Raw genomic sequence first — 57,671 nt, 5'->3', positions numbered from 1 at the left:
ACCCGAAGGTTCACGCTACTAAGGGGGATACGGAGCTTCGTCTTGTCACCTTGGTCTTTAAGGGTTGGAAGCTTGCTGTTTGCGAGATGGACTTGGCTTGATTTTGTTTTTATGCTATTTTTGATGGTAGATAATAATACGTTTAATCATCAAAAAAGGAGATATGAGCAAGAGAAAGAATAACCGCTTGGGCAAGGCGGGCATCACATTTTATACCTATGCCACCGAACGCATCCGGGAGAAACGTTTAGCGGGGAAACATAACACTGCCGATTTATATAGGACGACCCGTAATTGGATCTGCGCCTTTCTGGGTAGGAGAAACCTTCTTTTCCCGGAGATAACCCCGGGCTTAATAAGCCGTTTTGTCGCTTATCTGCAATCCGCCGGCTTGCGAGTGAATACCGTGAATACATACCTCAGCAACTTTCGCTCGATTTATAACCAAGCTTGTCGGGATGGTCTGTTGCCGGCTTGCGTCGTATCGCCTTTCGCGTACTTGAACTTGAAGCGGGAAAGAGCCGGATCTAGGGCGTTGGGAAACGAGTCGCTCCGGGAGATCGTGACCTTGAAGTCTGAGGAGCCGGATTTGGCGTGCGTGATCGACTATTGTACGTTCGCCTATTTATCTTGCGGCATGCCTTTCGCGGATATGGCTCGCTTGACTACGGCGAACCTGTATGGCGAGGAGATCGTATATCGGCGTAAGAAGACGGGGACCTTAATCCGTGTCGGGATAACAGCGGGGATGCGGCGGTTGATTAATAAGTATGCGGACGCTTCTTCCCCGTACCTTTTCCCTATTTTATCTCCGGGTAGAGAGGTAGGGCATGAGGAATACAAGGCGATACTGCGTTCGTATAATAACTCGTTGAAGAAGATCGGTCGTGCGCTATCTCGTCCCATTCATCTGACCTCGTATGTTTTCCGCCATACATGGGCAACGAACGCCTTGCGGAAACAAGTCCCTTTATCGATCATTAGCCAAGCGTTGGGGCATACCTCGGAAAAAACAACACGTTTTTATCTGGCCTCTTTGGAACAGTCAGAATTGAATCGTGCGAACGCTAGGGTGACGGAAGAGGTGGATTTGCTTTTGGCGGCTGGATGATACCCTTATTCGCGAAATAAGGGGAATAGCCTATTCAGCATAAAAATTACCTATAATAGGCTATTTTCAACGGAAGGCTTGGCAAATGTAAAAAATATTATTGATAAACAATCACTTTTATCTATTTATTAAGAAATAGGAATTGAAGGGGATACAGATATCGTATCCTCTAATTAATCCAAATTTATGCTTATTGCGCATATATCGTGGATATGCGGTTAAAAATAGTGGTTATACGTGTTTTTTTTAGTTTATGTTGGACGTGCGATATCTCCTCCCCTTATTTCGCGAATAAGGGTGATAAACATTATTAAAAGGTAACGCCTCACTACCACGGGGCATTAAAGACAAAAAACATCATGGCAGAAGAAAAGACCATCTTGACCGTAGATCTGTACGACAACGTGTTAACCGAGAAAGCCGGTGATTACACCGGAAAGATCCGCATCACCGGAACCACGCGGACCTCAGACATCTCGAACCGCATCGTGAAGAAACGTACCGAGTATCGTCCGGAGACGATCACCAACATCCTCGACCTCTCCTACGACGAGATGATCGAGGCCCTCGCCCAAGGCCGTTGCGTGGTGAACAAGTTCGGGCAATGGCTGCTCACTATCAACGGCTCGTTCGACGGAAAGAAATCAGACTTCCGCTCTACGGAGAATAAGATCACCGTAATGTTCACCCCCAGCGCCACCCTCCTGAAGGCGCTAGAAAACATCTACGTGAACGCCGACGTAGCCACTGTGGGCCCGATGATCGAGAGCCTCACGGATTCTACCACGAAGGAGAAGAACCTCCATATCACTCCGAACGCCCCGGCCATCATCTTCGGCAGCACGCTGCTTATCAAGGGGGATGATCCATCTGTAGGCGTCTACTTCACCAAGGACGAGGAGGGCGCCACGCCCGTGAAGGTCTCCCTTATCGTACGTAACACCAAGAGCGAGATCATCATCCAGATCCCTCCACTCGCCGAGGGGCAGTACTGGCTGAGTGTCACTACGCAGGCAGGTGCGGGCTATTCTCTCGTAAAAGACCCACGCACCTACAAATTTCCCATACTCCTGACCGTTGGCGTAGGAGGAGGAGGCGACAGTGAAAGCCCGGACGAGATCTAGGCGCATAGCGGGATGGGAGAGCCTCTATACCTAGGGTAGGGAACACTGTTGCTCCCAGCCATGGGAACCGAGGCTTTCCCATGCCTATCAACCGGGGCTTTCCCACCCATGGGAACACCGTTGTTCCCATCCCCCTTACTAACGAATGTTAAATCATTTATTCATTATAAATTTATAATTCATGAGAAAACAACTTTTACTAATGCTGATCCTTTGCCTGTCGGCCACGATGGTCTGGGCGGAAAGGATAGATGTGTCCACGGCCCGCAAGGTGGCGGAGAACGTGGCTAATGCGGGTTCGGGCTTGCGCTCGGCTGGAGACTTATCGTTGGTTTATGCGGCGGCACCGGGAAAATCAAGTTCTGCGTTACGAAGCGGGACGGTTGATGGTGCTGTGGACTATTTCGTGTTTAATGTACCGGGAAACAAGGGATTCGTGATCGTCTCCGGTGATGATCGTGCTTATCCGGTTCTGGGACAATCGGACGAGGGTAATTTTGATCCGAATAATTTGCCGGACAACTTGCGTGCGATGTTAGCTTTCTATCAAAGCCAGATCACTTATGCCGAACGTAAAGACTTGGAAGCCTCGGTGAATATCCAATCCGAGTGGGGGCGATACCTAGCTGGTAATTTGAGGGCGGCTTCTACCGAGGTACTGCTTACGACCGCAAGGTGGGATCAAGGAGATCCGTACAATCGGCAGACACCCATCATTGATGGATACCATGCTGTAACCGGATGTGTAGCTACGGCACTTGCCATTGTCATGAGATATCATGAGTATCCGGTAGAGACTGTTACTAGCAGTAATAGAGTAAATGAATATTGGAGTGGACTTCCTGTTTCCTACGGGCCGTATGAGTGGGACAAGATGCCTCTTATTTATAAAGATGGAGAATTTACGGAGGAAGAGGCAAATACTGTAGCGTCCTTGATGTGGCAGATTGGGGCCAATGTTGATATGGGGTATTCTGTTGATGTAAGTGGAGCTAATACAAAGAATGCGATAGAGAGGCTTAACTCTGTATACGGTTATAGTGATGGCTTGCGATACGTTAATAAATCGGATTATCGTTGGACAGAATGGAAAAAGTTGGTAAGAGATGAATTGGAAAGTAATCGACCTGTTATTTACAGTGGGAATAATAGCGAAGGTGGCCATGCTTTCATTTGTGATGGCTATAAGGAAGATGAGGCTTTTCATATTAACTGGGGGTGGGGAGGTATCAGCAATGGATATTTTTTACTTTCCGCATTGGATTCCGACGGCGGGGATGATCCTTACGTTTTATATGGGATGGGAATAGGTATACGTCCTCCAAAGGCTGGTGATACGAAAATATATATGTTGAAGTATTTGTCTCTTGAACTATCAGGTCAACTAGCGGTAAATACAGATTTTACGATTAACGTAGGTGCGAAAAATATAGGGAATGCAGAGTTCTACGGTTCAGTGGATATGGCCGTGATCGGAGCGGATGGAAAAATCAAGAAGCGTATCAGTACGCCATCACCAGAGGTTTCAATTTGGATGCAAAAGTCTACATATTGGGATTTCAAATGCCAGCTGACCGAGGCTCTAGCAGAGGGAGAGAAAATTCTTCCGGTTTATTCAAGGGATGGAGAGAATTGGGTAGTCATGACAGGTACGGCTGAGGCTCCTTTATATATTGATATGAATGGAGTGCGAAATTCAAATGATGATCCGGACGATCCGAATGTAAGACCTATAAATGTGAGCATTCGTTGGAATGGTTTTGATGACAAGTATTTGGCAATAACGGGTTTGGATAACTCTGAATATAACGATTACAATACAGATAGGATTTCTTACGGTCTCGCCAATGTGGCGGAAAATGTCATTTTGCGTTATACCTTGAAAGATTATGCCGCATGGAAAGGACAATTGAATGTTTATTATGGTGATCGCGATATTTATAAAGCAAATCAAGGGACAAAGGCCGAGATCGGTACAGATGGCTCTTTCGACGTGCCGGTGAGCCTGGAGCAAATCACTAATGGGTCATATATAAATTATCTCAAGGTGCTGTCTGCCAAGGCTGGCGAGTTGGTTTACGATATTCAAATATATATCGAATCCGATATGGTTAATTCTAAGGGTGGGGTAAAAGATAAATCGATGGTATTTTTGAATCGCATCGAAGGAAAGATTACTCCAGACCCTGTCATTGGAACCGTGAATACGGAAATACCTTTCACTTATACTTTTGATAAGGCAGATCCTTGTCTTGTGGGAAAAGAGGTTAAACTATCTACATCTTTAGTTGCAGAGTCAATAGACCAAATTAAGTTATATTATGTAGATGGCGAACAGAAGACAGAACTTAAACTAGAGACGATTGATAAGAATTATCATTATACAAAAGAGCCATTAGCTGTCGGTAATCTTGCGGAGGGGGCTAGTTATCGGTTCTTGCTAAGTTCGGGGCGGCCAATTACAGAAGATGAATACGCAAATGTGTCTGTTTCTGTTGGGACTGTGGGAGGAAAGAGTGTTCCCACCGATAATAAGAACGCAAGTCTTATCATATCGGAAACTCCGATAACAACCCATAAGGTCCAAGTGAATTTGCAAGATTTGACTGTCCAAGACGAGGTGACAACTGTCATAGACCAGAAGTCCTTGGTGCTTGTATTACTTCCGAGTATGGGATATCAACTTCCATCTTCAGTTACGATTACGATGGACGGGAATACCCTAGATCCGGAAATCTATAGTTATAATCCAGCGAATGGATATGTATATATCAATAGCGTGACCGGCGATATCGTCATCACTGCTAAAGCCGATCCGATCCAAGCCGCCACATATCCCGTTAAGGCTAATTTGTCGAATCTGTCTTCTTCCCCTGCCATCGTAGACGCTACGACCGTGAAAGAAGGAGAGGCATTCTCTTTTACCTTATCAGCGAATAGCGGTTACATGCTTCCGTCAACGATTACGATAAAGATGTCCGGTTCCACTTTAGAGGCAGGAAAGGGATATACCTACGATGCCAAGACAGGCAAAGTAGAGATATTGAATGTGAGAGGTGAGGTAGCCATTACCGCTGAAGGAGTGTCTGAACCATCCGTTTATAAGATAACGGCAGAATTGAAGAACCTAACCTCCACGCCGGCCATTACCTCGGCTACGACCGTGAAGGAAGGCGAATCGTTCACTTTCACCTTGAAAGCCGCTACGAACTACAAGCTTCCGGATGCGATCAGTATCTTGAAGGGCAATGACGCATTGACAGCGGAAGAGTTCACCTACGACGCTAAAACGGGTAAAGTCGTGATCAAGGCAGTTTCCGGTGACTTGACCGTGAAAGCTTCCGGTATTGATGATCGCCATTATGAGGTGATACTCAATTTGGCTGGAGTTACTTCCGAACCTGCTTCTTTTGATCCGGTATTAGTTAATGGCAAAGTTGAATTGACCTTGAAGGCGGCTGAAGGTCATATACTTCCAACCACGATCACGGTGAAGATGGGTGATAAGACCTTGGTTGCCGGTACGGATTATACCTATAACACTTCCACAGGAGCTTTCTCTTTGGCGAAGATTACAGGGAAGCTCTCCATTACCGCACAAGGTGTGAAAAAGAGCTATTCAGTTACCGCTACATTGGCAAATATAACTTCCGATATCAAGTCGGACACTAAAGTTCAATTTGGTGAAGCCTTCGCTTGTGTACTTTCCGCAAATGAGGGTTATACACTTCCAACTGAGATCACGGTAACGATGGGTGGTAAAACATTGGTAGACGTAACTGATTATACCTATGATGCCGCTACGGGAAAAATCTCTTTGAAGAAAGTAACCGGTGAGTTAGCGATCACGGCGCAAGGCGTACAGAAGAGCTATGCGGTAGCCCTTACGTTAAAAGACTTGACTTCTGATATCTCGCAAGGCAAGAAGATTAAACATGGTGAGACCCTGACCGGTAAGTTGTCTGTAGTGACCCCACAGTACGGGCTTCCTTCCACGATCGAGGTGATGATGGGTGGTAAAGTGCTGGCTGCTGGTTCCGGTTATTCCTATGATCCGAAGACCGGGGAGATAGAAATAAAGAACGTAACCGCTGAGGTTTCCATTAAAGCTTCTGGTGCGGAGATCTTCCAAGTGAAAGAACAGACCGAGAACATAGAGATTAAGACTTCCGGAGAGACTGTGAAAGAAGGAGAGCCATTCAAATGTGAATTAGCACCAGCTACGGGATACAAATTCCCTTATGTCATAAAGGTGATGATGAATGGTCGTTTGTTGAAGCAAAAGAATTTGCTTAGGGCAGCAGGTTCTGAGTACTATACGTATGACAATACGACGGGAATAATCGAGATTGAGAATGTGGATGGCGAGATCGTTATTGAGGCGAAAGGTGTACAAGAGGGCTTCTTTGAGGTAATCCCGAATCTTGTTAACCTCACTTCCGATCCGGCTTCTTTCGAGCCTTTGGCTAAGGATTCCAAAGTGGAACTTACGCTGAAAGCAGCCTCCGGCTATACGCTCCCGACATCCATTACTGTGAAGATGGGAGAGAATACGCTAGCGTCTACGGATTATACATACAATTCTGGCACGGGTGCTTTCGCATTGGAGAAGATCACGGCTACCTTGGTGATTACGGCGGCAGGTAATAGGATTCCGGATCCGGAACCAGAACCGGAGCCAACCCCGACCACCTACATGGTGACATTGCCGGTTGTAGAGGGCGCTACCTTGATTGCGGAGTCTTCCACGAATGTAGAATCCGGCAAGAGTTTTGCGTTCACGCTGACTTTGAAGGACGGCTACAGTGCGCCTCAACTGACAGTGAAAGCGAATGGCTCAGTACTTGGTCCGGTATCAAGCGGCCGTTATGTGATTGAGAAAGTAACGAGTAATATCGTTGTTACCGTAACAGGCATCGTGAAAGATAATCCTACTGATAACGCAGAGGTAGATCCCAATGGCTTGCGAGTATGGGGAGAGAATGGGCGATTGCATATCCAGACTCCTGTTATGGACACAGCTTGTATCGTTACATTCGAAGGGCGTTTGTATAGGAACTTATCTTTGCCTGTAGGCGAGACTATCACGAGTATTCCACAAGGGTCTTATATAATTTATATTGGCAACCAATCCTACAAGATCCGCTTCTAGCCATTCTTGAGGAATCATAGGAAGGCGAGTCATTTGCGAGTGGCTCGCCTTTCTTGTTTAATAAATCTTAATATTTACCGGGGATATAAGTATCGTAAGCCATTAGAAAGTATATTCATGCGTAATCTCAATTTATTTATCATGAAATGTATATCTATCTACTTTGTGACCCTATTGTTACTGATGTCGGGCTGTGAATCCGGACGGAGGATCCTCTTAAAAGATCTTCGTTGTGAGAACTTGGAGAATCCGGTCGCGATCGACAATACCCATCCCCATTTTAGCTGGAAAATCGAGACAGACGGGCAAACTATGCGGCAAGCGTATTTTGAGATACAAGTAGCCACGGATAGTTCCTTGCTGGCTCAAGGCAAAGCCGATCTATGGAATTCAGGTAAGGTGGAATCGTCCGCTTCCGTGATGGTCCCTTATCGAGGAAAAGAGTTGCGATCTAGTGTGCTGGCCTATTGGAAAGTCCGGGTATGGGGCGATAAGGGGGAATCCTCGGATTGGAGTCCAATCAATCGCTTTGGGATCGGGCTTTTGGATAAAGCGGAATGGCAAGGGAAATATATAGGGATGCCGGATGAGAGGAACCCGATGTTAAGGAAAAAGTTCGAGCTTCAAGATAGTGATGCCACATTACTCCTTCATGTAAACTCCTTAGGGTATCATGAGATCTATTTAAATGGGAGGAAGGTATCAGAAGATGTTCTCTCGCCTGCGGTATCTCAATTAAACAAAAGATCATTATCGGTGACGTACGATCTTACGCCGTACGCAAAGCAGGGAATAAACGACTTATGGGTCTGGTTGGGCCGTGGTTGGTACAGAAAAGCTACTTTTAATGCCGTTCATGATGGGCCGTTGGTTAAACTGCAATTGGACGAGATTCAAAGAAATGGCACTACAAGTACGTTACTTGTTACAGATAGCTCTTGGGAAGGCCGGGGAAGTATGTATGGTGAGACTGGTACCGGTACTTGGTATCCCCATCAATTCGGGGGTGAATGTGTGGATGGGCGGAAGGCGTTGCCGGATTTGACAACGGCTACGCTTGACAAACTGGATTGGACGCCGGTATTGGAGGTGGAGGTACCCGGGATAGAGGTAAGTCCCCAGATGTGTGAACCTAATCGAATACAAGAGATCATCCGTCCCAAGGAAATCAAGCAGATAGGGGACAGTATTTGGCTCGTAAATATGGGAAAGGCGTTAAATGGTTGGGTTGAGCTGAGTTTCCCAAAATTACCGGAAGGTCACCGGGTCCGTATGGAATATACGGATTGGTTAAATGAAAACGAAGATTTCAAGCCACAAGAGGAGAACGGACAGTATGAGGATTGGTATATCGGTTCCGGACAAGGCAAAGAGGTATTCCGGAATAAATTTAACCATCATGCGTTTCAATATATAAGGATATCCGGTTTGGCGAAAGCCCCCGAGGAGGTGACCGGCTATCTGATTCATACGGATTATAAGGATGCCTCGTCCTTCGAGTGCTCGGATCCGGACTTGAATGCTATCTACGCGATGATCAAATATACTTTCAAGAACCTAGCTTTCAGTGGTTATATCGTAGACTGCCCGCATTATGAGCGTATGGGATACGGTGGGGATGGAAATGCCTCTTGTAAGAGTTTCCAGACATTGTATGAGGGCTCTTCCGTGTATATGAACTGGATGCAGATGTGGCAGGATTGCATCCGTGAGGATGGGGGTATGCCGCATTGCGTACCGAATCCATACCCGGCGGGAGGTGGTCCGTATTGGTGTGGCTTTATTATCACGGGATCGTGGCAGACTTATTTGAATTATGGGGATAGCCGTCTGATCGAGCGATATTATCCGGTTATGCGACATTGGTTGCGTTATGTGGATGCGTATACGGTCGATGGGTTGCTGAAACGTTGGCCAGATACGGATTATCGGGCATGGTATTTAGGGGATTGGTTGGCTCCGGCGGGTGTCGATTATACGGCGCAGTCATCGGTAGATCTGGTTAGCAACTGCTTTATAAGCGATTGCCTCACTACGATGGAGAAGATCGCGAAGGTATTGGGGAAAGTGGAGGATGCCGCTAAGTATAAAGAGCGTTGCCAACGATTGAACGAGCTTATCCAGAAGACTTTCTATGATCCGGAGAAGAAACAGTACGCTACAGGCTCCCAGATCGATCGGATTTATCCGATGTTGGTCGGCGTGACAGATGAACAGCATATGCCCGAGGTAAAGGAAGGTTTATATCGAGAGACTTTGGAGAATTGTAAGGGCCATATCGGTTCCGGTTTGGTGGGTGTTACGATCTTGACCGATTGGGCGATAAAGAACGGAGAGGCTGATTTTCTCTATTCCATGCTGAAAAAGAGAGAGCAACCGGGATATCTATATATGATCGATCAAGGGGCTTCTACGACTTGGGAATACTGGTCGGGAGAACGTAGTAAGGTTCATAATTGTTTCAATGGCATTGGCGCTTGGTTCTGTCAGGCGATCGGAGGGATCTTGCCGGATGAGGATAGGCCGGGCTATAAACATTTCTTTATCAAACCGCAAGTGCCGGATGGCGTGACGTGGGCGAGGGTGGCGAGAGAGACCCCTTACGGTACGGCATGTGTGTCTTGGACAATGGAGAACCGATCGCTTTCCCTTGATCTGGAGATACCAGCGAATAGTACGGCGACCTTTATCGCTCCATTTAACGTATCGAATTGTGTGTTAGATGGGAATAATGTAGAAATATCGGCGGGTTCGATCTTGTTGGAAAGTGGAAAACACACCCTATCGCTGTTTGCGGAATAGGAATCATATGATTCCCTTTTTGTTGACTTATGTTAATAGCTGTTTTTTAATTATTACGCCGTAAGTGTTTTATTCTATTGAAGGGTATATAGTATAAAAGGCTAAATAATAAAAAGGATCTATTACCATGTTTAAATGTAAACAGCTTTTAAGGCGAATATGTGTGGTTAGCTATGTTTTCTTGTTGTGTGGAGGTTTGGTAAATGCGTCAAATCTCGTTTCTAAGACCAATACCCTGATAGGGACTCAAGGTAATGGGTGGGCTTCCGGATATTTGTATCCGGGGGCTACCTATCCCTTCGGTATGGTACAGTTTACCCCGACTTATTTCACGAAACAACTAGGCTTTGTTATCAATCAATTGAGTGGTGCGGGATGCGATCATATGGGAAATTTCCCTACGCTTCCGGTTGCCGGAGCTTTACGGGTTTCTCCGGATAGTATCTTGAATATGCAGACTCCGGTCGGCAAGGAGATCGGAACGGCCGGTTATTACGCAGCGACCGTAGATCATTCTATACGTGCGGAATTAACCGTTACGGAACGTACGGGTATGGCTCGTTATACGTTTTCTTCCAAGGAAAAGCAGGGTACCGTGATTATCGGAGGAGGAGTAGCCGCTACCCCTATCCAAGTAGCCGCTATTAAGATTACGGGTCCTCATAGTTGCGAGGGATATGCGGAGGGTGGTGCTTTCTGTGGAATCCCAACTCCCTATAAGGTTTACTTTGTGGCTGAGTTCGATGCGGACGCGGAGAGTTTTGGTACATGGAAGGAGGAGCGACTACATGCGAATCATACGTTTGCGGAAGGCAGTCACTCGGGGGTGTATTTTACTTTTCCGTTGAAAGAGGGGAATCAGGCGGTGCAGTATAAGATCGGTGTTTCTTATGTCTCGGTGGAGAATGCCCGTGAGAATTTGAGGGTTGAGAATCCCGCTTGGGACTTCTCTGCGGTCCGTCAGGCGACGCAGGATAAATGGAATGAATACCTCGGGAAGATAGAGGTAGAGGGAGATAACGAGGATCGCCAGATACAATTCTATACGCATCTATATCGTTCATTAATCCATCCGAATGTTTGTAGCGACGTGAATGGGGAATATATGGGGGCGGATAGCCAAGTGCATAAGACAGCCCGAAAATTCTATACCTCTTTCAGTAATTGGGATACGTATCGTACGCAGACTGCTTTGATCGCTATGCTAGCTCCCGAGGAGACCTCGGATATCGTTATGTCTCATTACTTATTTGCCGAGCAATCCGGTGGTGGCTTCCCTCGTTGGGTACTGGCGAATATAGAGACAGGTGTTATGCAGGGGGACCCGACTCCGATTCTTGTAGCCAATGCGTATGCGTTTGGAGCTCGCAACTATGATCCTCGAACTTTACTGCGGACTATGCGTTATGGAGCAGAAGTGCCGGGGGCTAATTCCCAAGGTGTTTTGACTCGACCGGGCTTGGAACAGTATTTGGAGAAAGGGTATTACGACGCTTCGATCTTACTGGAATATACATCTTCTGATTTTGCGATTGGCCGTTTCGCCTTGCAAGCCTGCAATGATGAGCCGGTTTGTAATTGGTATACGCAACGGGCGATGAACTGGAAGAATCTTTTTAATAAGGAGACCGGTTGGTTGCAGTCCCGAAACGAGGATGGCTCGTGGAAACGTTATGACGCGGATTGGCGGGAATCGACATATAAGAATTATTTCTGGATGGTACCTTATGATTTGCAAGGGTTGATCGATAGTATAGGAGGAAAGGAAGCGGCGGAGAAGCGTTTGGATGAGATGTTCCGACGTTTGGACGCTAGTTATGGAGATGAATGGTTCGCCTCCGGTAACGAGCCTAGTTTCCAAATCCCTTGGATTTATAATTGGGCGGGGGCTCCTTATAAGGCGCAACAAGTGATCCGGCGTATACTGAACGAACAATATAGTAGCCGTGTGAACGGTTTGCCGGGCAACGACGATTTAGGATCGATGGGAGCATGGTATGTCTTTGCCAGTATCGGTTTGTTTCCAGAGATTCCCGGAGTGGGAGGTTTCTCTGTGAATAGTCCGGTATTCCGTAAGATTGTTTTACATTTGCCCGAGGGAGACGTGATTATCAAAGGGGGTGATGAGAAAAAAGAGTATATCCATTCCTTAAGTCTTGATGGAAAGAAGATGGAAGGCACTTGGATTGATTGGTCGGATTTATATCGGGGGGCGACCTTGGAATATAAATTATCCGGGAAGCCGGATAAGACGTGGGGAACTCGGATAGCTCCCCCTTCATATGGAAAATAAATATAACTTAATACTACGAATAACATGATTAAAGAAACATTATTAGTCTCTACTTTCGGCTTATTGGGATTGGTTACCGTAGCTTGCGGCTCTCAAAAGAAAGACCAGACGGCGGAAGCTGTATCGGAAACTATATCGGAAACAGCTTGGTGCTTGGACGGGTTTGAGCGTCCGACAGGAGTGAATCCGGTAATTAAGCCGTTACCAACTAAGTTTTATTGCCCGATGCGGGAAGATTCTGTAGCATGGGAGGAGAGTGACACATTTAATCCGGCGGCTACGATTTATGATGGGAAGATCGTGGTGATGTACCGTGCGGAAGATAACTCCGCTCAGGGAATCGGTTCCCGGACTTCCCGTTTGGGATATGCGACCTCTACTGACGGTATCCATTTCGAGAGGGATACGAAGCCTGCTTTTTATCCGGCTAAAGATAATCAAGCGGAGAACGAATGTCCCGGAGGTACGGAAGATCCTCGTATCGCTATGACCGAGGATGGTACGTATGTCTTGCTATATACGCAATGGAACCGCAAGGTGCCTCGTCTGGCGGTGGCGACCTCAAAGGATTTGAAACACTGGACGAAGTTCGGTCCGGCTTTTGAGAAAGCCTATAATGGCAAATTCAAGGATGAGGCGACTAAATCCGCATCGCTAGTCACGACTTTAAAGGGAGATAAGCAGGTCATTGCGAAAGTGAATGGCAAGTATTTCATGTACTGGGGGGAGAAGAATGTATATGCGGCTACCTCCGATAATTTAACAGATTGGGACCCACTGTTGGACGAGAATGGTGAGTTGCTTAAATTGTTCTCTCCCCGTTCCGGCTATTTCGATAGTCAGTTGACCGAATGTGGACCTCCCGCTATCTTGACAAAGGATGGCATCGTTCTGTTGTATAATGGTAAAAACGAACCGGGAGAAAAAGGGGATACCGCTTATCCTGCGAACTCTTATTGTGCCGGACAAGCATTGTTCGATGTAAATAACCCGACAAAATTGATCGGTCGTTTGGATAAGCCTTTCTTGCAACCGACGGATGATTTTGAAAAAAGCGGTCAATACCCTGCGGGTACCGTATTCGTGGAAGGTCTGGTCTATTACCGGAATAAATGGTATCTGTATTATGGCTGTGCTGATTCATTCGTGGCTGTGGCCGTATCGGATAAACAATTGAACTTCTAAGTGTCCAAAAGTAAATAAGATGAGAACTAATCGATGGCTTTTTAGTTTGGCGTGTATGCTTTCTGTGTTTGTGTGTGGCAATGCGCAGAAAACTCCTTCCCCTTTTCAAAGGGGTGACCGGGTTGTTTTTTTAGGCAATAGCATAACAGAGGGCGGACATTATCATTCTTATATATGGTTGTACTATATCACTCATTTCCCGGATATGCGGATGCGGATGTATAGCGCCGGTACCGGTGGTGACAGTTCTTGGGATATGTTGGAACGGATCGAGGAGGATGTATATGGTAAAAATCCGACGGTGGTTACGGCTACTTTCGGTATGAACGATAGTGGTTATTTCGAATATAACGACGATAATCCTACGGCTTTCGTGGAGCGGCAAATGTATCGGGTAGATACGACCTTTCAGGCGATGCAGAAGATCATGAAATCTCACAAAGATACAAGGGTGATCATGATCGCTGGCACGCCGTACGACGAGACTTGGCAAAATGAGAAAAATAAGCCTTTTCTTGGAAAGAACGCTACGATCCAGAAAATCATCCGTCTGCAAAGAGAGGCGGCCGTGAAGAATGACTGGGCGTTCGTGGATTTCCACAACCCGGTATTGGAGGTGAACAGGGTACAACAAGCGAAAGATCCGCGGTTTACCTTAATGCAAGGAGATCGGATTCATCCGGATAACCACGGTAATATGTTGATGGCCTATTTCTTCTTGAAGTCTCAGGGATTGGCGGGTAAACCGGTCGCCAAAGTTGATATCGATGCTTCCCGACGTATGGTGTTGGCGAACGAGAATTGTTTCGTGAATGAATTGAAAGTATCAGACAAGGGTACGATCTCTTTTACCTATTTAGCGAAGTCTTTACCTTATCCGATGGATACGATCTCTCGGGGTTGGGAGAAGAAGCATACGCAATATGAGGCGACCTTGTACGCTCCGATTATGGAGGATCTTAATCAAGAGGTATTGCGGGTGGATGGATTGAAAGGTTCGTATAGGTTGGAGATAGACGGGGATTCAATTTCTACGTTTTCGGCCGAGGATTTGGCAAAAGGTATTAACTTAGCGGCGTTAACGAACACACCGCAATATCAGCAGGCCGTTCGGGTCATGCATTTGAATGAGGAACGTTGGAATATCGAGAAACGTTTCCGGGAATATGCGTGGACGGAATTTTATATCTTGAAGCGGAAGGGCATGTTATTTCAGGATAATATCGCCGCTATGGATACGTTAAGGGCGAACCTTCATACGAATATCTTCTTAGCCGGCCATCTGGATAACTACTCCAAGATGATGTATCCGGAGATCCGGGAGGCTTGGAGCCAACAAATCGATATGTTGGTGGATCGTATGTATCAGATCGCCCAACCGAAGGTACGTAGAATAGAACTTATAAAAAATGATACGACTAGTAAGAAATTTAAGATGGATAACGACCACGGCGTTATCGCTTGCGTTGGTGGGAACTGCCTGTTCCGGTCCGACCCGGACTATCGAGGAGGTTCATTTCTCTGATTATGTAAATCCCTTTATCGGGGCGAGTACGAATACGGAGGCGGCCGGTGCTTACCATGGCTTGGGGAAGACCTTCCCCGGTGCGACTACCCCTTTCGGTATGGTACAGGTAAGTCCGAATACGATTACGGGGGGCGACAATGGTTCCGGATATAGCTACGAGCATGAGACGATCGAGGGATTCGCCTTTACGCAGATGAGTGGTATCGGCTGGTATGGTGATCTGGGTAATTTATTGGTAATGCCTACCGTGGGCGATCTGCGCACGAACTCAGGAAAAGAGGGGGGCGTAACCGGGTATCGTTCCCGGTATGATAAATCTTCCGAGGAGGCCAAGGCTGGATATTATAAGGTATTGCTAAGCGATTACCAGATACAAGCGGAGGCGACAGCGGCTCCTCATAGCGGTATGCTGAGATTCGTTTTCCCCGAGAATAAGCAGTCCCGCATCCAGTTGGACTTAGCCCGTCGTGTAGGAGGTACTTCTACGTATCAGGCGGTTCAAGTGATAGATGACCATACGATCGCCGGACGAATGGAATGTACGCCGGAAGGCGGAGGCTGGGGGAATGGTGAGGGTTCTTCCCGGTATACCGTGTATTTTTATGCGCAGTTCTCCAAACCGTTGAAAGATTATGGTGTATGGAGCGTGGATATCCCGGCAGGGCAGGATCGGCATCGGGAATTCGTGGAGAGCCCGGCTTTCCAGACATTGACAGCGAACGCGAAGATTTCGGAGAGACCAAAGGCATATGAGGGTGAGCACCTCGGGTTCTTTACGGAGTTTGAGACCGAGGCGAATGAGGAGGTTCTTTTCAAGGCTGGTATTTCCTTTGTAAGCTTGGAGGGTGCGGAAAAGAACTTGAAAGCGGAGATCAAGGATTGGGATTTTGATGCGGTACGTTCTCGTGCCCGTTCGTTATGGGATACGGCTTTGGCTAAGATGGATGTCAGCGGTGGGACGGATGAGCAGAAGGTGATCTTCTATACCTCCTTGTATCATACAATGATCGATCCGAGGATTTACACGGATGTGGATGGCCAATATATGGGTGCGGATGGAAAAGCGCATAGGTCTGATACGTTTACGAAACGTACGATCTTTAGCGGTTGGGACGTGTTCCGTAGTCAGATGCCTTTGCAAACGATTATTAATCCGGTATTGGTCAGCGATTTGTTGAAGTCATTGACAACGATGGCGGAGGAGAGTGGTCGTGAGTACTATGAGCGCTGGGAGTTGTTGAACGCCTATAGCGGTTGTATGTTAGGAAATCCGGCTATATCGGTCTTGGCGGATGCCTATGCGAAAGGTATTTGTAGCTTGGATATGGAAAAGGCTTATCGGTATGCGGATAAAACTTCGAGAATGTTCGGGAATGCGGAGTTGGGCTATACCCCGAATCCGCAGAGTATCTCCAAAACCTTGGAGTATGCGTATACGGAATGGTGTATGTCTCAGTTGGCGAAATCATTAGGAAAACAGGAGGATGCGGTTTATTATGCGAAGTTGGCTCAGTCTTACCGGAATTTATATGATGCGGAGAAACATAGCTTCCGCCCGAGAGAAGCGAATGGCCGGTTTGAGGCTTGGCCGGAAGAGGGTAAGCTGAAGGAATGGTACGGCTGTATGGAATGCAATGAGTTGCAACAGGGCTGGTTCGTGCCTCACGATATTCCGGGTATGGTGGAACTGATGGGAGGAACGGAACGGGTGATTGCCGATCTGGATACGATGTTCGACAAGACACCTACGGATTTCCTGTGGAACGCTTATTACAATCATGCGAACGAGCCGGTTCATCATGTGCCTTTCTTGTACAATCATTTGGGACAGCCGTGGAAAACCCAGAAATGGTCTCGTTTCATTTGCGATAAGGCGTATAAGAATAAGGTAGAAGGCTTGGTTGGAAACGAGGATGTCGGTCAGATGTCCGCTTGGTATGTATTGGCGGCATGTGGTTTGTATCCGGTTTGTCCGGGAGATACTCGCTATGAGATATCCAGCCCGGTTTTTGAGAAGACCGAGATTCAGGTTGGCGAAGGGAATACATTTATCATACGAGCCAACCGAAATACCCCGGAAAACACCTATATCCAATCCGCTAAATTAAACGGGACGGATTATACGAGATGCTATCTTGATTATAGGGATATCATGAAAGGTGGCGTACTAGAATTGGAGATGGGCCCCGAGCCGAATACAAATTGGGGCGTGAATAATTAATCAGTAAATAAAATAACATGAAACTCAATACTTTTTATAAACAGGGGGCGGCTTTAGCCCTCTGTTTAACCCTCTCTTTCCCTGTTTTTGCGGAGAAAGACTTGGTACAATACGTAAATACTTTGCAAGGAACAAACTCGACTTACGAATTGAGTTGGGGAAATACCTACCCGACTACGGCGGTTCCCTATCCCATGAATAGCTGGTCTCCACAGACCGGGAAGAATGGTGATGGTTGGAAATACCAATACTCGGCCACTACGATCCGGGGTTTCCAACCGACGCATCAATGTAGCCCTTGGGTGGGAGATTACGGGGTATTTTCTTTGATGCCTGTATCGGAATTGGTTGTTGATGAGTCCAAACGGGCGACTCCGTTCTCTCATGATAAAGAAATTGCCAAGCCTCATTATTATAAGGTTACGTTGGAGAATGGTATTACCACGGAGTTCTCGCCAACTACCCGTTCCGCTCATTTCCGTTTTTCCTTTCCCGCGAAGGGAGACGCTTTTCTCGTACTGGATGGCTATACGAAAACCAGTCAGGTACAAATCGATGTAGCGAACCACCGGATCACCGGCTATGTACACAATGGGGCTTTCTCTCCGAAGACACATAAGAATTATTTTATCATTCAATTTGATAAACCTTTCGTTAGCTATGGTACATGGGAGAATCGTAAGAATACGATCCAGAAGAATAATTTGAGCCGGGAAGGGGAAGGTATCGGTGCCTATGTACAATTTGCGAAAGGCTCTAAGGTACAGGCCAAGGTCTCTACCTCTTATATCAGTCCGGAGCAAGCGGAGGTTACGATGACTCGTGAGCTAGGTAAGCACTCATCGGTAGAAGTGACGAAGCAAGCGGCTGCTGATGTATGGAACCAGCTATTGAATCGTGTGTTGGTGGAAGGTGGAACCGAGGAGGATATGAAAACCTTCTACTCCTGCATGTTCCGTGCCAATTTGTTTTCCCATAAGTTTTATGAGGAGAAAGAGGATGGTTCTCCTTACTACTATAGTCCGTACGATGAGAAGATTCATGATGGATATATGTTTACCGATAATGGTTTTTGGGACACTTTCCGTTCCCAGTTCCCGCTGACCAATATCTTGCACCCTACGATGCAGGGGCAATATATGCAAGCCTTGCTAGACGCTCAGGAGCAATGTGGATGGTTACCTTCTTGGTCGTTCCCGAGTGAGACCGGCGGGATGGTAGGGAATCACTCGATCTCTTTATTGACGGATGCTTGGGTGAAGGGTATCCGCACTTTCGATCCGGAGAAAGCCTTGAAAGCGTATGCGCATGAGGCGATGAATAAGGGACCTTGGGGCGGTGCCAACGGACGGGTTCGTTGGAAGGATTATTATCAGTTGGGATATATACCTTATCCGGAATCCATGGGATCTACGGCACAGACGTTGGAATATTGCTATGATGACTTTTGTGCGTATCAGTTGGCGAAAATGACTGGGAATAAGTTTTATGAGGAGGTCTTTGCCCGCCAGATTTATAATTACAAGAATGTGTACGATCCATCTGTCGGTTTTATGAGAGGTCGTAAATTGGATGGTAGTTGGGCGGATTTCGATGCTTTCGAATGGGGCGGTCCTTATTGCGAGGGGAATGCTTGGCATTACAATTGGTCGGTTTTCCATGATGTCCAAGGGTTGATCGATTTGACAGGAGGTGATGAGCGTTTCGTGGCGAAGATCGACTCTGTTTTCGCTTTACCCGGTATCGTGAAATATGGAACATACGGAACGAAAATTCATGAGATGCTGGAGATGGAATTGGCGAAGATGGGACAGTACGCCCAAGGTAATCAACCGATCCAGCATATGATTTACTTGTATAGTTACGCAGGCCAGCCTTGGAAGACGCAATATTGGATTCGTCAGGTGATGGATCGGTTATATAATAGCTCGGAAAATGGTTATCCGGGTGATGAGGATCAAGGCGGTATGTCTTCTTGGTACGTATTGAGCGCGTTGGGAATCTACAGTGTTTGCCCGGGGACGGATGAGTATGTATTGGGTAGCCCGAAATTCCGGAAAGCTACGATTACGATGGAGGATGGCAAGAAGTTCGTGATCGAGGCGAAAGGGAATAGTAAGGATAACGTATATATCCAAAACGCTACCTTGAACGGGAAGAGACATACACGTAATTATATCCATTACAGCGATATCGTGAATGGGGGCGTGCTGGAGCTTCAAATGGGCAATCAACCGGAGAAGACGAGAGGAACCGCGAAAGAGGATCGTCCTTTCTCGTTAAGTAAATAAGTTTTTGGCTGTAAAATCTGTATATTTGTCCCCGTAGTTCCTTGAAAACAAGGCTACGGGGAATTAATCATTAATGTTCACTGATATGAATTGGATGAAAAAGGTAGCGGTAGCGTTGGTTTGTTTGCTTCCGCTCGGTTTACAGGCGGCGAAGGTAGATACTTTGCTAGTGAAAAGTCCTTCGATGAATAAAAGTATAGAGGTAGTCGTGGTAAGTCCGGATGTGGCTGCGACGAAAGCGTGTCCGGTGATTTATTTGTTACATGGCTATGGCGGTAACGCTCGTACATGGGTCGGTATCAAGCCGGATCTATCTAAGATCGCTGATGAGAAGGGTATCTTTTTCGTATGCCCGGATGGTAAGAATACGTGGTATTGGGATAGCCCTTTGAACGCTGATGTACGGTATGAGACTTTCATCTCGGATGAGTTGGTGAAATACGTGGATTCCCATTATAAGACAGTGGCCGATCGTAAGGGACGTGCTATTACCGGCTTGAGCATGGGTGGACATGGCGCTATGTGGAATGGCCTTCGTCATAGCGATGTTTTCTCCGCTGCGGGAAGTACTAGCGGTGGCGTGGATATCCGCCCTTTCCCGAAAAACTGGGAGATGAGCGTACAAATAGGTGAGAAGGCAAAATATCCGGAAAACTGGGAGAAGTACACGGTTATCAATTTGGTTCCAACCTTGAGGAAAGACCAGATCGCTTTGATCTTCGATTGCGGTGACAGCGATTTCTTTTTGGAGGTGAATAAGAACTACCACGAGGCGTTATTAAAACAAGGCATCGACCACGACTTTATCACTCGCCCGGGTAATCATGATTCACAATACTGGAATAATTCTATTGATTACCAGATCCTCTTTTTCTGGAAGCATTTCTTGAAGATGAAGGCCTTGTGATAAGACCGTTTGGCGATTTGACATTCTGACATTTTGTAAACTGAAGTCCCGGAGAACCGATTTTTCCGGGACTATGTACGACTCGTTGCCAAATACGCAAGAAAAAAACAATAATTCGTTCATTGATAATACAATACCGAAAAACCGCCTTTCATTCTAGCGAAAATAATTCATCTTAATTCATATCCATTGACTTCTTCGGGCTATCCGATAGGGTTACGACTGGGTTCTAACCGGGTTACGATGCCTATTCACGACTACTGACAACCCTATTCGTGACTGTTTATAATGCCTAACGGCAGTATTGGCGTCGCCCAACGCGACTATACGTGTAGGCTTTTGTCGCCTTTCGTGCTTAAAAACGGGAATACTCTCACTTAAAAGGGCGTTTTATAGCCCCTCACGTCTACTGGTTGGGGCGATTCAAACGAATGCCTTGTCACGATTCGCATTCGAAAAGAAGCATAAAGAAAGTTTCCCGCTGTTATACTCCATATGTACGCTAATTTTCGTACTTTTGCTTCTTGAATCTTGAATATACGAAAGCGATGAATTATCAGATAGATGCTCCGGGTTCCGCTATCCGGACTACCGTAAAGCTTCCCGCTTCTAAAAGTATCAGTAACAGGGCATTGATCTTGAATGCGCTAAGTTATAGCGCATACGATGTGGAGAACTTATCCGATTGCGATGATACAAATTTGATGGTAAAGGCATTAAACTCGAACGATCGGGATTTTAATGTGGGTGCGGCGGGTACGACGATGCGTTTCCTTACTGCTTTCCTCTCGAAGGTGGTGGGCGAATGGACGATTACGGGAACCGAACGCATGAAGAACCGTCCGATCAAGGTGTTGGTGGATGCGCTGAACGCTTTAGGCGCCCGGATCGAGTACATGGAGAAGGAGGGTTATCCCCCTTTGCGTATTTTCGGAAGCGCCTTGCAAGGCGGAGAGATCTCGCTACCGGGAAATGTTAGCTCTCAATATATATCCGCTATCTTGATGATCGCCCCGTTAACAGAAAATGGGGTTACGTTGCATTTGGAGGGCGCTATTATCTCTAGGCCCTATATCCATATCACCTTGCAATTGATGGAGCAATATGGAGTGAGAGCCTCTTGGACGGAGAATACGATCAAAGTACTTCCCCAAGAGTATAAGCCGATTCGTTTTACGGTGGAATCCGATTGGAGTGCCGCTTCTTATTGGTATGAGATCATGGCGTTATCGAAAAATGCTGAGATCGAATTGTTAGGTTTATTCAAGAATAGCTTGCAGGGAGATGCCGCCGGAGCGAAGTTGTTCGCTCAATTGGGAGTGGGCACTACTTATACGAAACGTGGAGTAGTGTTAAAGCATACTGGAAATATCTGTGAGAAGTTGGTTTATAACTTCGTGAATGAACCGGATTTGGCTCAAACCTTTGTGGTGACTTGCGTGTTATTAAATATCCCTTTCCGCTTTACGGGACTTCAATCATTGAAGATCAAGGAGACGGATCGGATCGAGGCATTGAAGACAGAGCTTCGTAAATTAGGTTATGTGTTGACGGATCGCAATGATAGCATCTTGGAGTGGAACGGTGAACGCAGGGAACCGGAGTCGCATCCGGTAATCGCCACTTACGAGGATCATCGGATGGCTTTGTCATTCGCTCCCGCCGCTTTGGTACGTCCCGAGGGGATAGAGATCGCCCACCCGCAAGTGGTCAGCAAGAGTTATCCCCATTATTGGGAAGATCTTAAGGCCGCTGGTTTCTCTATTAGGGAATCAGCCCTTTAATTTTCAGTTTTCAATTCTCAACTTTCAATTGAATTATGTGGTACATTGTCATAAGTCTTATAGGTCTGGGTGTCGTAGCCGCTATCGCCGGGTATTTCCGGAATAAGAAACTTCAGAAGATGCTGGAACGGGGGGAGATCTCGGAGATCCCCGAGGCACAGGAGATTCCGGAGGTTTGCTGCGGACAACATGAGACTTGCGAGCGGGATAGTTTATTAGCCGCCGTCAGCAAGAAAATCGAATATTATAACGATGAGGAACTGGATCGGTTCCAAGGAGTGGAAGCGGACGCTTACGATGAGGAAGCCGTTGAGGAGTTTAGTGAAGTGCTTTATACCCTCCGGGAAGTGGAGGTGGCCGGTTGGCTCCGTAGCCTGCAATTGCGGGGGATCAATTTGCCGGATGCCTTGAAGGATGAGGCATTCTTGATCATTGGCGAACGCCGTACTCATTAATTTAGGAAACGAATCATATGGATTTATTGCAATATGCCTTTTTTCAGAATGCCTTGATCGGGAGCTTGCTAACCGCTATCGCTTGTGGGATTGTCGGGACTTACATCGTATCCCGCCGGTTGGTATTTATCAGCGGAGGGATCACGCATGCTTCGTTCGGTGGTTTGGGCTTGGGTTTTTATCTGGGAACAAATCCGATCTTGATGGCGATGCTGTTCTCCATCCTCTCCGCTTTTGGCGTGGAGTGGGCGAGCAAGACGCAAAACGTAAGGGAGGATTCCGCTATAGCGGGCGTATGGTCGCTGGGTATGGCTTTGGGAGTGATCTTCATCTTTCTTACCCCGGGGTACGCCCCGAATCTATCCGCTTATTTATTTGGTAATATATTAACGATCTCTACGGCCGATATCTTATGGATTTTAGGGTTGGTGGTATTGTTGATACTCATATTCTCCCTTTTCCTCCGTGAGATTGTTTACGTGGCGTTCGATCGTGACTTCGCTGTCACGCAAGGCCTGCCGGTAAAATGGATCGAGTATACGATGATGTGCTTTATCGCCATGACAATTGTTCTTTCGATCCGGTTGGTAGGGATTATGCTATTGATGAGTTTGCTGACCTTGCCTCAAATAACGGTGAACTTGTTTACTTCCGACTTCAAGAAGATCATATGGGGAAGTATCGCGATCGGCTTTCTGGGTTGCGTGTCCGGACTGGTTCTTTCTTATTTCCTGAACGTGCCTTCTGGTGCGTTTATCATCTTGTTTTTGGTGGTCCTCTTTTTGGCCTTGAAAGCAATAAAACCGTTGTTACGGCGTTAATTAAAGAATGAAAAAAGGGTTTTATTACATAGTGGCGTTATTAACGGTACTCTTGCTTTGGTCGTGCAGCACGAAGAAGAACACGAAAGCGAGCCGTTTTTATCATGCCTTTACGACCCGTTATAATATTTATTTCAATGGAAAACAAGCGTTTGACGAGGCACTGAAAAGCCAACAGGACGGATATAAAGAGAACTATTCCGACAGGATCTATATGTATCCGATTAGCGCCCAGCCTAAAGACAAAGCCGAGCCCGGCGGCCCTTTCGACCGGACGATCGAGAAAAGTAATAAAGCTATTAAACTACACTCCATAAAAGCGAAACCGGCCAAGAAACCGGGCTGGCGGAATAATCCCAAACTACGTGCTATCCAAGAACAAGAGGAATATAACCCTTTCTTAAAGAATAGTTGGCTGATCATGGGACAGGCGCAATTCTACAATGCCGATTTCCTGCAAGCCTCCGCTACCTTTTCCTATATAGCCCGTCATTACGCGAAGGACGAGGAGGTCGTGGCCGAGGCCCGTTTGTGGCAAGCCCGTTGTTATTCCGAGATGGGTTGGTTCTATGAATCCGAGGATATCTTGGATAAGATGAACAAGAACGGTATTCCTGCTTCCGCTTTGAAGCAATATGCGGCGGTGTATGCCGATTATTTGATCAAGAACGGGCAGTTCGAGGATGCCATCCCTTATCTGAAGACCGCTATCAAGGCGGAGAAAAACCGGAAGCAACGTACCCGGATGAAGTATCTTTTGGGACAAATCTATGCGGATCAAGAATTAGATGGCTTGGCTTATAAGACCTTTGGTGAGGTAGCCCGTTCGAATCCTCCGTATGAGTTGGAATTTGCCTCACGTATCCGTCAGACAGAAGTATTCTCGGGTACGAATTACTTGAAAGTGGTGAAGATGCTCGAGAAAATGGCGAAAAGCCAAAAGAATAAGGATTATCTGGATCAAGTATACTATGCTTTAGGAAATGTATACCTCAGCCGGGAAGATACGGTGAATGCCATAAAGAACTATCAACTCGGTATCGATAAGAGTACATTGAATGGAATGGATAAGGCGATCTGCCAGATAAAGCTGGGAGATATCTATTTTACGATGCGGGATTACGTGAAAGCGCAACCTTGCTTTAGCGGAGCCTTAGCCGGAATTCAAAAGGAATACAGGGATTATGAACGGGTTTCTAAATTGTCGGCGATTCTGGATGAATTGGTTGTGCATGTAGAAGCGGTCCATCTTCAAGACAGTTTGCAAGCCTTGGCTAAATTACCGGAAGCGGAGCGGTTAGCGATTATCGATAAGAAGATTGAGGAGGTAAAGAAAGAGGAGGAAGAGGCGAAAGCCTTGGCTGAGAAGGAGGCTTATCTGGCCGAGCAGGAAGCGAAAGGCACCGGAATCGACCGTCCCGGTACGGAAACCAACGCTGTTGTCTTGCCGAATGCGTCCGGTGGAGCGTCTTTCTATTTCTATAATCCTCAGACTGTAGCGCAAGGAAAGACACAGTTCCAGCGTAAATGGGGACGTCGTCCGTTGGAAGATCACTGGCGCCGCCGTAAGAAGGAACTCTCTACCTTTAATGAGAATCTGGATGAGGAGATGCTGGCCGAGGGAGATTCCACCCAAATGGTAGGGCCGGACGGTGAGCCGTTGCCGACCGATTCGATAGGCGGTGATCTGCCGGCTGTTGCCGCCGATGATCCGCATACCCGTGAGTATTACCTACAGCAGCTACCTTTCACGCAAGAGGATATAGATGCTTCTAACATTATTATTATAGACGGTCTTTACAATATGGCGATGATCTATAAGGATAAGTTGGAGGATATCCCCTTATCTGTCGAGGCGTTCGAGAATTTGGAACGCCGTTTCCCGGATAATGAGCACCGTTTGGAGAGCTATTATCAAGTATATTTGATGGCCCTGAAAACCGGAAATACAGCGTTGGCTACCGAGTATAAGAATAAACTAATGAACGCCTTCCCGGAAAGCGATTATGCGGTAGCTGTGGCTGATCCGAATTACGAGTATAATATCCGCATGATGGATGTGGTACAAGACTCGATCTATCAAGCTACTTACGACCGCTATCTGGAAAGCGATACAGCGTATGTACGTAAGAGTTTCCGGTACGTAAGCGAGAAATATCCATTGGCTACATTGATGCCTAAATTCATGTTCTTGGATGCGTTATCCTATGTGCAGGCCGGGGATGCGGAAGGGTTTAAGAATGCCTTGAAAGCACTGGTCGAGAAGTATCCGAATGCGGATGTCACGGAACTGGCCGGGGAGATGTTGAAAGGTGTTCTTCGGGGACGTGCCTTGGTGCAGGGCGGAGTGAAAGGTATGAGTTGGAACCTACGATTCGGTTTGGGCGAGGATGGTATGCTATCTGCCGAGGATTCGGCTCGTGTATTTAATCCGGAACGGAATACGCCTTATCAGATGCTTTTGGTATATCCTACGGGTAGCGTAGATCAGAATCAGTTGCTATTCGCCGTCGCCGCTTATAACTTCGCGAACTTCATGGTGAAAGAGTTTGATTTGGCTTTGGAGCAGGCCGGCCCGATCAGTATGCTGGCGATTAAAGGATTTATTAGTTTTGACGAGATTATCCAATATTATAAGATGATATACGGTAAGGATGGCTATGCTACGGCCTTGAATAAAGCGGTTGCCGTGTTACCGATCTCTGATGATAATTATGAGACCTTGATGCGTGGCAAGACCTTGGATGAATATATCACCTTCTTCGATGAGAGCTTCGGTGAGGAATTACCGGATTTGGCAGGTCGTTGGAAAGCCCGTATGGAAGCCGCTAAGGAGGAGGAGGCGACTGAAGATGAAATGATCACGGAGGAAGAAGCCGAAGTGCCGGAAGAGGCAGATGAATTGAAACTAGAAGTTGAACCGGAAAAACAACCTGTTACAGAGCCGGAGGAGGAACAACGGCCTGTTCAAGAACCTGTTCGACAGCCCGCTATACCAGTCGTCCCGGATACGATTGAGGTCCCTGCGTTTGACAAACCGGAAATCCAGCGTGTCGATACCCTTCGTAAGGATACGGTTCCTGTTGTTCAGCCGGCGGTTGAGGATCAAGGCATGACCTTGAAAGAAATCCAAGAGATCCGTAAACGGGAAGCTGCCGAAGAAGAAGCCCGCAAGGAAGAGGCTCGTAAGGCTTTTGAGGCCCAGCAAAAGGCGGATAAGGAATTACGTGAGCAGAAAGCGAAAGAACAGGAAGAACTTCTCAAGAAGCAAGCGGAGGAAGAACGTGCCCTGTTGAAAGCGAAGGCTGATCGAGAGAAACAGTTGGAAGCTGATCGCAAGGCCAAGCTGAAACAAGCGGAAGCCGACCGTAAGGCGAAACTGAAAGCTCGTGAGGACCTTCGTAAGGAAAAGGAACGTGCTTATAAGGAACGCCTGAAACAGAAGGAAAAAGAGCGTAAGGAGAAGGAGCGCTTATACAAGCAGAAATTGAAAGAGAAAGAAAAAGCCCGCAAGGAAGCCTTGCGGGAAAAGGAAAAGGCCGCCCGGGAAAAGGCCCGGAAGCGTTAATTGCATTAGATATTAATAGGTAAGAATTTCCAATCCTGTCTCTGTCATCAAGAAGGTATGTTCCCATTGGGCGGAGGGTAGTTCATCCTCGGTGATGACTGTCCAACCGTCTTCCTCGTCGATAAATACTTTCCAAGTACCCATGTTAATCATAGGCTCGATCGTAAAGACCATACCCGGAACTAAAAGCATCCCAGTTCCTTTCCGTCCGAAATGACAAACTTCCGGTTCCTCATGGAATTCCAGACCGACGCCATGTCCGCATAAATCCCGTACGACAGAGAATCCGTTTTTCTCCGCATGCTTTTGAATAGCGTTGCCTATATCACCGACGAATCCGAACGGCTTCGCCGCTTTTATACCGATCTCCAGACATTCCTTGGCGACCTGTACCAATTTCTGCTTTTCCGGAGATACGTTCCCGATCATGAACATGCGGGACGCATCCGAATAATAACCATCTAAAATCGTTGAGACATCCACATTAATAATGTCACCGTCTCTTAGGATCTCCTTCTCACTGGGAATACCGTGACAAACGACCTCGTTGATAGAGGTACATACACTTTTAGGGAACCCCTCATAGTTTAAGGGGGCTGGAATCGCTCCATGCCCTACCGTATAATCATACACCAATTTATCGATAACAGCTGTAGACATACCTTCTTTAATCTCCTTCTGGATTAAATCCAGCACCCCTGTATTGATCACGCTACTTCTGCGGATGCCCTCAATCTGCTCTGGAGTCTTGATAAGCTTGCGGGTGGGTACTAAATGTCCTTTATTTTGGATATATAGGATTTTCTTGTCTAATTCGGTGAGAGATTGCCCTTTGATAGGCTTCCAATTGTTTACTGTTCTACGTGACATATTAATTCGTTTTACTCAAAATGTAGTGTAAAGGTATGACTTTTTAAGATACCCTGTCCTGTAGATACTCTTTATTTATCCAAATAGCTCTTCTTGAAGATATCTATACAAAGAAGGAATAAGGATAATAACAACGGCCCGAAGATGATCCCCATAAATCCGAATAAGGACAACCCGATTACGACTCCGAAGACGGTGATTAACGGATGTATATCCGCCAACTTCTTTTGTAGGATAAAACGAATCAGATTATCGACGTTCGTAATGACAAGCAAGGCATAAATAGTCAATCCCAAGGCATGTACCCAATCTCCGTTTAAAGCCATATAAGCCGCCAACGGAACCCAGACCAATGCGGTCCCTACAATGGGAATGATCGTAGCGATACAAGTGAGAAACCCAAATAACAGCGGATCGGGAGTCTGAAAGATAAAGTAACCGATCACCGCTACGATACCTTGTATAACCGCCAAAAGAGGGATACCTATGGCGTTTGATTTTACGATCATATTGATCTCGTTGAGTACCTCATCCTTGTTTTGATCACTGAAGGGGAATAAGGTGTATAGATAGTTTTCCATTTTTCTTCCGCCTATCAGCATGAAGTACAGAATGAAAATCAAGACGACGACATTTACGGCGAAACTGCTTATGCTACCCACTAAAAACTGTCCGATTTGTGGGAGTATAGAGGCCGCTTTTAATAAGTTTCCTCTATCCAGTACATCAAACCCGGTCTTTTCCTGAACTAGATCCGCTATATGTTGGCCTGTATTTAGCAGTACAGTCGGGTCTAAATTAATATTTTGAGTTTTGTTGATTACCAACCAGATCGCCAATGTGATTGGGATTAAGAAACATAAGATTGTTTCCCCCAGTAACAGTAAAGCTGCAAAAGCCGGTCTCATATTTAGCTTTTCTGTCAGGTGGAACATCTGTCCACGCAGCAATATATAGATGGTGAATGCTCCAAGTATACCTCCAAGAAACGGGGTAATCTTAAAAAATAGAATTACCCCTAGTCCTAATATAATGGTGATCAATGAGTATCTCCAGTAATGTTCTTTTACGTTTTCCATATACATTCATGCCCTTATTTATCTAAAAACAAGATAGGAGAAGTCATTGTTTATTGGATTTCTTATTCTTTGGAGAGCCGTTTACCTTCGATGAAGGTCTCTTGAATCTCTATATCGTTGTTGAAAATGATGATATCGGCATCCTTTCCTTTCTCCAATGTTCCTTTACGGTCTAAAATACCCATTAGGCGGGCCGGACTTTCGGAAGCCATACGAACAGCGTCGTGCAATGGAATTTCCGCTTTCTCGACTAGGGTACGGATCAAACGGATTCCGGTAGCTATACTTCCTGCGATAGCTGAGCGATCGGCTAATTTACATACGCCTTCCTCAATAATTACCCGGGAGTCCGGAAAATGTTCCGTACCGTTATCGCAAGTGGCGGCGGCCATTGCGTCCGTGATTAAGGAGGTACGTTCTACCCCTTTGATTTGATATACCAACTTTAAGATTGCTGGTGGTACGTGGATACCATCGGCTACAACTTCAACGGTCATATCTTTCATGAGATAAATACCTTCTACCGTTCCTTCATGTTTATACTCACGGTCTTTATGGACGGAAGTCATGGCATTGTAGAAGTGGGTAGCATGGGTGAATCCGGCTTCGTATGCTTTTTTCACTTGGAGATAATCGGCTGTGGTGTGGGCTAGTGAAACCAACACACCATGAGCTGACGCATATTTACCGAATACCAAAGCCCCGTCAAGCTCGGGGGCGGCGCTCCAGCGTTTAATACATTGGGTACTGTTTAGTAATTCCTTATATTCTTGGGGATCGGGCGGGTAAATATAATTAGGGTCTTGTCCGCCTTTCATAGCCATATTCAAATAGTTGCCTTCGAGATGTAATCCCATGATACGGGCCCCCTGTTCCGGGTGGTTCATGATGTGCTCGCAGGTCTTGATCGCTTCCCGGAAGGTCTCGATAGGGGCCGCTGCCAATGTAGGATATAAAGCCGTTGTTCCCTGTAAAGCATGTGCTCTTGTGATCGCATAGAACGCTTTCGGGGTAGCTTCCGTGAAATCATGTCCGTTGCCGCCGTGTACATGCGTGTCGATACAGCCGGGAGCCACATAATATCCTTTTGCGTCGATGATCTCCGCATGAGGAATCTCCCGGTTTTGCCCGGTGATCTCCACTATTTTCCCATCCGAGATGATGATTTGCCCGTTTGGTAGGAGGCCCGAAGGAGTTAATACTTTTGCGTTTATGATTTTAAGAAATGCGCTTTCCATATATTTTGTTTTTAGTCTTTTGGAATCAGTAATAAGTTATCCTTATAGGACAACGGGGGATTATATTGGATTTCCCGGTTGCCCCTCGGGGTAGCGGATCGTAAGAGTGGTGACTGGCCGGTTATCTCGTAAATAGCTTGTCCTAATAAAGGATCCTTCAAATCTCCGAATTCAGCTAGATCACTCTTGAATTCATCAATAGCTATATCGGGATGAAATCCGTCTTCATAATCAGCTTCCCGATCCTTATTATAAATATGGAAAGTGACGGGAGAAAGTATCCAGCCATATTTTTTAGATTCATTGTAGATCGTCATACCGACGGTCTTGCCAAAAGTCTGCTTACCGATAACCCGAACGTCTAGATAAGATCGTAGCGAGTTAATGATAAGTTCGGAGGCAGAAGCCGTAGTTGAACCTGTCAAAACAAATAGCCGTTGTAGGTTTAAGTTTCCCGCCATGACCTCGGTCGTTTTGAGTAAAGGCAAGGTCTCATTTTTATTGGAGTTTTTATCGTTATACTCCATGATACATAAAGGTTCTCCTAAAACGTTTTCACGGACTAATAGCGAAGCCAGTAATTGGGCGCAATTGACAAGCCCACCCCCATTATAGCGTAAGTCAAGTACGAACTCATTGACGTTGCGGCTTTTGAATTTTTCGAAGAGTTGTTGCAAATAAAGATTATAACTAGTGTCGCTATAATCGTATTCATCCGGTCCGGAGGCGAAATGGTTGTACATCAAATAGCCGATTCGCTTATTGCCATATGTGTATACGGAATCTTTTAGGAATGGGGTGTCTTCTACCGTTCGGGATGCGTTCAAGGTAACTCTTCGGGTGGAGACGAATCCCTTGGTGTTTCCTATTTCTTTTCCTAGTTGGAGGGATACGCTGCCTCCGCTTCTCAATACATCATAGTCTTGGATAGAACCCAAGGAGCCGTTTACGCCAAGTATCCAGTCTCCCCGTTTCAATCCGGCTTCTTCGGCGGGTGAATCCTTTAATACATAAAGGACAATGGCTATTTTATAGGTACTGCCTCCGTCTTTAAGGTTGGAAGTCGCGAAATCGAATCCATATGAGTTGTTCGCGTCGTAAATGCTCTTTGTTACGGTCGCTTTCTCTAATTGGGAAAAGTAATGATGACCTTCAGGAAGATCTTTCCCGTCTTTATCGGATAACAGGCCCTTGAAGAAGGCCTCCGGATCAAGACTAAAGTCCAAGGAACTTTTATCCGGGAACTCGGAATACCAAAGATAATTCTCTCGCATCGTTTGCTCGATCCATTGATTCACTTCATTGTCGGTTGCCGGAATGTCAATATCATCTTTCTCGCAAGCGGAGAATGCTAAAAGGCCAAGGATAACGATCGTATAATATTTATAATTCATAGTGGATATATATTAAAAACAGCCCTTCTCTCAATAACGGAAAAGGGCTGTTGATATTGTTAAGGACAAATATACGCTATATTTTCTTCTCGATAACCGCTTGAACAACATTTAATACATAATCGCCCAGCTTTTCACTTTCACTAACCATGTCCATGTAATAAACGCCATCTTGATATTGGTACAGCTTATTGTTGATATCTTCGATATTCCGGCTCTTCAACTGGTTACGGTAGTTGTTGATCTCGTTCTCTATGTTATAAGAAGGATTGATATCATCATGCACGAGCTCCGGCTTATGCAGAATTACGTTCATGCGGCTTAACGCCCCGGATACCAATTCGAACATATGATCCAGATGCTTGTTTTGCTCCTCCGTGAATTCGGATTTGAACTCGTTTCTGCGTTTGATACTTCGGGCAAGGTTATTACAAGAATCCGCTATACTCTCGATTTCCGAGACGGCACGTAGCATGATACGGATTTCTTCCTTACTTTCAGAACTCAAACGGCCTTCCGATACTTCAGTCAAGTAATTCGCGATCTCGATCTCCATGCGGTCGCTGATATTCTCGTATTTCTCTACACGGCTATACGTCTTGAGGAAGGTCTCCTCATTCTTCTCGTAAAATAATTCTTTCACCATATTAAACATCCTAGCCGTACGCTCGGCGAATAATGAGATTTCTTTATGAGCTTGTAGGATGGAAAGCTCGGCGGTGGATAACATACCTCCCGTGATATAGCGAAGGCGGTATTCCTCGTCTTCCACCTTGGGCTTGATAAGCGTACATACGGTCTTTTCGATCAAGCTTACGAACCAGATCATAATGAAAGTATTACTGATATTGAATGCAGTGTGGAACGCTGCCAGTTTAAAGGATACCGCCACAGCCGGATCACTGACCTTCATTACATGGGTAACAAACCATGAGACGGCATTCGTGAAAGGGTAGAAGAGCACCAAAACCCACATGACACCGAAAACGTTGAAAACAAGGTGCGCTAACGCGGCTCGTCGTGCTTGTGTGTTTCCGGTTAATGCGGCTAAGTTGGCCGTAATCGTGGTTCCGATATTCTCGCCTAATACCAAAGCGACTCCCAAATGATAATCGATCCAGCCGTTGGCGCACATAATCAATGTAATAGCCATCGTGGCGGCGGAGGCTTGTACGATCATGGTTAAGATCGCTCCGATAAATAAGAACAAGATGATGGAGAAAAATCCCATATCCGTATAATTCTGCACGAAAGCCAGCATTTCCGGATTCGCTCCGAGGTCCGGGGCGTTTGCCTTTAAACTTTGAAGGCCCATGAACAGGAACGCGAAACCAAAAACAAATTCACCAATTGATTTACGAGAGCTTTTTCCTGAGAAGAAGAGTGGGAGAGCGAAAGCTAAAAGGGGAAGGGCGAATGCGGCGATATCGACCTTGAAACCGAGGGCGGAGATAAGCCATGCCGTTACCGTGGTTCCGATGTTGGCACCCATAATGACTCCGATGGATTGGGTCAATGTCAAGAGTCCGGCATTCACGAAACTCACGACCATAACCGTCGTAGCCGATGATGATTGGATAAGAGCCGTTATTAACACCCCGGTGAGCATACCGGTTACTCTGTTCGTGGTCATCGCGGTTAGTATTCGCCGTAAACTGTCACCCGCAAATTTTTGTAACCCTTCACTCATGATCTTCATTCCGTACAAGAACAGCGCCAAGGAGCCGATCAGCCGGAGAAAATCAAAAAAAGAATAGTCCATTTAAATTACGTTTAAGTGGATTGTATATCCGATTAATATTCCTAACTTTAGGGGGCGAATTTACAAATAATAACTGAGATAGTATGTCTGAGACAATAACAATTTACTGCAAAAATAATAATACCTACAAGGATGTACCCATTGGTTCTTCGTTGTTGGACATTTATACGGCGGTTGGCGCTCCGCTTCGGTACAGGCCGATGAACGCGCAAGTGAATAATAAGACGGAAAGCTTGAACTTCCGTTGCTGGCAACCGAAGGATATCGAATTTATCGACTATACTCAATTATCCGGATTGAGAACCTATGTCCGCTCGCTTTGCCATATATTTTCCAAGGCGGTGTATGATATTTGGCCGACGGCGACCTTAAATCTGGAACATCCGGTATCGAAAGGTTACTATTGCGTGATCCATAACGGCAAGAACATCGATCTGGAGACGATCGAGAAGATCAAGAAACGTATGTGGGAGTTGATTGACGCGGATCTTCCTTTCCTCCATAAGAGTGTCCGTACGGTGGATGCCGCCGTATTGTTCAGGGAGCGGGGTATGAATGATAAGGCTCGCTTAATAGAGACGGCGGGATTGCCTTATACCTCTTATTATGAGTTGGAAGGTTATATCAACTTCTTTTATGGCTGTTTAACCCCTTCGACCGGCTATATCCAATTGTTTGACTTGGAACCGTATATGGATGGCGTTTTGCTCCGTATCCCGAAGCAGACCGATCCGATGGAATTGCAGCCTGTCATCAAGCAGGATAAGATGTTCGAGGCTTATAAGGAACACCTTACATTGCAGCGGACTGTCGGCTTAGATAATGTGGGGGATTTGAATTTAGCGATAGAGAAAGGCCGCTCTCAGGATATAATCCTTGTCTCTGAGGCGATGCAGGAAAAACAGGTTGCCAAGATCGCCGAAAAGATCGCCGATGGATATAAAGAGGGCATCCGTATCGTCTTGATCTCCGGCCCTTCTTCTTCGGGAAAGACTACATTTTGCAAGCGTTTGCAAGTACAATTGACGACTAACCTGCTTCATCCGGTAGGAATTTCCTTGGATGATTATTTCTTGAATCGGGAAGATACACCGAAAGATGAGCATGGCGAGTATGATTTTGAATCTTTGTATGCGCTGGATTTACCTTATTTTAATAAGGATTTGAAGAAGTTGTTATCCGGGGAAGAGATCGAGCTGCCTAGTTTCAACTTTGAGTCTGGCCGAAGGATTTTCAAGGGAAAGAAGTTAAAACTTCGTGAGAACTCGATTTTGGTAATAGAAGGTATTCATGCTTTGAATCCGGAACTGACGGAGTTTATCGATGATAAATATAAATATCGGGTATATGTCTCGGTCTTGACCTCTATCTCTTTGGATAACCATAATTGGATACCGACGACGGATAATCGTCTGCTGCGCCGTATTATCCGGGATTATCGCTTTAGGGGATATTCGGCGGAAGATACGATCAACCGTTGGCCGAGCGTTCGCCGGGGTGAGGATAAATGGATCTTTCCGTATCAGGAGAATGCGGACGCTATGTTTAATAGCGCCATGTTGTATGAGTTGGCCGCTTTGCGGAAATATGCGGAACCGATCCTAGCGCAAGTACCCGAGAGCAATAAAGCGAATGCCGAGGCATATCGTTTGCTTCGTTTCCTTCGCTACTTTAATTATATCCCTACGGAAGAGTTGCCGGGAACTTCCTTGCTCCGTGAATTCTTGGGGGGAGGAAGCTTCAAGTACTAGGTAGAATCAGACTCTATAAAGCCTTTAAAAAAAGACGTACGTGTTTTTCCGAAAACATGTACGTCTTTTTTTGAAAACACGTACGTGTTTTTATGTTACCCCTTTTTGACAAAATGTTTCGGGGCCCGGATTTAAGCTGTTTGTTATTTGGAGGCCGGGCAATGATCCGTCGGGCAAAAGATCATGCACCTTGTTTAGAACTATTATAGTTTAATAGCTGTACTGTTAAAACTAAAAACTTATATTTGCATGTTGATAAATAAGAGGGCGGGTGATTGTCCTGCCCTTACAGTGCAATGATTTAGATTATGTTAAAGCAACAGTTACAACAAAAGTTACAGCAAAAGCTATCCCCTCAGCAGATACAGTTGATACGGCTTCTGGAGCTTCCCGCGATCGAGTTGGAAGAACGTGTGAAGCATGAGCTGGAAGATAACCCAGCCTTGGAGGAAGGAAAAGAGCCTGTTGATGATTTTGAACGAACTGAAAGCGAGGAGGGGGGAGAAGAGATCCCTTCTGTTGATACTGAGACCGACCTTTCTTTGGGAGATTATTTAACGGAAGACGATATACCTGATTATAAGCTACGGGAAATGACCGAGCGTGCGGAACGGAAAGAGGATGTCCCCTTCTCCGTAAGCCAATCCTTGAATGAGTTTCTGTTACAGCAGCTCGGGTTAAGGGATTTACCGGATAAGCAAATGAAAATAGCGGAGTATATCATTGGAAATATCGATGATGACGGTTATTTGCGCCGGGACCTTTCGGCGATAGCGGACGATTTGATCTTCCAAGCCGGACAAGAGGTAGATGAGAAGGAGATCGAGTCTATCTTGAATATCATCCAAGATTTTGAGCCTGCCGGGGTAGGTGCCCGTGACTTGAAAGAATGTCTGTTGATCCAGCTGGATAAGAAGGAGAATACTCCGGTTACAAATTTGGCGATTCGTGTTTTGACCGAATATTTCGAGGAGTTCACCCGCAAACATTACGATAAGATCTTACGAGGTCTCGATATCGATGAGGAAACGTTAAAGAAGGTCATTCACGAGATTACTATGTTAAATCCGAAACCCGGAAGTAGTTGGGGTGGTTCTATGGAAGTGGCGATGAGCCAGATCATCCCGGATTTCGTGGTGGAAGCGCATAATGGAGAGCTTATCTTGAGCATGAATAACCGGGGGGTACCGGATATGCGTATCAACCGGGAGTATGCCGAGATGTTTCAGGATTATACGGCGAATAAGGCGAACCAAACCGCTGAGAGGCGGGATGCCGTACAGTTCGTGAAACAAAAGTTGGATTCCGCCCAGTGGTTCATCGACGCTATCAAGCAACGTAATGAGACCTTGCAGCGTACCATGGAGGCGATTATCTATTTACAACGGGACTTTTTCCTGACAGGCGATGAGGCTACCCTCCATCCCATGATCTTGAAAGACGTAGCGGAGCGTGCGGGATATGATATCTCCACTATTTCCCGGGTAAGTAACAGTAAATATGTGCAAACGAATTTCGGTATTTATCCGTTGAAATACTTTTTCTCCGAGTCTATGCAGACCGATACCGGCGAGGAGATCTCGACCCGTGAGGTGAAAAAGATCATGAAAGAACATGTAGATGCCGAAGACAAACGAAAACCGTTGACCGATGAGGAGTTGGCTACGATCCTGAAAGAAAAAGGGTATGTCATCGCCCGGCGTACGGTAGCGAAATACAGGGAGCAACTGGGGATTCCGGTAGCTCGTCTGAGAAAAGAAATATAAAAGCGTATGAAACTATTCTCGAATATAATATCCTTCGTGTTCCATCCGTTGCTTATGGTGACCTATGGGATCGTGTTGGCGTTGATGTTTACATTTCTCGCCATTTACCCGTTACCTGTGAAGCTGCTGATTGCCGGAGGTACCTTTATTTCGACAGCGATAGTTCCCGGGCTTTTCATCTTCTTATTGGTGAAAAATGGCGCGGCCGGCGATATAGAGCTTTCCGACCGGAAGGAGCGGGTGGTTCCTTATCTGATTTTTATCACTTCCATCTTGGTATGTATCTTTTTCCTGTATAAGATGCTGATGCCGTTTTGGTTGTTAGCGATGCTGATCGGGGCTTGCGTAGCCTTGGTAATCGCCTTATGCATCAATTTTGCTTGGAAGATTAGCGCGCATGCCATTGGTATCGGCGGGTTACTGGGCGGTGTTATGGGAGTGGCGCGTATCCATATGATAAATCCCTACTGGGCTTTTATAGTCGTGTTGATCGTGGCTGGTTTATTAGGTACCTCGCGTATCTTTTTAAAAAGGCATACACCAATGCAGGTATATGCGGGGTTTTGTCTGGGATTTATATGTACCTTTGTAGCCTCATTAATGAGTTATATCTATTTATTCATCTAATAAAAACACTAAAATTATGAATTTTCCTGCAGATTTAAAGTACACAAAAGACCATGAGTGGATTCGTGTAGAAGGTGACGTAGCTTATGTTGGTATTACTGATTACGCTCAAGGCGAGCTAGGTGAGATCGTTTATGTAGACATTACGACAGAGGGGGAGACCGTCGCTCAAGAAGAGGTGTTCGGTACGATTGAAGCTGTTAAGACTGTTTCCGATCTTTTCATGCCGGTTAGCGGAGAGGTTTTGGAAGTAAACGCTGAATTGGAAGACGCTCCTGAATTGGTTAATGAAGACGCTTATGGTAAAGGTTGGTTAATCAAGATTTCTCTTACGGACGCTTCTGAGTTGGAGGAACTATTATCCGCTGAAGACTATCAAAAATTAATCGCTAAATAAGAATGACACCTGTTGTAAGTATTATCATGGGTAGTACCTCGGATCTACCCGTTATGGAGAAGGCGGCTAAGTTCTTGGATGAGATGGAGATCCCGTTCGAGATGCATGCTCTATCCGCACACCGTACTCCCGCTGAGGTGGAGGCTTTCGCCAAAGGAGCTAAAGGACGTGGAATCAAGGTTATCATCGCCGCTGCCGGAATGGCCGCTCATCTTTGCGGTGTGATCGCTTCCATGACGACGGTTCCCGTGATCGGCGTGCCTATTAACTCTACGCTGGACGGTATGGATGCCTTGTTGGCTATCGTACAGATGCCTCCGGGAATCCCTGTGGCTACTGTCGGCATCAATGGCGCTTTGAACGCTGGTATCCTTGCGGTGCAGATGCTTGCCGTCGGCGACGAGCAACTTCAGGAGAAGCTATCCGCTTATAAGGAGGATTTGAAGAAGAAAATCGTGAAGGCTAACGAGGAGTTGGCTAAGGTTTCTTTTAAATACAAAACTAATTAATTGAAAGTTGAAAGTTGAGAATTGAAAATTAAGGAGAAAGTCTCTCTTTAGGTTTTCAGTTCTCAACACTCATTCTCAATTTTCAATTCTCAATTTTCAATTAACAATGGCTTACTTTAATTACAACCGCCGTAAATCATCCGTTGCCCAAATCGGTGACACACCCATGGGAGGTGAGAATCCTATCCGTATTCAATCCATGGCTAATGTATCAACGATGGATACGGAGGCGGCGGTAGCTCAAGCGATCCGTATGATCGAGGCGGGAGCTGAGTATGTGCGTTTTACGGCACAGGGGGAACGGGAAGCCCGAAACTTGGGCGAGATTCGTAAACAATTGAATGAACAAGGGTATACGACTCCTTTGGTCGCTGATATCCATTTTAATCCTAGAGCGGCTGATGCCGCCGCCGGTGAGGTGGAAAAGGTACGTATCAATCCGGGAAACTATGTAGATAAGGTAAAGACATTCAGCCATCTTGAATATACGGATGAGGAATATGCCGCCGAGATCGAGAAGATCCGTGAGCGGTTCGTCCCTTTCTTGAATATTTGTAAGGCACATGGCACCGCTATTCGTATCGGTGTGAATCATGGCTCGCTCTCCGATCGTATCATGAGCCGTTATGGTGATACGCCCGAGGGGATGGTAGCGAGTTGTATGGAGTTTCTTCGCATTTGCCGGGAGGAGAATTTCCCGGATGTGGTTATTTCGATTAAGGCTTCCAATACCGTTGTCATGGTAAGGACCGTGCGGTTGTTGGTTCGTACGATGGAGGCCGAGAATATGCATTACCCCTTGCACCTTGGGGTAACGGAGGCGGGTGACGGTGAGGACGGGCGTATCAAGAGCGCTGTCGGAATCGGTACGCTTCTATGTGACGGTATCGGTGATACGATCCGGGTTTCCTTGAGTGAGGACCCCGAGGCGGAAATGCCGGTAGCGCGTAAATTGGTGGATTATATTAGGGAACGGGAAAATCATCGTCCTATCGAGGCTTCGATGGCTCCCGGTTTCGATACGGTGGCGACATGCCGTCGTATAAGCCGTGTGGTGGAGGGTATCGGAGGTACTTTCCCGCCAGTCGTGATCTCCGATCGTAGTAACGGGGATTTTGAGTTTGATCATTTGTCCTTGCCGGACTATATATATATAGGAAAGGAAGATCCGGATAATTTGCCGGATAATTTCCGTTTATTGGTAGACGCTCATTTTTGGAAAGAGCGTCCGAATGCTTTTCCTTGCTTCATCGCCTCGGAAGCGGAGGAGTTAAAGGATTACGATTGTCCGCTTAAGTTTATCCGTCTGACGTATATGGATCTTACGGATCGTATGTTGGAGATATTGAAAGCGGATAAGACCGTGGTGGTTTTATTAAGTACACATCATCGGAATGGGGTTGGCTCGCAACGTGCGGCTATGCATAAATTGCTGATGGCGGGTTGTGACGTGCCGGTTGTCTTGCATCGTGATTTCCGGGAGACGGATGTGGAGTTGTTGCAACTGAAATCCGCCGCCGATTTCGGTACGCTTTTGCTGGATGGTTTTGGGGATGGCTTGATGCTGCACAATGAGGGATGCGAGGCGGTTGTCTCGGATCGCTGTATGTTCGGGATCTTGCAGGCTACAAGAACCCGTATCAGTAAGACGGAATATATCTCTTGTCCGAGTTGCGGACGTACCTTGTACGACCTGCAAACAACGATCGCCCGTATCAAGGAGGCTACTTCCCATTTAAAAGGCTTGAAGATCGGTATCATGGGCTGTATCGTAAACGGCCCCGGCGAGATGGCCGATGCCGACTATGGTTATGTGGGTGCCGGACGTGGACAAATCAGCCTGTATAAAGGTAAGGAATGTGTCCTCAAGAATATCCCCGAGGAAGACGCTGTAGAACGTTTAGTTCAGTTAATAAAAGAGAACGGGGATTGGGTTAATTAGTTAATTCATTACCTTTGTGGAGATCAAGGATTAGAACCTATTAAGAAGTATGACAGTAAATGAATTGAAATATGTATATATAGAGGAAACCATGAGTGCCTTAGGTAATGAGGAGCTTATGGAAGCGATTCTTGATGCTGTAAGAAAAGTAAAAGTAAAGTTTCAAGAAAGACAAGAGGTTTCTGATAGTTTGTTTGGAGATGTACCGGCATTACCTCATTCGATCGCTCAATTGAAAGAAAGTCTAGGGAGGGCTGAAGAGGATCGTGTCGCTGGACGTTTTACCCCGAGCGAGAAAGTCTTTCAAGAGCTAAGAAATGAATATCCGTTCTTATGCAAGTAGTTTGGCTTGATGAGGCTAAGGTGTTGTTTAAGGAAGCGATATCGTTTGGTTTTCTTGCTTTTGGGGAAAAGGCCGTGATTCGTTTTGTGGACGAAGTGCAGAGAACAAATGAGCGGCTGTCTGTTTTCCCTCGTTTAGGTAAGATTGAACCTGCTTTGAGAGGGCTTGAACGAGAGTATCGCAGTTTGGTTGTTCATAAGAATTATAAGGTTATTTATTATATAGATGATGATATGGTCTTTATCGCTTCGTTTTGGAGCACTCGGTGTAATCCGAATAGTCTCCGTTCGGGAATAAAGAAAATAAGATAATATATGAAAGTAAGAATTATCAATAAATCGCATCACCCGCTGCCGGGTTATGCGACTCCTTTATCTGCCGGGATGGATATCCGGGCGAATTTGTCGGAATCGGTTGTGTTGAAACCGTTGGAACGTAAATTAATCCCGACCGGACTTTATATCTCGCTGCCGGAAGGCTATGAGGCCCAGATGCGTCCTCGTAGCGGGCTGGCTTTAAAGCATGGGATAACCCTGCTGAATACGCCGGGTACGATCGATGCCGATTATCGGGGGGAGATCGGTATCATTCTCGTGAATCTATCTTCCGAGCCTTTTACGGTGAATGATGGTGAGCGTATCTGCCAAATGGTTATAGCCGCTCATAGCCATGTGGATTGGGAACTCGTGGAGACGTTGGATGATACGGAGCGGGGAGCCGGGGGATTCGGTCATACCGGAAAAGAATAAGAATAATAAGGTTAACAAGAATAATAGGATGTTTAAGCAACTGATATATCTCATCTCTTTCCTCTCGTTGGTCGCTGTGCTCCCGGCTGGTGCTACAGAAACGGAGAAGGATCAACGTAAATTCGATTACTTCTTTTATGAGGGCTTGAACTTGAAGAACGCCGGGAAATTTGACGCCGCTTATGATGCCTTCAACCATTGCTTGGCGATTGACTCGACGGCGGCTCCGGTCTTGTATGAGCTTTCTTCTTTTTATGTACAGTTGAACCGTCCGGAGAAAGCGGTCGAGATGTTGAAAAGAGCCGTAGCCAACAGCAAGGATAATTTCACGTATAAAATGGCATTGGCGTCTATCACCCGGAATCTGGGTATGTATGGCGAAGCCGCCGAGGAGTACGAGGAACTGGTTCGTGATTATCCGGAGAAGGAGGAGCTGAATTATTATCTGGCCGATGCCTTGACGCAAGCCGGCGAGATCGGGAAGGCGATCGAGGCTTATGACGCATTGGAGTCGGTTATGGGTATGAACGAGGCGATCTCCATGCAGAAATACAAACTGTACGTCCAGTTGGAGAAACCGGAAGAGGCTTTCAAGGAGATCGAGAAGCTAGCGGCTAAATATCCTATGGAGGCCCGTTACCAGATCGTATTGGGCGATCTTCATTTGGAAAACGGGGAGATGGACAAGGCTTTGGCTTGCTATCAAAAAGCGAATGAGATTGATCCGACTGACCCTTATTATATCGTCTCTATGGCCAATTACTACGAGGCGAAAGGGGATAAGGAGGCCGCCGAGCAACAAATCCGTAGCGCTTTGGTAAACGAGAAGCTGGACGTGGAGACGAAAGTGAACATCCTTTCCCGGTATATCTTGAAACTGCAACAAACGAAGCAGGGAACCGAGAACGCAAACCATTTATTCCAAACTCTTTTGGAGCAACATCCGGAGGATATTGACTTAAAGCTGATGTATGGCGGTCTCTTGATGGCCCAAGGAAAGACAGAGGAGGCGAAATTCCAGTTCCAGTTGGTAACCGAGATGGAACCGAGTAACGCCGGGGCTTGGCAGCAATTGCTGAATTTGGCTTTGAAAGGGGAGGATATCCCGGAGGTCATCCGTATCTGTACGGCTTGTATGGAGCTTTTCCCCGAGTCGCCGGAATATTACTTCTATCTGGGTATCGCTTACTACCAACAACAGAAATATCAAGAAGCCTTGAATACCTATTATGCGGGCTTGAATATCATCCCGAAGGAGAACCTGCCGCTGAAATCTGATTTCTACGGCCAGATCGGTGATATTTATTACCAGATGGGGCAATTGGATCAAGCGTATAAAGCGTACGATGAGGCATTGAAGTACAATGACAAGAACGTGGTCGTACTGAACAACTACAGTTACTTCCTTTCCTTGGAGAAGAAAGACTTGAAGAAGGCGGAGCGTATGAGCGCCCAATGTATCAAGCTGGAACCGGACAACGCCACGTATCTGGATACCTACGCTTGGATCTTCTTCGTACAAGGAAACTATACCTTGGCGAAAATCTATATCGAGAGCGCTTTGGAGAAAGATAAGACAAAGAGCGCCGAACTCGTGGATCATTATGGGGACATCCTTTTCATGAACGGTGATAAGGAAAAAGCGGTGGAGCAATGGAAAAAGGCGAAAGAGATGGGGAAGGATTCCGAGATCTTGAACCGTAAGATCGCCGAGCAACAATATATAGAAGACGAGAACGCGAAATGAAAAGAGACTATTTCTTGACCTTCCTGTTATGTGGAGGTCTTTTACTTTCGATGTTGACAGGCTGTAAATCGTCCAAGAAAGTCGGGACGGTGGAATCCGCTAGCGTGAAGGCTCATAATGAGTTCTTCCAGTCGGTGGAGGATCAATCCTTCCAGTTCCGTACCTTGACGGCCCGGCTGAACGTGGATCTGGATATCCCCGGTAAGCAAATGAGTTCTCGGGTGGATATGAAGATGGTCAAGGATAGCGCTTTCCAGCTGTCGGTACAGCCATTTCTCGGGATCGAGATCTTCCGTATCGAGTTGAGCCGGGATACGATCAAAGTGGTAGACCGCATGAATAAACGCTATATGATCGAGAATTATTCCAATTTGCAAGGACAGACTCCGATCGAGTTCAACTTCTATAATTTGCAGGCTCTTTTCACGAATCATCTGTTTATCCCGGGGGAGCAAGGCGTTTCCCGTAAGCATTATAATCGGTTTAAGCTGAATCAAGAAGGTCCGGTCGCCGAGATCAAGACGAAGGATGCCATGGGGTTATTCTATACCTTTAAGGCGGACGGCGAGGAGAAACTTCTCTCTACCTATGTAGCGGATCCTTCCGATCGTTATGCCTTGCAATGGCTGTACGAGGATTTTCGCTTGGTGGATCGGCAGCCGTTCCCGATGTTGATGGATGTGCAGGTGTTGAAGAACGGGAATCCCGAGGGTGGGGTGAAGATCCATTACTCCCGTATCCAACTGGACGAGCCGCTCAAGTTGGATTTCTCGGTTCCTTCTAAATATAAGCGTATTACCTTTGCGCAAGTATTGAAAACGATTACGAATCTGAATCAATAATCTATCATGAGGTACGTCTGGATCGTTCTATTGGCATTGTCTTTATCTACCGTGGTTTACGGTCAGAAATCCGCCGCTGTCCGTCAGTTGGAGCAGCAGCGCAAGGAGGCGTTGGCCGATATCGAGGAGACGAATAAATTATTACAAGAGACGGCCCAGACTGCTAAAACTTCCCTGAACCGTTTGAATCTACTTTCCAAACAAATTCTTTCGCGTAAGAAAGTCATCAGTTTATTGAATCAAGAGCTGGATGAGATCGAGAAAGATATCTTGAATATCCAAGGCCAGTTGCGCACCTTAAAACGGGAACTGGGCGATAAGCAGACGAATTACGGTAAATCGATGCGAGGGCTTTATAAACGCCATAGCTCGCAAGATAAATTGTTGTTTATCCTATCCGCCGAGAGTTTCTCTCAATCCATGCGGCGTATGCGGTATTTGCGGGAATATGCGGATTGGCAGAAGCGGCAAGCGAATGACATCGTTGAAAAGCAGGCCGAGATCAGCCGCAAGCAAGCTGAGATGGAGAAGACCCGTGCCGAGAAGCGTGTTCTTTTAGGAACTCGTCAAGAAGAGAGTAAGAAGCTAGAAAGTGAGGAAGCTTCTCAGAAAGAGGAAGTCCAGCTATTGAATAAGAGACAAAAGGATTTGAAGGCGGATCTCCAAAAGAAGCGTCGTCAAGCCGAGGCTTTAAACCGACAGATAGAGAAGCAGATCGCCGAGGAGATCGCCCGTGCCGAGGCCGAGGCGAAAGCCGCCCGTGAACGTGCGGAACGTGAGCGTCGTGCCCGTGAACAAGCTGCCGCTAAGGGTAAACCCGTACCGGAGAGTAAAAACGAGCCGATCCGTGAGGAACGTGTGGCAGATACGAAAGGGGGCTATGCGATGACAAAGGCGGAGAAGCAATTGTCCGATAACTTCGCCAATAACCGGGGACGTTTGCCGTATCCGGTGGCCGGAAGACATACGATCGTCTCTACATTCGGCGAGCAACAGCATCAGGAGTTGAAATATGTTCGTACCAGTAATAGTGGTATCGATATCCAGACCTCACCCGGGGCGGATGCCCGTGCGGTATTCAATGGGGAGGTGACGCGTGTGTTCGTGGTGCCGGGGTATAATAATTCCGTAATCGTTCGTCATGGTAACTACTTGACGGTTTATAGCAATTTGAGTCAGGTATATGTAAAAGCGGGCGACCGGGTCTCTACCCGTCAAGCGATCGGAAGGATCTATTCGGATCCGGAGGACGGTAATTCCACGATCCTTCATTTCCAATTGTGGAAGGAAAAGACGAAGCTGAATCCGCAGCCTTGGTTGGAATAAAAGCGGTTGTGATATGTTAAAACTATGATGGGCATTATAAGGCTGTTACGATGCCTGTTGTAAAGATGCTAGAATGCCCATTGTAACAACCTTATAATGCCTATTGTAATTTTCTCGTTTAACGCTCGTTCAATACGTTGTATAACCCATTCAGGTCATCGGCACCTACCAAGTCTACGCCTTCTTTGATGAAGAAGCGTTTGAACTGCTCGGTATCCGGGGCGCCCCACCAACGGAATAGTTTTCCCTCATCGTGGACTTTCCGGATGATCTCACGCATCTTCTGTAGTTGGTCGGCGGGCATCTCGCCTTCACCTTTCCAAGTGAAGAAATCGGAGTAATTATCGCTTATGACCGGAGCGAGGGAAGCAGGGATGCCCTGTCCCAGATCCTTTATTTGTCCGTCGAGGAAGGTGAAGCGGCTGTTCTCTTTCGGCAGGCTGTTCTTCGGACGGTCACCGGAAAGGAAGAAGAGGACGGCACCTTCTTTATATTCGCCGTTATCGACGGAACAGAAATATTCCTTGTAAGGCTCCATCTGTTTCTTTAATAGCTTGTACATCTCTTCGCCTTGTGCCTTGCAATCCACCATCAGGTAGAAAGGACGATCGCTATCGGGATAGACCTTACCTCCATTCGCTTGTATGCGGGCCACGAGCGGCTTGAGGTATAGGTTCTCGAAGGTAATGGCCGGATTGGGTTCCGGGCGGTCATGGGAAACGTATAGCTCGTCATCGATCAGCCACAGATCGGCCTCCACGCAGTTGAAGCGGAAGGACAAGGCGTCCAGCAGAGGTCTCTCCCGCCAGTAATCATTGTGCGAGAAGGCGTTGTAATGAATTGCGGAGGAGGCTTTCTGAATCGTCTGCTCCGTGGTTGTCTCCGCCACTTGAACTGTGTCCGATCCCTTCGGGGAGGAGCAAGCCGTACAGAGGGCGAGGGAGGTGATAAATAAGGATAGAATCTGTTTCATATACTAATTGTTTTTTGAGTCTAGTTGTAGAGACGGGGCACGCCCCGTCTCTACAACTGGATGTTTGATGGATTTGCTGTCTTATACGGTTCGCGTGCCGGGTTTTACGTTAGCCGTCTTCTGTTTGTCGCCCCAAAGGACGGTTAGTTCCAAGGGGACGTCGCTGGTAATTTCTACCTGCGGCTCTTGGGTAGCGGAAGAACGGGCCTTGACTTTGATCGCTACCAGACCGTCGAGGCCGAAAGGATAACGGTCGATACCATAAGCCTCCGTCAAGTTCACGTCTACGGTCAATTTCTTCTCGTACACATTGGAGCGGATGCCGAAGATTTGCTCGATCAAGCCGGAGATCGGTGCCAGTCCGCCCCAGCCCACGAAATTCGGGCGAGCCATGAAGCCCGGCTCCTCATGCTCCGGAGCGTAGTATTCCCAGAACGTACCGGTATTCTTATACACCTTTAGGACGTTATCGTAATGGTTGCGTGCGATCTCGTAAGCCAATTTACGGTAGCCTTGTTGCAATAGGCCGGTAATCACCATATAATTCGCTCCCGGCCATACGCCACCCTGCCAGTAGCGGCCGTTATCCTTGTATTTAGGATGGTTGGCGGCAAGGGAAGGGACGCGGTGCAGGCGGTTGAATGTCTCCTTGTTATCCAGCTCGGCCACGAAAGCGTCCATGCGTTCCTTGGATAGGACATCGGTCAATAAGGCCCAGTATGCGTAGATTCCCTTGGTGGAGGAAAGGCTTCCGTCGGCGTATTGATCGAAAAGGAAATGCTCCTTCTCGTCCCATAGGTTCTCGTTGATATACTTCTTTAGCATCTTCTGCTCGTCCTCGAACTCCTCGATCTCCTGCCAACGCTCCAGATAGAAACCCATCTCAAGCAGATGCCCGGCGGTGAAGTATTGTTGCAAGCAAACGTCCAGCCAGATCATATGGCCGTGGCTGTATATCGGATTGTATTTCGGTTCCACCCGGGGCATGTTGTCCATGCCGGTACCCCAACCGCTGGTCCAATACGTACCGTTGCGCCACGTATGGTTTAGCTTCAACCATTTATAATAAGCGCAAAGGGCGGGGAATATCTTGTGTAGGCGGTCCATATCGCCGAACTGCTTATAATAGACGATCTCGCTCCAAGGGAGGATATTCGGTCCGGTGCTGGTCGGATCGTAACGCTCGAAACAGTCCGCTCCGTCCGCCTTGATCTCCCGGCAGATGAAACCGTCCGGATGTTGTTTGGCGTAAAAATTATCTAACGTACGTTGGAAGGGGAAGAAGCGGGTACCGAAACGGGCGAACATCATCATGAAGGCGGAGTCCCACATGAAGATATTGCCGTTGTAGGCGACATCGAGGTAACTGCATACGAAACCGGAATCTGGTTCAGGGGCCTTGATGTTGCCGATGCCGATTTGCCAAGCCTTCCAGTACATCTCGATTTCCTTCTCGTGTCCGCTCCAAGTCGGGTCCGGGAGGATTTGCTTGGCCTCCTCGAAGGTTCCGGGCGTGATGGTCTCCGGTCTCGCTGTCCGGAACTCATTCTCGGTCACGAAGGGTTCCTTCAGGTAGGTGTTCTTGTAAGGAAGATTGTACTTGGGTCGTTTCTCTTCCATTTTCTCTTGCGCTAAAAGGTTCCCGGCGGGAACGGAGGCCGCACCTGCTGCGAGAAGGGATTGCTTTAAGAAGTTTCGTCTTGTTGTCATTCCTTATGATATTTTTATTGGGGGAGAGAGGGAGAAGGTGCGCCTCAGTCGGTGAACACGGTCCTCCCGGTCGGGTACCGTAGTACTGCTAGTCAAGTACTGCTGTCCTCTCAGCCAAAGTACTGCGGTACTTGGGCAGGGGTACTGCGGTACCCGACCGGGAGGATTGCGGTACTTGACTAGCGGGATAGCGGCCTGTTATACTCTCCATCGGATGAATACTGTTTGATTATAGATTCAGGAGCTTTTTGATCTTCCAGAAGATATCCGTATTCTCGAAGATACCCGTGAAGTTCTCGGCGCCCGGGCCGAAAGCGTAAACGGGAACCATGACACCGCTGTGGCTACCGGTGGAGAATTTACAGACGATACGGCCCTCGTTCAGATCCCCGTCCACCAAGGTAAGGCCACCGGTCTCGTGATCGGCAGTTACGACAACCAATGTCTCACCGTCTTGGGCGGCCCATTCGAAGATACGTCCGATCGTACGGTCGAAATCATGTGTCTCTTGCATCAACAGGTCGATATCGTTGAAATGTCCGTAATCATCCAATTGGGAGCCCTCTACCATCAGGAAGAAACCTTCCGGGTTTTGTCCCAGCAGATCGATCGCTTTCATCGAGGCACGAGCCAAGAGATCGCCTCGCTCGGCGGGAAGCGGGGTATCTACGGTATCGGTAACGCAGAATACCTTGCCTTTTTGAATTTTCGCCAGTTCCTCCCAGCTACGGGGAGTCTGGTAACCTTTCTCCCTTAATTCCTTGAACAAATCACGTCCGTCTGCACGGTTCTCGAATAGCTTGGAGCCGCCGCCGAATACGTAATCGACGCCACAGTTCACGTAATCCGCTACGATCTCGGCCTCGGCGTCGCGATCCGTATTGTGGCAGCAGAAGTCGGCGGGCGTAGCGTCCCATAGGCGACAGGTAACGGCGATGCCGCTTGACAGGCCTTTCTTGTTCGCCAAGGTAGCCAGAGATTCCAAGGGTTTGCCTGCCGGGTCTACGCCTACCATATGGTAGTTCGTTTTATGGCCGGTGGCCAGTGCGGTACCTCTGGCTCCGGAGTCGGTGATGAGGCGGTTGGCGCAATAGGTTTTCGAGAGGCCGGTGTATTGGGAGTTGTCCAGCCAGAGCTTGCCCCGGTTGGCGGTCCAAGCGGAATACATGTGCATAAGGCTCATGCCGTCGCCGATCATGAGGATCACGTTCTTTATTTTCTTTCCGGTAGGGGGGACTAGTTTCTTGACCTCGTAAGGTTTCTCTAGTACATACGTTTGTTCTTTGTCTCGGCGACTTTGTGCCGCGGCCTCCGGAACGATCATGCCGGATAGCAGGATGGCTAAGGAGGATAGCACGGATAGAGTTGTTCTTCTCATATGATTCAGTATTTAATATTATCAATTTATATAAAGGTTCTCTGTTGGGATCGCGTCTAGTTTGGACATGCTTGGCGTACGCCAGCTCCAGCCTAGGTACTCACCCTCGTAATCCTCGAAATAATGCAAGGCGAAGGGGTGGTAGCCTTTTTGTAAGGGGATGCGTCCCGTCGCTTCGATAGCGGCGTGGGAGGCATCATTGTCCACTACCTTTTCTTTGCCGATATAGAGGACGCTACCGTCATCCGAGCGGGTACTGAACTCATAGACTCCATCTTCCGGGGCGTATATATATCCGGTGAAGATATAACCGAAATGATCCGGCAATTTAGCGTTCAGGATAGAAGGCTCAGGTATTGTTCCGGTCTCGACCACCTTCGCCTTTTGCAGATCGGCTACCCATTGGAACTCTCCTTCGTAATAAGTATAAGCTACCCCATGCTTCGTAGGCTGTATGGATAATGCGGGGCGTAATACGGCTTTTGTGGCTTGGATCGAGTACGTACGGCTGGGTACGAATCCCTTTTTATATCCTTTGGCCTTGATAATCGTGGTCTCTTTTAAGACGAATGGCTCGCTGTATACGGGAGCGTTCTCATCCGGTTCCGATCCGTCAAGCGTGTAATGGATAACCGCCTCGGGTGTCGTGGATTTTAGTTCCGCCGTAATCTCACCTTCAAACAAATCCAGATCATTCGCTATGTAAGGGATAGAGACGGTAGGTTGCTCCGTATAGGAATAGGGAGCGTACTCGGGAGCGGTTCCCCAACGCTTGTCCGGTGTTGCCGAGAGCGTAAAGTCCAGTGTGCCTCCTTGCATCAACTGGTCGTAGGTGATGTAGCAATGCGATATCTCCTCGCCGTTTAAGGTAACCTTCGTGATATACTTGTTCTTATCCGGCTGGTTGGCGGTAATGACCAATGTCTTGCCATTGCCCAGCTTCATGTTCGCCTTATCGAACAACGGGGTCGTTAGGATAAACTGGTTGCTACCCGGACATACGGAGTAGAAGCCGAGGCTGCTCAAGATATACCAAGCGGACATCTGGCCGCAATCCTCATTGCCGATGATGCCTTCCGGCGTGGGCTGGTACATCTCGTCCAGCAAGCGACGGGTCCATTCCTGTGTCTTCCAGGGCTGGCCCACATAGCTATATAGGTAAGCCATGTGATGGCTAGGCTCGTTGCCATGCGCGTATTGACCGACCAATCCGGTAACGTCTACCAGATCGCCGACTACCTCGGAGGTAACCATAAATAAGCTATCCAGATCAGCGATGAACGCCTCCCGGCCTCCGGACAACTGGGTCAATCCATATACGTCATGCGGGGTAAAGAAACGATATTGCCAGGCCGTAGCCTCCGTATAGGAACGTCCGATGGCGAATGGATCGAAAGGAGTCTCCCAATTCCCATCCTGCCGTTTGCCCCGGAAGAACCGGGTACTACCGTCGAATACGTTGATAAAATTCTGGGAGCGCTTGATGAAGGTCTCATAATCATCCATATGTCCTAAAGCTTTCGCCATTTGTGCGATACACCAATCATCGTAGGCAAATTCCAATAGGCAGGAAACCGATTCTTTCTTGATATTCGTCGGGATGAAGCCTTCCTTTATATAATAATCCGCTCCTTTCTTATTCTTCTCCGCTGAGATCTTCATCGCTTCGAGAGCGTGTTCCGCGTCATATCCGCGAATACCTTTTAAATAAGCGTCCGCTATAATCGATGTGGAGTGATAACCGATCATGGTCCCGGTCTCGCCCGCCGATAAGGGCCATAACGGAAGCTCGCCGCTGGCGTCGTACATATCCAAGAGAGACTGTACCATATCATTCACCAAGGTAGTATCCAACAGAGTCATCATCGGATGCCAGGCCCGAAAGGTGTCCCAAGTGGAGAAGGTGGAGAATTGGCGGCGACCTGCCGGGATCGTCGCTACGCTCATGTCGTGACGGCGGTATTGTCCGTTCACGTCGCTCGCTATATTCGGGATGATCTTGCTATGGTATAGCGCCGTATAGAAATTCGTGCGCTCGGCTTCGGTGCCTCCTTCTACCGTGATAACGTCCAGCTCTTTTTCCCAATCGGAGCGTGTCGCTTGATGGATGGCATCGAAATCAAAGCCATAGGAATCCGTCTCTTGCTCAAGGTTCAGACGGGCGTTCTCCTCATTTACGATCGATACCCCGACTTTGCAGACGATGGGTTTTCCGGTAGTCGTATCGAAGGTAAGTACGGCTTGCCGTTCGGAAGGCTGTTCCATGGAAGAGAAGGGTTGCGAGAACTGCGCTACAAAGAAGACATATTGATTGTCTACCCAGCCCCGGGTACGCCGCATACCGGTAAGCTCGTTATCCCCGGTTCGCTTCACCCAGCCCTCGTACATATATTCGTTATCCAATAAATGGTCCATATCGACCACCAACGTAGCCTCTGTCTCTTTTTTATAGGTATATCGGTGTATCCCGACATGCGGGGTCGTGGTAAGTTCCGCTAATACACCTGCCTCCTTGAGATTCACCGAGTAGTAGCCCGGGGAAGCCTTCTCGTCCGAGTGCGAGAACACTAAAGGTGTCTGGAGAGACGGGCGGAATAGGATATCGCCTAGGTCGATACATCCCGTACCGCTTAAATGGGTATGGGAGAAACCCATTAAGGTAGAATCGCTGTAATGATAGCCAGAACAAGCGTCCCAGTTACCTTTCCGGGTGTCTGGGCTTAGTTGGACCGCTCCGTAAGGAGCCGTGGCCCCGGGATACGTGTGTCCGTGAAATCCCGTGCCGATAAACGGATTCACGGAATCGATGGGGGATTGTGGAGCTTGGCTACAGGCCGTGAATAAGGCTATTATTCCTGTACACAAGCAAGAAGAAAGCGTTTGAATTAATCTCATGGTATATTTTTTGTTTAATATATAGTATACAATAGGCAAAGGTAAGCTACCTATTTGAGATATGCGTTTTTACCCGGTAGAAAATAACATGGGCTGTTTCATTTTCTGAGACAGCCCGTAATGAATCTTATTCGTACCTTGATCGGTTTAAAGGAGCCGGTTAATATCCCTCGTTCTGCTTCAATTGACCATTCGATTTAGTAATCTCTTCACTTGGATACGGGAATACCATCATATGCGCTTGATAGGCGTTTTTGTTGGTGTAATCTTCATAACCAATAATCGTGAACGCGGATTCCGGATTCGCCCGGTCTTCATATCTGCGGATACGTGGATGTGCGTTCAACTCTTTATCGGCCAATGTCTTTATGTCGGTATTGGAAGAACGGTTCCAACGCTTTAAGTCGAATAGATGATCTGTAAACTCAAAAGCCAATTCACAACGGCGTTCGTGATATATATCCTTCATCGTGGCGGTGCCGGCAAGCGGTGTCAAGTTGGAGCGTAGGCGGATACGGTTGATGTCTGCGGTTGCTTTATCGGCTTGACCTGTCATTAAATATGCCTCGGCACGGAACAATAACATTTCTGCGAAACGGATGATCGGGAAATTGACACGGACCGTAGGCCAGTCTCCGTTAGCACTCACGGCTCCTTCACCTACAGGGTCTGAGTATTTGAAAGCGTCCATGTATTTATTGATCATGAAACCAGCTTCAAGGTCGGAGGTAGACCAGAATTTGCGTGTCTCGCCGAAGAACGGGAACTCTTGGTTGTATTCCAAGATTGAGCGTACTAAACGGTCATTACCTTTACCATCTTTCGCCATTTCTTCGTAGATGTCGTAAGAGGGCTTCATCTGCCCCCAACCATTATATTTGCCCCATCCTTTGTTCTCAAGGATAATGCCCGGGAATTCGGTACCGCCCGGTAGTGCGCCGCCGATACTCGGAATAGTCCAGAGATATTCGGCATTCCAATAATCTTTCAAGTCAGACGAGAATAGTTCCGCAAATGTAGGAGCTAGATCTCGATTGTAGTTGTTCTCCAATTGATTGACCATCTCGATGACGTTGTTCCATTGGGTAGCATCCCAAGTAGCCCAGTAAGCATAAGTTTTCGCTTTGAACGCCACGGCAGCAGCCTGATGTGCCCGGCCCCGGTTGTCGGCGTCATAGGATTCGAAGTTTGGAAGGTAGGCGATTGCCTTGTCCATATCTTCGATGATCAGTTTATAATTGTCCATAACGGTAGCTTGCTGAGGCGGTATGGAGTTGTCGTAATCGTCGGGGAAGTCCTCGTAACGTACGAAAGGTACTCCTTGTTTATCCGTACCGTACCGATAAGCGATCAGATAATGTGCCCAGCCGCGACTGAAGTAAGCTTCGCCCAAGCTGCGTTTCTCGACGGCGGTCAGCGTCGTTCCCTTTTCTTTCTTCACTAATTCTTGGATGATCCAATTCGCACGGGACATAGTAGAATACATACGGCTGAATACATCTCTTAGAGGAGATTCATCACCGGTATAGGCTAAGGTCGCCAAAGAGTTATAACCGCGCGTACGTCCCCAAACAATGTCGCATGCGGCTCCCTGTTCCCAGAATAACTCACGGCCGTAACAACCCTCTTGATGGAATCTTTCATATAATCCGTCAATGGCATCAATGGCCTGTTGATCATTCAAGAAATAGGAGGTTGTAGTTGCGTTTCCTTCCGGCTGAACGTCGAGGAAGTCGCTACAAGAACTACAAACCAATGCGGATAATGCTAATACTGTAATATATCTTTTCATTTTGATCCTTTGTTAATATGAATATCTTTTAAAACACCCGATTAGTATGTCAATTTGACTCCGACAGAGAATACGCGTGAAATCGGATACTTCAAGGCATCCCAACCGCCGGTTTCCGGGTCCATTCCTGAGTAGTTCGTGATCGTGAAAAGGTTCTCACCGCTAAGGTAAACAGACATCATGCTGTTGCGTTCTTGCAGGTGAGCGCATTTCCTGATAACATCACTCAAGTCATAGGATACGGTGAAGTTCTTCAAACGTAAGTAAGAAGCATTCTCCAGATACCAATCAGACGGTGTGCTAAAGTTGCTATTCGGGTCGTTTTTCGATAAGCGTGGAATATTCGACCCTGTATTCGACGGACTCCAAGCGTTCATGATCTCTTTTGAGCGGTTGAAGTTTCCTTCTACATCGCTTAAGGCCATATATTTACCTACATATAAAGCTTGTGCTCCACCTACGCCTTGGAACATAGCGCTTACGGAAAGCTTCTTCCAAGTGAATCCTCCGGAGAATGAGAATGTAGTTTTAGGTGTAGCGCTACCGCAGTATTGACGGTCTTCATCATTGATGACTCCATCACCATTGGCATCGACGAATTTCAAATCGCCGGCTACAGCGTCCGGTTGGATTCGTTTTCCGTCTTTGTTTACATAAGCGGCTGCATCCGCATCGCTTTGAAAAATGCCGTCAGTCTTGATCAGATAGAAAGAGGCCAGCGGTTCTCCTTCGGCTGTTTGATACATATATGGAAGGTTACGATAACTTCCATCGAAATATGCATCATTTTTGGTGATACCTGTCCAAACGCCCGGGGTTCCGTCTGCGTTCTTTACCCCAATATCAGAAACCCAGTTCTTTAGATAAGAGAAGTTTCCGGAAACGAAGTACGACCAATCTTTATTTACTTGTTGGTTCCAATTGATTTGTGCCTCGAAACCTCGGTTGCGGACTTCACCTTGATTGACTAACATGGCATCGATACCGATCGTTCCCGGCCAGTTCATCGTTTGCGACTGGATCAAGTTGAACGTGCGTTTGTCGAAATAGTCGAATGCCATGCTCAAGCGATTGTCGAACATGTTCACATCTAGGCCTAAGTCCCATTGCTCGGAAGTTTCCCATGTTAAGTTGGGATTTAATGCGGTAGAGTTATAGACGAAGTTTCCCCAAATCTTGTTCGATTCTACGCCGTACTGTGCCTGCTCCGACCAATAATTCTTACCTAATAAAGCTGATTTGTAATTGTAACCGATAGATCCTAGATTACCGACACGTCCCCAAGAAGCACGGATCTTCAATAAATTCAGTGTCTCGCTTTTCGGGAAGAAAGATTCATTAGAGATTTTCCATCCGGCTGTTACGGCAGGGAAGTCGCCATAGTTATTATCTTTAGGTAGACGGCCTGCGTAATCACGACGCCAAGAGGCTGTAACGAAGTAACGATCGTTGAAGGAATAAGCCAGACGGGCGATCAAGGATACGTTTGCGTCAGGACCGGTCAAATAATCGGTAGCGGAAACGGAATTCGCATAGGATAGATATTGTAAATAATCGGATTCGTCAGATAAATCTTTTCCATTAACCTCTAGCCCTCGCTTGCTGTAATGATCGGCCGTAGTGGATAGTAAGACACCCACGGTGTGCATGTCATTAAACGTATTGTCGTAAGTCAATGTGTTTTCCGTTTTCCATGCGTCTGCACGGTAAGTCGTTTCATCCAGATTATTTGTCAAGGAGGGTTTTCCCACCTCGTCACGGATCGGACTGAAGTTCTTATATAGATTATTCTTCAGGTTGTAAGTGAAACGGCTCGTGAACTTTAAGCCGGTAACGATATTCGCTAGTTCCAGACTGGTCGTACTCCAGATGTCGCTGGTTCGGTCATAGCGGTTTTCCGCTTCCAGCAAGCGAACCGGATTGACAGCGTCTCCGTGGATATCTGCGAAATTGGAGCCATATTTGGCGATGTAATCCGGGTCTTCGGTCGTTGTTCCACCGTAAGTACCATCCAGCGGATTGTAAACCGTAGCGCTGGCAGGCATATACATAGCCGCCGCGACAACTCCCGTATAACCACTGTCGGTATCTTTTGAACGGCTTTCGTTGTTCTTCCAAACCACGTCTTCGGTGATGGTCACCCATTTATTCAATTTGAATTTACCGTTGTAACGAAGTGAAAGCTTCTTGTTGAAAGTATTGATCAATACACCTTCATCGTTATCGTAAGCAAATGAAACACGGTTGGAGGCATTCTCGGAACCAACATTCAAGGCTACGTTATGGCGTTGGTAGAAAGCGGTGCGGAAGATCTCGTCCATCCAGTTGGTACGTGTGGTACCTACCCATGGGTTCTTGGTCAAATCCCAACCGGTCGGCAATGTAAGCCCCGCGTTTGCGTAAGACAGTTTTCGCATCTCGAGTTGCTCTTCCGCATTTAACGGCTCGATTACGTTGCTAGCTTTACGAACACCGAAAGTCGCGTCATAGCTCAACGAGGTCTTGCCCTCTTTCGCCTTCTTGGTGGTTACCAAGATAACACCGCCGGCTCCGGATTGCGCTCCATAGATAGCGGCAGAGGCAGCATCTTTTAAGACGACAATCGTCTCGATATCATTCATAGAGGCGATGGGTGCGCCGGGAACACCGTCAACAACCCATAATACGTTATCGCCATTCTGTGAGCCCTGTCCACGAATCACGATCGAGGGTGTAGCCGTCGGGTCTCCACCGTTCGCTTGTACGGTAACACCCGCTAACTGCCCTTGCAACATACTTTCGGTAGAGGTAACCGGACGGGCCACCAAGTCTTCCGTGTTGTTCAGCACGCCCACGGAAGCGGAGAGATCTTGTTTGCGTTGCCCCGCTCCATAACCGAGTACGACTACCTCATCCAATTTCTGCGTATCTTCTTCTAGGATGATGTTGAAGGTCGTTTTCCCGTTTATCGGGATACTTTGCGTCATATAACCGATATAACTGATCTCTAAGGTAGCGTTTTCCGGAACTTCCAGTAGGAAATCTCCATCGAGCCCGGTGATTACTCCGTTTGTCGTCCCTTTTACGATCACGTTCGCGCCAATTACAGGAATCCCCGCCTGGTCTTTGACGATACCGGAAATCTGTTTCGTACTTTGTTGGTAGATGCTGGGACTCGGAAGTTCTAAGCCCGATGATTGCCCGAAGACGGGAGAAGCTTGAGCGGTTTGGGTACCTGCCACTATGCCACATAAAGACATCCCTACGCATAGATGCTTGACAGGGATGAAATCATAAAGCCGTTGTTTCATGTTTGCGTATTTTAGTGTTTATCCTTAATTCCGCAACACTATTATAAAA

Annotated in this window: 38 protein-coding genes (1 of these 38 running past the window's edge); 27 read left to right on the top strand and 11 right to left on the bottom strand. The window is 47.0% G+C overall.

The features are described from left to right. The 15 genes from DWX84_RS13710 to DWX84_RS13640 all read left to right on the top strand — a co-directional run. On the top strand, positions 1-101 hold the end of the coding sequence (locus DWX84_RS13710; RefSeq protein ID WP_005863511.1) for an ATP-binding protein. The gene continues 1,642 nt to the left of window position 1, outside the view; 101 of the gene's 1,743 nt are visible here — the last part of the coding sequence; the start codon falls outside the window, past its left edge; its stop codon occupies positions 99-101. 62 nt (positions 102-163) lie between these two features. Next, the gene (locus tag DWX84_RS13705) at positions 164-1,111 is read left to right on the top strand and encodes a site-specific integrase (RefSeq protein WP_005860121.1); all 948 of its coding nucleotides are present in this window, start codon (positions 164-166) and stop codon (positions 1,109-1,111) included. Between the two features lie 359 nt (positions 1,112-1,470). After that, positions 1,471-2,235 carry a DNA-binding domain-containing protein gene (locus DWX84_RS13700; RefSeq protein WP_121960703.1) on the top strand — a complete coding sequence of 255 codons (765 nt, stop codon included), beginning with the start codon at positions 1,471-1,473 and terminating at the stop codon, positions 2,233-2,235. Positions 2,236-2,416: 181 nt separating this feature from the next. After that, the gene (locus DWX84_RS13695) at positions 2,417-7,387 is read left to right on the top strand and encodes a C10 family peptidase (RefSeq protein ID WP_122297297.1); all 4,971 of its coding nucleotides are present in this window, start codon (positions 2,417-2,419) and stop codon (positions 7,385-7,387) included. A gap of 117 nt (positions 7,388-7,504) precedes the next feature. Further along, complete coding sequence (locus tag DWX84_RS13690; RefSeq protein ID WP_122377535.1) at positions 7,505-10,189, top strand: family 78 glycoside hydrolase catalytic domain; 2,685 nt, start codon at positions 7,505-7,507, stop codon at positions 10,187-10,189. A gap of 127 nt (positions 10,190-10,316) precedes the next feature. Then, positions 10,317-12,482 (top strand): GH92 family glycosyl hydrolase, encoded by a 2,166-nt coding sequence (locus tag DWX84_RS13685; protein WP_122144092.1) that lies wholly within the window; start codon positions 10,317-10,319, stop codon positions 12,480-12,482. A 24-nt stretch (positions 12,483-12,506) separates the two neighbouring features. After that, positions 12,507-13,667 (top strand): glycoside hydrolase family 130 protein, encoded by a 1,161-nt coding sequence (locus DWX84_RS13680; RefSeq protein ID WP_009016709.1) that lies wholly within the window; start codon positions 12,507-12,509, stop codon positions 13,665-13,667. Positions 13,668-13,686: 19 nt separating this feature from the next. After that, the gene (locus DWX84_RS13675) at positions 13,687-15,192 is read left to right on the top strand and encodes an SGNH/GDSL hydrolase family protein (RefSeq protein WP_233573940.1); all 1,506 of its coding nucleotides are present in this window, start codon (positions 13,687-13,689) and stop codon (positions 15,190-15,192) included. Beyond that, a complete protein-coding gene (locus tag DWX84_RS13670) occupies positions 15,077-17,416 on the top strand; it encodes a GH92 family glycosyl hydrolase (RefSeq protein ID WP_122377534.1) in 2,340 nt (779 codons plus the stop codon). The genes DWX84_RS13675 and DWX84_RS13670 overlap by 116 nt, the downstream gene beginning before the upstream one ends. A 17-nt stretch (positions 17,417-17,433) precedes the next feature. Continuing rightward, positions 17,434-19,707 (top strand): GH92 family glycosyl hydrolase, encoded by a 2,274-nt coding sequence (locus tag DWX84_RS13665; RefSeq protein WP_036630088.1) that lies wholly within the window; start codon positions 17,434-17,436, stop codon positions 19,705-19,707. Positions 19,708-19,792: 85 nt separating this feature from the next. Further along, complete coding sequence (locus DWX84_RS13660; RefSeq protein ID WP_122377537.1) at positions 19,793-20,614, top strand: alpha/beta hydrolase family protein; 822 nt, start codon at positions 19,793-19,795, stop codon at positions 20,612-20,614. A 548-nt stretch (positions 20,615-21,162) separates the two neighbouring features. Continuing rightward, entirely contained in the window at positions 21,163-22,398 is a 1,236-nt protein-coding gene (locus tag DWX84_RS13655) for a 3-phosphoshikimate 1-carboxyvinyltransferase (protein ID WP_009275210.1), read from the top strand. A 35-nt stretch (positions 22,399-22,433) separates the two neighbouring features. Beyond that, a complete protein-coding gene (locus DWX84_RS13650; RefSeq protein ID WP_005860099.1) occupies positions 22,434-22,853 on the top strand; it encodes a hypothetical protein in 420 nt (139 codons plus the stop codon). 17 nt (positions 22,854-22,870) lie between these two features. Next, positions 22,871-23,674 carry a metal ABC transporter permease gene (locus DWX84_RS13645; RefSeq protein WP_005863493.1) on the top strand — a complete coding sequence of 268 codons (804 nt, stop codon included), beginning with the start codon at positions 22,871-22,873 and terminating at the stop codon, positions 23,672-23,674. 7 nt (positions 23,675-23,681) lie between these two features. Beyond that, complete coding sequence (locus tag DWX84_RS13640; RefSeq protein ID WP_122377533.1) at positions 23,682-27,242, top strand: cell envelope integrity protein TolA; 3,561 nt, start codon at positions 23,682-23,684, stop codon at positions 27,240-27,242. Positions 27,243-27,254: 12 nt separating this feature from the next. Here DWX84_RS13640 and map read toward each other — a convergent pair whose 3' ends face one another. The 5 genes from map to DWX84_RS13615 all read right to left on the bottom strand — a co-directional run bounded on the left by map (position 27,255) and on the right by DWX84_RS13615 (position 33,585). Beyond that, positions 27,255-28,112: a type I methionyl aminopeptidase gene (map, locus tag DWX84_RS13635; RefSeq protein WP_048927002.1), complete on the bottom strand. Its 858-nt coding sequence runs from the start codon at positions 28,110-28,112 to the stop codon at positions 27,255-27,257. A 71-nt stretch (positions 28,113-28,183) separates the two neighbouring features. After that, positions 28,184-29,197, bottom strand: a complete 1,014-nt coding sequence (locus DWX84_RS13630) for an AI-2E family transporter (protein ID WP_048927003.1) — start codon at positions 29,195-29,197, stop codon at positions 28,184-28,186. A 56-nt stretch (positions 29,198-29,253) separates the two neighbouring features. After that, positions 29,254-30,429: an N-acetylglucosamine-6-phosphate deacetylase gene (gene nagA, locus DWX84_RS13625; protein WP_121960699.1), complete on the bottom strand. Its 1,176-nt coding sequence runs from the start codon at positions 30,427-30,429 to the stop codon at positions 29,254-29,256. Between the two features lie 11 nt (positions 30,430-30,440). Continuing rightward, positions 30,441-31,823 (bottom strand): S41 family peptidase, encoded by a 1,383-nt coding sequence (locus tag DWX84_RS13620; RefSeq protein ID WP_121960698.1) that lies wholly within the window; start codon positions 31,821-31,823, stop codon positions 30,441-30,443. Between the two features lie 76 nt (positions 31,824-31,899). After that, entirely contained in the window at positions 31,900-33,585 is a 1,686-nt protein-coding gene (locus tag DWX84_RS13615) for a Na/Pi cotransporter family protein (RefSeq protein WP_022191856.1), read from the bottom strand. A gap of 83 nt (positions 33,586-33,668) precedes the next feature. Between DWX84_RS13615 and DWX84_RS13610 the strand changes: the two genes are divergently transcribed. From DWX84_RS13610 to DWX84_RS13555, 12 genes are all read left to right on the top strand, one after another. Further along, a complete protein-coding gene (locus DWX84_RS13610; RefSeq protein WP_048927006.1) occupies positions 33,669-35,336 on the top strand; it encodes a nucleoside kinase in 1,668 nt (555 codons plus the stop codon). A 308-nt stretch (positions 35,337-35,644) separates the two neighbouring features. Further along, complete coding sequence (gene rpoN, locus DWX84_RS13605; protein ID WP_005860047.1) at positions 35,645-37,102, top strand: RNA polymerase factor sigma-54; 1,458 nt, start codon at positions 35,645-35,647, stop codon at positions 37,100-37,102. Positions 37,103-37,108: 6 nt separating this feature from the next. Next, on the top strand, positions 37,109-37,729 hold the full coding sequence (locus DWX84_RS13600; RefSeq protein WP_005863464.1) for a hypothetical protein: 621 nt from the start codon (positions 37,109-37,111) through the stop codon (positions 37,727-37,729). 16 nt (positions 37,730-37,745) lie between these two features. Beyond that, positions 37,746-38,126 carry a glycine cleavage system protein GcvH gene (gene gcvH / locus DWX84_RS13595; RefSeq protein WP_005863462.1) on the top strand — a complete coding sequence of 127 codons (381 nt, stop codon included), beginning with the start codon at positions 37,746-37,748 and terminating at the stop codon, positions 38,124-38,126. A 2-nt stretch (positions 38,127-38,128) separates the two neighbouring features. Further along, positions 38,129-38,635, top strand: coding sequence for a 5-(carboxyamino)imidazole ribonucleotide mutase (purE, locus tag DWX84_RS13590; protein WP_005860041.1), 507 nt, complete (start codon positions 38,129-38,131; stop codon positions 38,633-38,635). A gap of 106 nt (positions 38,636-38,741) precedes the next feature. Continuing rightward, positions 38,742-40,577 (top strand): 4-hydroxy-3-methylbut-2-en-1-yl diphosphate synthase, encoded by a 1,836-nt coding sequence (locus DWX84_RS13585; protein ID WP_005863460.1) that lies wholly within the window; start codon positions 38,742-38,744, stop codon positions 40,575-40,577. Between the two features lie 49 nt (positions 40,578-40,626). Beyond that, positions 40,627-40,920 carry a hypothetical protein gene (locus DWX84_RS13580; RefSeq protein ID WP_005863458.1) on the top strand — a complete coding sequence of 98 codons (294 nt, stop codon included), beginning with the start codon at positions 40,627-40,629 and terminating at the stop codon, positions 40,918-40,920. After that, positions 40,911-41,231 carry a type II toxin-antitoxin system RelE/ParE family toxin gene (locus tag DWX84_RS13575; protein ID WP_044545172.1) on the top strand — a complete coding sequence of 107 codons (321 nt, stop codon included), beginning with the start codon at positions 40,911-40,913 and terminating at the stop codon, positions 41,229-41,231. Before DWX84_RS13580 ends, DWX84_RS13575 begins: the two co-directional genes overlap by 10 nt. A 3-nt stretch (positions 41,232-41,234) precedes the next feature. Further along, entirely contained in the window at positions 41,235-41,669 is a 435-nt protein-coding gene (dut, locus tag DWX84_RS13570) for a dUTP diphosphatase (protein ID WP_022192384.1), read from the top strand. A 28-nt stretch (positions 41,670-41,697) separates the two neighbouring features. Further along, a complete protein-coding gene (locus DWX84_RS13565; protein ID WP_005863454.1) occupies positions 41,698-43,416 on the top strand; it encodes a tetratricopeptide repeat protein in 1,719 nt (572 codons plus the stop codon). Then, the gene (locus tag DWX84_RS13560) at positions 43,413-44,258 is read left to right on the top strand and encodes a DUF4292 domain-containing protein (RefSeq protein WP_005860032.1); all 846 of its coding nucleotides are present in this window, start codon (positions 43,413-43,415) and stop codon (positions 44,256-44,258) included. The genes DWX84_RS13565 and DWX84_RS13560 overlap by 4 nt, the downstream gene beginning before the upstream one ends. A 6-nt stretch (positions 44,259-44,264) precedes the next feature. Next, on the top strand, positions 44,265-45,584 hold the full coding sequence (locus tag DWX84_RS13555; RefSeq protein WP_044545170.1) for a murein hydrolase activator EnvC: 1,320 nt from the start codon (positions 44,265-44,267) through the stop codon (positions 45,582-45,584). Between the two features lie 118 nt (positions 45,585-45,702). On the opposite strand, the gene DWX84_RS13550 is transcribed toward DWX84_RS13555, so the two are convergent. From DWX84_RS13550 to DWX84_RS13525, 6 genes are all read right to left on the bottom strand, one after another. Then, positions 45,703-46,557, bottom strand: coding sequence for a phosphatidylinositol-specific phospholipase C/glycerophosphodiester phosphodiesterase family protein (locus tag DWX84_RS13550; protein ID WP_122377532.1), 855 nt, complete (start codon positions 46,555-46,557; stop codon positions 45,703-45,705). A gap of 81 nt (positions 46,558-46,638) precedes the next feature. Further along, a complete protein-coding gene (locus DWX84_RS13545; RefSeq protein WP_048927008.1) occupies positions 46,639-48,267 on the bottom strand; it encodes a trehalase family glycosidase in 1,629 nt (542 codons plus the stop codon). A 229-nt stretch (positions 48,268-48,496) separates the two neighbouring features. Next, a complete protein-coding gene (locus DWX84_RS13540; protein ID WP_122377531.1) occupies positions 48,497-49,645 on the bottom strand; it encodes an alkaline phosphatase in 1,149 nt (382 codons plus the stop codon). 21 nt (positions 49,646-49,666) lie between these two features. Next, positions 49,667-52,540 (bottom strand): GH92 family glycosyl hydrolase, encoded by a 2,874-nt coding sequence (locus DWX84_RS13535; RefSeq protein ID WP_048927010.1) that lies wholly within the window; start codon positions 52,538-52,540, stop codon positions 49,667-49,669. A gap of 160 nt (positions 52,541-52,700) precedes the next feature. Then, the gene (locus DWX84_RS13530; protein WP_048927011.1) at positions 52,701-54,332 is read right to left on the bottom strand and encodes a RagB/SusD family nutrient uptake outer membrane protein; all 1,632 of its coding nucleotides are present in this window, start codon (positions 54,330-54,332) and stop codon (positions 52,701-52,703) included. A gap of 41 nt (positions 54,333-54,373) precedes the next feature. Next, on the bottom strand, positions 54,374-57,622 hold the full coding sequence (locus DWX84_RS13525; RefSeq protein ID WP_199703914.1) for a TonB-dependent receptor: 3,249 nt from the start codon (positions 57,620-57,622) through the stop codon (positions 54,374-54,376). Positions 57,623-57,671: the final 49 nt, after the last annotated feature.

The sequence above is a fragment of the Parabacteroides sp. AF21-43 genome, from assembly GCF_003635435.1.
In the GTDB taxonomy this organism is placed as follows: Bacteria; Bacteroidota; Bacteroidia; order Bacteroidales; family Tannerellaceae; genus Parabacteroides; species Parabacteroides distasonis.
Note: the sequence above shows the minus strand (reverse complement) of the source record. Positions and strands in the feature narration are given on the sequence as shown.

Excerpts from the sequence above, each read along its gene's own strand:
- nagA (WP_121960699.1), bottom strand. The coding sequence starts at position 30,429 with ATGGAAAGCGCATTTCTTAAAATCATAAACGCAAAAGTATTAACTCCT.
- DWX84_RS13650 (WP_005860099.1), top strand. The coding sequence starts at position 22,434 with ATGTGGTACATTGTCATAAGTCTTATAGGTCTGGGTGTCGTAGCCGCT.
- rpoN (WP_005860047.1), top strand. The coding sequence starts at position 35,645 with ATGTTAAAGCAACAGTTACAACAAAAGTTACAGCAAAAGCTATCCCCT.
- DWX84_RS13705 (WP_005860121.1), top strand. The coding sequence starts at position 164 with ATGAGCAAGAGAAAGAATAACCGCTTGGGCAAGGCGGGCATCACATTT.
- DWX84_RS13600 (WP_005863464.1), top strand. The coding sequence starts at position 37,109 with ATGAAACTATTCTCGAATATAATATCCTTCGTGTTCCATCCGTTGCTT.
- DWX84_RS13615 (WP_022191856.1), bottom strand. The coding sequence starts at position 33,585 with ATGGACTATTCTTTTTTTGATTTTCTCCGGCTGATCGGCTCCTTGGCG.
- DWX84_RS13585 (WP_005863460.1), top strand. The coding sequence starts at position 38,742 with ATGGCTTACTTTAATTACAACCGCCGTAAATCATCCGTTGCCCAAATC.
- DWX84_RS13565 (WP_005863454.1), top strand. The coding sequence starts at position 41,698 with ATGTTTAAGCAACTGATATATCTCATCTCTTTCCTCTCGTTGGTCGCT.
- DWX84_RS13660 (WP_122377537.1), top strand. The coding sequence starts at position 19,793 with ATGAATTGGATGAAAAAGGTAGCGGTAGCGTTGGTTTGTTTGCTTCCG.
- DWX84_RS13675 (WP_233573940.1), top strand. The coding sequence starts at position 13,687 with ATGAGAACTAATCGATGGCTTTTTAGTTTGGCGTGTATGCTTTCTGTG.
- DWX84_RS13695 (WP_122297297.1), top strand. The coding sequence starts at position 2,417 with ATGAGAAAACAACTTTTACTAATGCTGATCCTTTGCCTGTCGGCCACG.
- DWX84_RS13560 (WP_005860032.1), top strand. The coding sequence starts at position 43,413 with ATGAAAAGAGACTATTTCTTGACCTTCCTGTTATGTGGAGGTCTTTTA.
- DWX84_RS13670 (WP_122377534.1), top strand. The coding sequence starts at position 15,077 with ATGATACGACTAGTAAGAAATTTAAGATGGATAACGACCACGGCGTTA.
- DWX84_RS13545 (WP_048927008.1), bottom strand. The coding sequence starts at position 48,267 with ATGACAACAAGACGAAACTTCTTAAAGCAATCCCTTCTCGCAGCAGGT.
- DWX84_RS13575 (WP_044545172.1), top strand. The coding sequence starts at position 40,911 with ATGCAAGTAGTTTGGCTTGATGAGGCTAAGGTGTTGTTTAAGGAAGCG.
- DWX84_RS13555 (WP_044545170.1), top strand. The coding sequence starts at position 44,265 with ATGAGGTACGTCTGGATCGTTCTATTGGCATTGTCTTTATCTACCGTG.
- DWX84_RS13630 (WP_048927003.1), bottom strand. The coding sequence starts at position 29,197 with ATGTATATGGAAAACGTAAAAGAACATTACTGGAGATACTCATTGATC.
- DWX84_RS13525 (WP_199703914.1), bottom strand. The coding sequence starts at position 57,622 with ATGAAACAACGGCTTTATGATTTCATCCCTGTCAAGCATCTATGCGTA.
- gcvH (WP_005863462.1), top strand. The coding sequence starts at position 37,746 with ATGAATTTTCCTGCAGATTTAAAGTACACAAAAGACCATGAGTGGATT.
- DWX84_RS13665 (WP_036630088.1), top strand. The coding sequence starts at position 17,434 with ATGAAACTCAATACTTTTTATAAACAGGGGGCGGCTTTAGCCCTCTGT.
- DWX84_RS13535 (WP_048927010.1), bottom strand. The coding sequence starts at position 52,540 with ATGAGATTAATTCAAACGCTTTCTTCTTGCTTGTGTACAGGAATAATA.
- DWX84_RS13655 (WP_009275210.1), top strand. The coding sequence starts at position 21,163 with ATGAATTATCAGATAGATGCTCCGGGTTCCGCTATCCGGACTACCGTA.
- DWX84_RS13610 (WP_048927006.1), top strand. The coding sequence starts at position 33,669 with ATGTCTGAGACAATAACAATTTACTGCAAAAATAATAATACCTACAAG.
- DWX84_RS13685 (WP_122144092.1), top strand. The coding sequence starts at position 10,317 with ATGTTTAAATGTAAACAGCTTTTAAGGCGAATATGTGTGGTTAGCTAT.
- DWX84_RS13550 (WP_122377532.1), bottom strand. The coding sequence starts at position 46,557 with ATGAAACAGATTCTATCCTTATTTATCACCTCCCTCGCCCTCTGTACG.
- DWX84_RS13690 (WP_122377535.1), top strand. The coding sequence starts at position 7,505 with ATGCGTAATCTCAATTTATTTATCATGAAATGTATATCTATCTACTTT.
- DWX84_RS13680 (WP_009016709.1), top strand. The coding sequence starts at position 12,507 with ATGATTAAAGAAACATTATTAGTCTCTACTTTCGGCTTATTGGGATTG.
- DWX84_RS13540 (WP_122377531.1), bottom strand. The coding sequence starts at position 49,645 with ATGAGAAGAACAACTCTATCCGTGCTATCCTCCTTAGCCATCCTGCTA.
- DWX84_RS13645 (WP_005863493.1), top strand. The coding sequence starts at position 22,871 with ATGGATTTATTGCAATATGCCTTTTTTCAGAATGCCTTGATCGGGAGC.
- map (WP_048927002.1), bottom strand. The coding sequence starts at position 28,112 with ATGTCACGTAGAACAGTAAACAATTGGAAGCCTATCAAAGGGCAATCT.
- DWX84_RS13530 (WP_048927011.1), bottom strand. The coding sequence starts at position 54,332 with ATGAAAAGATATATTACAGTATTAGCATTATCCGCATTGGTTTGTAGT.
- DWX84_RS13700 (WP_121960703.1), top strand. The coding sequence starts at position 1,471 with ATGGCAGAAGAAAAGACCATCTTGACCGTAGATCTGTACGACAACGTG.
- DWX84_RS13620 (WP_121960698.1), bottom strand. The coding sequence starts at position 31,823 with ATGAATTATAAATATTATACGATCGTTATCCTTGGCCTTTTAGCATTC.
- dut (WP_022192384.1), top strand. The coding sequence starts at position 41,235 with ATGAAAGTAAGAATTATCAATAAATCGCATCACCCGCTGCCGGGTTAT.
- DWX84_RS13640 (WP_122377533.1), top strand. The coding sequence starts at position 23,682 with ATGAAAAAAGGGTTTTATTACATAGTGGCGTTATTAACGGTACTCTTG.
- purE (WP_005860041.1), top strand. The coding sequence starts at position 38,129 with ATGACACCTGTTGTAAGTATTATCATGGGTAGTACCTCGGATCTACCC.
- DWX84_RS13580 (WP_005863458.1), top strand. The coding sequence starts at position 40,627 with ATGACAGTAAATGAATTGAAATATGTATATATAGAGGAAACCATGAGT.